The sequence below is a fragment of the Levilactobacillus cerevisiae genome, from assembly GCF_003946245.1.
In the GTDB taxonomy this organism is placed as follows: domain Bacteria; phylum Bacillota; class Bacilli; order Lactobacillales; family Lactobacillaceae; genus Levilactobacillus; species Levilactobacillus cerevisiae.
In genome coordinates this window covers 1-57,671 of the sequence record NZ_RHNN01000016.1, presented here as the reverse complement: position 1 = coordinate 57,671, position 57,671 = coordinate 1, and the positions used below count along the sequence as shown (strand labels likewise).

The window sequence follows — 57,671 nt, the reverse complement described above, 5'->3', positions numbered from 1 at the left end:
TCGGACACAGCCAGACACACGTGGATGCCGCGATTGCGCGGTTACGAGCGAGTGGCGCGACCATTAGTGGGACAGCCTTAGACGCCCAGGATGCCCATCAACTGGCCGTTTTCTTCTCGAGTCAGCCCAAGTTCGACCACGTGCTGTCGTTCCTTGGCGGGGCAATGGGCGGTGGCTTCCTGGACAACGACGTCGCAACGATTCGCCAGGCGATTGAGGATAAATTTTTCGCAAATCTCCAATTGGCAAAAGTAGCAGCTAGCCATTTGAATGCCCATGGGTCGCTGATTTTCACATCCGGTGCGGGCGGCCATCCGTACGACGCGTCGGGCGCCATTGTGGGCAATCAAGCCATCAATACCATGGTGGCGGGCCTAGCAGTTGAAATGGCACCGGATTACTGGGTCAACGCGGTGGCACCCACGTGGACGCCGACCGGCCTGTGGCGGGGAATGACCCAGCAACAGGTCGCCGAACAGGCCCAAAGCTTTGCCCAGGGCGTACCGTTACAGCGGGTCGCCACGAAGGATGAAGTGGCTTCGGCTTACCTGTACTTGATGCAAAATGATTTTGTGACCGGCCAAGTGTTGCACGTCGATGGGGGCGTGGACTTGGGGGTTAAGGGCTAGGGTTTAGACTGCTGTACAAAATAAAGATCTCTGCTCATCATGGATTTTGATTGGAGCGGAGATCTTTATTTTTTTGTTGGCTTGGTTGTTTACGCTTGGTTTTAGTTCAGTGATGAAGTTGGTTTGGAGCAGGACTGGTCTTTGGTGGTAGATTGCTTTAGGCCGTTGACTGGTTCTCCATGGCTCTATCCGGAAGCTGGCGGCCTCTGAAACGTGCTACATAAGGCAGGTCCCTGCGCTTAACCCCGGTTCAGCAATGATGTTGGTTTGGAGCGGACTTGGCCATTGGTGGTAGATTGCTTTAAATCGTTTGACTGGTTCTCCACGGCCCTATCCGGAAACTGGCAGCCTCTGAAACGTGCTACACGAGCCAGACTCTTCCGCTTAGCAAAAGATAGGACTCCTGGCCGACTTTGTCGACCAGAAGCCCTATCTTCGCTAATGCTCAGAGTCTAAACGGCTCGTTCCGCACTCTAATAACTAGTCCACCCGCCGTCCACGGGTACGACCGTCCCGTTGACGTAACTGGAGGCGTCTGAACATAAGAACAGCGCCGTTTGGGCAATCTCGTCGCCCGTTCCTGGTTCTGGTGAGAGTGGCATGCCGACACTTTGCCGTTGCATGCCTTCCTTGTCGATACCCTTCATGGATTCGGCAATGTTGGTCTTGATGCCACCGGGGGCAATCGCGTTGGTTCTGATGCCCATGTTTTCGTACATGTAGGCGGTGTTCTTGGTCAAGCCCACCACGGCATGCTTGGACGCTGTGTACGCTGCACCGGCACGGCCGCCACCAATACCACCCACAGAGGCGATGTTTAAAATGACACCGGATTTTTGTTTGGTAAAGAGCTTGAGGGCCTCACGCGTTGCCAGCATCACGCTGGTTGTGTTGACCGTCATAACGCGGTCCCACAATTCGTTGGTCAACGTTCCAACGGGGGCCATGTTGTCCATGATTCCGGCGTTGTTAACCAAAATATCCAAGCGTCCGAAACTGTCGACTGCGGTTTGCACCATGGCAACCACGTCGGCTTCCTTAGTGACATTGGTCACGGCAGCGACCGCGTCATTGCCGGCATCCTTAATTTCTTTCACGACCTCGTTTAACCGGTCTTCATTGATGTCAGCGGCGACCACTCTGGCGCCTTCGTTGGCAAATAATTCGGCCATGGACTTGCCCATGCCGGATCCAGCACCCGTGATGATTGCAACCTTACCTGCTAATTGTTGAACCACGTTACTCACTCCTTATTGTGATTGATTTTTAGGATTAATTCCTAACCCCCATTATAGTCTCTTTCATGTTGGAAAGCGCTTAATATGCGACAGACTGAAACAAAATGTTTGACGTTTTCAGGGATTCATGTAACAATTAAAGTAACATCGAATAGCAAGGAGATTTTCTCATGACAAAATATGTGATTACGGGTGCCACGGGTCATTTAGGTAGCCAAATTGTCTCGCAGCTGGCACAACGGGTGGCTGCCACCAGCATCACCTTGGGCGTCCACACTCCGGCGAAGGCCGCGGCATTTGCCCAGCAGGGGATGACCGTCTTGCCCCTGGATTACCGGGAACAGACTAGCATTGTGGCCAGCTTGCAAAACGCCGACGTGGCCATCTATGTTCCGAGCAAGAGTCACGACAGTTTCAGTCGGGTGACCGAGTTTGAAAACGTGATTGCGGCGGCCGAAACGGCCCAGGTCCAACACCTGATTGTCATGGGATTTATCGCGGACCAAGTGGATAATCCGTTTGACCTGTCTGCCTTTTACGGCTACGTACCACGGCGGTTGGCGGCATCCAATTTGTCCTATACCATTTTACGGAACGCTTTGTACGCTGACCCCTTGGTGCCGTATTTGCCAGAACTGATCGAACGTCACAACGTAATCTATCCGCTGGGCGACGCGTCGTTGAGCTTCATTAGTTTGGCAGAGAGTGCGGCGGCCTTCGCTCAAGTCGCGGTCACCTCCAGTTTGTGGACGCAACCGATGTACACATTGACCCAGCAACGGTCCTACACGATGCCCGCGTTGGCCCGCGTCTTGAGTGACGTGTCTGGCAAGTCCATTGGATACGCCCCAGTGACGCTCAGTACGTTTGCCCAAATGTACAACGCCGGGAACGAAGGCCACATGCTGGCGTCGATGTACGCCGGTGGTGCCAAGGGCCTCCTGGCAACCGTCACGGACGATTATCAGAAAATTATGGGTCGGCCTGCACAAGCCTTACCAGATTTCTTAGCGGCCAACCTTGCAGGTAAAAGCTAGACGGGTATAATGTTCGTTGAGTGAAGCGGACCGAAGTTTTGTGACGATGGCCGTTTCAACCCAGAAGGGGGCGTGTTCGTGCGCTATTCGCATAAATTAAGTGATGCCGTACACATTTTGGCGTACATTTCTATTTGCCAAGACGGTGATTTATCCAGTGCAACTATTGCGGCGAGTGTGGAATCAAATCCGGCACTGGTGCGGCGGTTGATGGGTGCCCTGCGTCGTGGAGGGCTTTTGGCCACCCAACAAGGATCGGCCACCCCCAAGCTTTCACGGGAGCCCGCGGCGATTACCCTGTTGGCCATTTACCAAGCAGTCGAAGATGACGGCAACCTGTTACACGTTGATGATAAGACCAATCCCAACTGTGTCGTGGGTGGGAACATCCAAGACACGTTGCGCGAGGCGTACGCGGAAGTTCAGGCGGCTGCGGAAGACCAGATGAAACAGATTACGCTGGCCCGATTGATTGGCGATATTTTGGCACGAGAACAAGCGAAAAATAAATGAAAACATAAAATCCGACTGGCGCAATCTACCAGTCGGATTTTTGTCTATTCTGTTGGGGGATGAACCGTGGTTAAGGGCACGATTCGGTGGATCATGAGGGGGATGATACTGGGAGTTGACTCTGAGGGGGAGAGTCAGGGGGAAACGTTGGTACTAGATTAAGGGGGAGTCTAGCATTTGAAATCGGAAATGGGAGTAGTCATGAAGCGGGCAGTGTTTGGAGGAGGCTGCGCCGTCAGCGGACTAAGCAGTTAGGGCTATTTCAATTGGCTGTCGTGGTGTTGTTGGTCCAGGTTCAACGCGCTGGCATCCACGGCCGTCTGTACTTGGCTAGAAATCTGGCTAGTGGAGACGTGTTTGTGAAGCTTGATGGTTGTTGGGTGAATTTCGGGTTGTGCCTGTTGCTTCAAGGTAATAGAAGTTTCAGTGACAGCGGGGGCGGGCGTTGAAACGGTCGTGGTGGCGGCAGAAGCCCCAGCAGAAGTTGCCATCAGGGTTGTGACGGTCATGGCACCCAACATTACTTTAGTCATCATTGATTTAAGTTTATTCATTATAACCACTCCTCAAGTTGTTTGTTTGTCGTATCGCTTTCGATGTATTAGTTATACCATGTGAGGGCCATCATCATCTTGAGGGTTAGCTAAACTTAAACTGTGAATTTCTTAGGTTGGGTTTAGAAAGCGTTGAGAAATGGGTGCGATTGCTGATGTGGCGGTGTTTGTCGGTCTGAAAAATCCCACAAGAATGCCGGGTATTATTGGCAAAATTGTGGGATTTTTTTGATTTGTAATGTGTACAGCTGATTGGAACAGACTTGAACTTAAGTAATCATTCAAGAAAAGTTGAAAAACACCATACTTCTGAGCAAGGCGTTAGCATGGTTCGCACCAGTATCAGCCGAGAGGGCAGGGAAAATAGACTCAGCCGTGGGAATTCTCTTAACGACGGGTTGAGTCGTTTAGAGAATTGGCGTCTTTGAGACTCGGTTTTTGAGGCTCAAAGCGAGCCCGAAGACCGCCCTGTGGCTTCGGACGTCCGCCCACAGCGTTCCAGTCTATTTTCCCTGCCCGGTAAGGCGACTGGTACGAACCATGCTAAACGTCGTCGCGGCTGAGGAGGGTGATCTCTTCGCCAGCCGCCTCGCGCCGGTCGATATTGTCCTCGCCCCAAACGCAAAGCTCATGCAAAATCCCCGACAGTGACTCGCCGTAATCGGTCAACGCATACTCAACCTTCGGCGGCACCTGCTTGTAAACGTGGCGAGCGACAATGTTTGCCGCCTCTAGCTCGCGGAGCTGTTGGGTAAGCATCTTCTGTGAAATCTGAGGAATGGCGCGGGCAAGCTCTCCCGTGCGCATGGTTTGGTGGCGCAGATGGCAGAGAATAATGGACTTCCATTTGCCACCAATGATTTCCATCGTGGCTTCGACACCAATGTGATACGTTTTTGTGGGCATGAAACGGCCTCCTGTCTAATAGTTACCTTTTGGTGGGTAGGGCACTTTAAAGTCGGTTCTTGTTCTTCGGTTGGTAACCAGTATAATCATTATTTATTACGTTAGCAAACGAAAAATGAGGAGGTCATTATGACTAAGAAAATTTCACCGGCAATGACGCTACTGGCGCTGGCCGTCAGCGCGTTCGCCATTGGTTCAACTGAATTTATCAGCGTGGGGTTGATGCCCCTATTGATTCAAAGTTTCCACATTAGCTTGGCACAGGCGGGGTTAACGGTGTCCGTCTACGCCATGGGAATCATGGTGGGGGCGCCGTTAATGACGCTCTTGACGGGTCAGATTAATCGCCACACGTTGATGGTGATTATTATGTTGCTCTTTATTTTAGGGAATCTGGTCGCCGCCTTTGCCCCAACCTTCATCGTCCTATTGGCGGGGCGGGTGATTGCCGCATTAGCACACGGTATCTTCATGACGGTGGCCTCCGTGATTGCGGCGGACGTGGTGGCACCTTCCAAACGGGCGTCGGCGATTGCCGTGATGTTTACCGGACTGACGGTCGCAACGGTGACGGGTGTGCCGCTGGGAACCATGATCGGACAACTGGGTGGCTGGCGTTGGTCATTTATCTTCATTAGTTTGATTGGTGTGATTGGGTTGCTTGCGGATTACATTCTGGTTCCACGGAACCTGCCACTGCCAAGTAAGGCGACTGCCCGCGGGATTCTCCGGGTACTGGGCAATCCGCAACTCCTAGTGGCCTTACTGGTCACGGCGTTGGGTTACGGCGGCACCTTCGTGGCTTACACGTACCTCTCACCATTATTGGAACAAAAAATGGGCTGGTCAGCCAGTACCGTGGTTGTCATCCTGGTCGTCTACGGCTTGATGGTCGCGATGGGCAACACGCTGGGTGGTCGTTGGGCCAATGCCAAGCCACTCGCCGCACTGTTGAAAATGTTCACCGGCCTCTTCGCGACGCTATTAGTGTTGACGTTTACCGCCAACAGTCAGTGGTTGGGCCTGCTGACGGTGTTGGTCATGGGGTTCTTCGCCTTCATGAACGTGCCAGGCCTGCAGTTGTACATTGTCCAATTAGCCGAAAAGAATACGCCAAAGGACATCACGATGGCCTCAGCGCTCAACATCTCGGCATTTAACGTCGGGATCGCCATGGGCTCGGGAATCGGTGGTCAGGTAACCAGTCAATTTGGTTTGGGCTGGACGCCACTGTTCGGTGCTGGCATGGTTGCCTTGAGCATTGGGTTGACGTTGCTGCTGATCCGGTTGGCCCGGCCAGTGAAGCGACTGGTTCACAAATTCAATCAATATTAAATTGCCGCCGATCGTTTGGCGGTCAAAAAGCACCGCGAATCCTTCCAAAAGTGATTCGCGGTGTTTTTTGCGTGGAATCGCTGTGTGACGAGGGTTTAGGAGATTGCTAATAGGCCGAGCGGCAGTGAGGTACCGTTTTTTATAATTAATATAATATTTAAATAATTATAAACGTTAATTTCATTCGCTATGAACTTTATTGCCGTGTATAATCCGAAGTATGCTAAATCAAATGGAGAATGACTCGATTCAAAGGTAGTTGAATCATCAGATAAAGGTGATCGTGTCAGTTAATTTGGTCAAACAACGACTAGGGCAGCCAAATGCGGGATGACGACGAACTGATGACCAAAAGGAGGGCGGGGGCTTGAAGGTTAAAAAGATATTATTGGGCATGATCATCGTCATCATAGGAATCAGTCTAAGTTGGGGGGCGGTCGGCCATGCTGAGTCTGAACTGTCACTGGCTCTACGTAAAGCACCACGGGGAGTTAAAATTGATGAGTATTTCAAATTTGGTAGTTTTGCTGGGAACTCGGCCAGCTTGGCGGCGACCGATTACGGGGAGAAACAAGCGGTTCAATTGACTAGTGATAGAAATCAGTTGGGAACGATTTGGACCAGCGACGCGTCGAAGATGAGTCTAAATAAGGATGAGACTGCGTCGATGTGGATGTATTTTGGTAACGGTGGGAATTTTGCGGGAGACACGGGAGATGGCATGGCCTTTGTGATGCAAAACGATAACAGGGGAACTGAGGCCACTTCGGTAGATACGAGCGGTAATCCGAGTCACGGTGAAACACTTGGTGTATGGGGGGACGACACGAATAATGGATATACCGATAATGTTGCCTTAGCCAAGTCGGCCGTCCAAAATAGTTGGGCATTGGAGTTTGATACCTATGTTAATATTTTTCCCAGTGACAGCCAACAGGATATGGTAAACGTCATTGACAAAGGTTTACCCACCTTTTTTGATTATGATTTTTTTAAAACTGCGCCGCATATAGCCTCAGCCTATCCTGGGAAGCCAGATACCTACGACATCAAGTATGTTGGGACAACTGGCCGACATTATGCAAAAATGAATCATAATGGTGTATTGACCAGTGATTATTACACGTATTGGACACTGACTGATGCGGCTTGGCACCACGTCACATTAGACTGGAATCATACAAAAAAGACGATGACGTATACTTTTAATGATAAACCACCTGTTTCGACAACGGGGCAGTCCACCGATAAAGAACTCAAGTCATACACGGCGCAACTGGACCTGGATGAACTTGATCCTAAAAAAACTGGTAAAATTCGATGGGGATTCACCGGTTCAACCGGTGCAAGCTATGAGACGAACTTAGTTGTTTTTGAAAAAGTACCAGGAATCGTTAACGCTGAATCCACGGCGCAATTAACGAACACAACTACTGGCAAAAAAGTGACTAGTAACGACAGTGTTAATGCTGGTGATCGCTTGCAACTCGATTATGATTTGCGCTATTTAGGCGGGCAGAAGAGCTGGAATAACATTGTGGCTAATCTGAAACTCCCTAAGAATGTGACCTTTACCTCGGGAACCGTGACCTATCAGAACGGCAAGCAAGAGACGATTGATCTGACACAGCTCGATGGTCAAGACCTCAAGACCACTTTGGGTCAGAACCTTTCGGAGAACAATGCCACAGCTACGTTGTCGTTGCAAGGCAAAGCCACGTCCACCTCTTCAAATGGCACGTCGGTTGCTGTGGCCGCCACGACGAGTAATTTCATTGGAGACAACGCGGTGACCGCGGCCCCATTAAATGGGTTTAAAGTGAGGGGCACGGTTTCTTACATGAGCATCGCGTTGACGGGGAATAGCATCAACGGTGAAACGAGTGTTAGTGCTGGTAAATCTGTCTCACTGACGGGGAAGGTAACCTACGATAGGGGATATCCCGACAGCAATGCGAACATCAAGCTACACGGCAATTTGAACGGGCGAACGTTGCCAGTGACGGCGCTCAGCAATTCAGATCAGCAAGGCGTTTTCACGTATACCGTTCCCAGTACAGCTTTACTTGATGGTCCGAACCGATTAACGCTATATGCGTCAGACAAAAATGGCAATACCAGCCGTAATGATGTGCAGTATGTCATTACGTTGGGCTCACTGAAATTAACTGTGGCCAGTCGGGTGGCGTTTACCGGGACTTTGACGGGGGCCCAACAAGAACTGACTAGTCCTGATAGCTGGGACGTCAACGTGACCAATAGTCTGGGATCTGGCATCAATTGGACGCTACAGGCAGCGGCCTCCAAATTTACAACTGGCGCTGACGGGACGGGCATGGCGTTACCTGCCAATCTTATCTACCAAGATGGCGAGAAGACGGCTAATTTGAGTCAAGGGACCGAGGAATTAGTGCATGACGATGCCGGTGGTGTGACGAACGTTTCCCAAAATTGGCATGGCCGACGGGGGCTCTTTTTAAGAGTAGGTAGTGGCGCTATGGTGGGGAACTACCGTGGCACGGTCACATGGAGTCTGGTGAATTCGGTCCAATAGGATGAGAAGAATCAGATTGATAATTGGCTACTGATTTTGAGAGAATATGCGGACAGAAAAAGGGATCCCCCACGAATGGCGGATCCCATAAAAATACCCCAATGACTAGGGCTGTAAAACTTTTTCCAGTTCGGCAACCAAATAGCTTGCCTCGACATCGTCATCCCAATTCCGGTTAGGAAAAAGAATGTAGCGGTCGAGGACGTAACCAACAATAACGGCAATCATGTAACGGAAGATTTCGTTAAAGGGCCAGTCAATGATGATCTTGTTTTTTTGCAAGAGAACGATGGTGTCCTTAAATGCCGCTATCAGTTCCTCCCGGGCGGTTTCAATGAATTCTTGGCGCAACGTTTCGTTGTACAGCAGTTCGCTAAAGAAGACCTTGATGGCGTCCTGATTATTCGCCGCAAAAGCCATGCGATTGCGGACAAAGAAATCCAGAAAGTCGTGGAGATTGGCGGCGGGATGATTCAGCGTTTCCTTCTTGAACTCCTGCTCAACGTCGGGCAGAATCTGATGAATGATCGGATCGAGCGCCGTCCGCAGAATGTTCGCTTTAGATTTGAAATGCTTAAACATGGTGCCTTCAGACTGGTGCGCAGCCTCAGCAATCTGGCGCGTACTGGTATTCGCATAACCTTGTTCCGCAAAAAGACGAATGCTGGTAATCAGCACGTCTTTTTGTTTTTGCGTCAGGTCCTCATTGGCCTGAACAACCTCAGGGAATTCATCCAAAATCTTTTTATTTGGCATGAGACTACCACCTTTTTTGGTTAAATCAATTTTTTGTTTAAGTGAATTATCATTGGAATGCTGCGTTGGGTGAAGAAAGAAGCGGGGCAAATCATTTGCGACGCAGGAATGGAACATTGTTGATGAATAGAATGCGGGGTAAATTTGTGTCAGCGTGTGAGTGACCAGAGGCAGGTCAAGGATTCCAGCTGTGTCGATGGCCTTAGTTGCGTGATTTTGCAACTTAGACCATGGGACGACCTTTGAGACTGGTGTATTTTACCAGGCTCAAAGGCGAGCTGGAAGACCGCTTTTCAGGCTGGAAGCGTTCCCCACAGCAGGAATCCTTGAACCTGCCGCCGGGAACGGAGGCGCTGATACAACCAGTTTAACCCGCACGGCAGTGGAATACTAGACTAAAAAACCGGTCTGTCTGTGTCCAGGACAGTCCGGCTTTTTAGATAGTCAGGGGATGAAACAAAATGTTTAGGCATTGTGGGTAGCCCCAACTTTGCGGTAAGCCAGGTAGAACTGGATGATGGCTAGGACCACATTGACCCAGTTAACTGCGGTGAACCAGCCGGCCAGAACGGCCACACTTGCAGCGCCGTAGAATACCCAGAAGCCTAAGATGATTGCAACCACGTTGATCCAACCAAACCATTTCATCAACTCGCGGTTGTCAGTCGCAAAACAAGTCCAAACTCCGTTAATAACTAACCAAGCAGCAAGAATCCAAAAAATAGTGGTAAACATGATTATAATCTCCCTTCCAAGTCTTCGAGCGAGTACTTACTCGCCCTCAAGAACAACTTCAGTTTACCACCAAAATAGAAAATGACAACCCTTTTTCCGAAAAAATTTGCGCAATGAAAAAGGCGACGCTGAGTCCCCAGGTTTACCAGGCATTGCGTCGTCTTTAACAGTTGAAATTAAATTTTCGATTTTTTAATGAGCTGGTTTATGGCAGGTAATTGCCAGCAGCGAAGTAGATGTCGTACCACTCCTGCTTGGTCAAGGTCACGTCGGCACCAGCCGCGCTATCCTTGATGTGAGCCGGGTTCATGGTACCCAACAGAACTTGGATGTTCGCCGGATGACGGAGAATCCAGGCCGTGGCAATCCCGTTCTTGGAGACGCCGTACTTGTCAGCGAGTTCCTGTAGTTTCTGGTTCAGTTCAGGATACTTCGGATCGTTGATGAACATCCCTTCAAACAGGCCGTACTGGAATGGCGACCAGGCTTGAATGGTAACGTGCTGCCGGCGAGAAAATTCTAGCAGTCCGCCGTCCGTTACGGCTGGGGCGTCGTCCATATTGACGCGCAAGCCTTCGGTAATCATTTGGGTGTGCGCGGCACCGAATTGTAATTGGTTAAACATTAACTTCTGGTCGACGGCTTCTTGAACCAGCAGGTATTGTTGCACGTTGAAGTTAGAAACCCCAAAGTGACGAACTTTGCCAGACCGTTGCAGGGTGTTAAAGGCATCCGCAATCTCAGCTGGTTCCATCAGTGGATCAGGCCGGTGTAACAGGAAGGCGTCTAAGTAATCGAGGCCCGTCCGTTCCAGAATGCCGTCAACGGAATCCAACAGGTGCTGCTTAGAAAAGTCGTAGCGTTGGCCAAAGACTAAGCCGTCGTGGCTCCGGCTTTGATCTAAAATGATGCCACCCTTGGACTGAATGTAAAAGTCATCACGCGACAGCCCTGATTTGGCAAAGGCTTCCTTGAATGTCCGCTCAGATTGACCATCACCGTAAATGTCGGCTGAGTCAATATAAGTAATGCCGGCTTCATGAGCGGCTTGTAAGGCTTTAACCGCGTCGTCCACGGACAACGTTGACATACGCATGATCCCCAGGGCAACGGCTGACGCTTGCCAGTCGGTCCCGCCTAATTGCAGTTGTTTCATCAGAAAAACTCCTTTGCATGACAGAATTAATGGTTACAAACTCCAGTGTACACGACTTGTTGTGAAAATTCGCGTGAGAGCCTTCGGTTGGGTTCACACGGTTTTGAACCCACTGAAACCACGGTTGGGGATAATGGCCTTGCAAAAAGTGTTGACAATTTTCGAAGAACCGTTATAGTTAATTACACAAGTAACTAACCAACAAACTTACATCTGGGGGATTTTATCATGACAACCAATACAGTGGTCAGCGTCAGTGGCCTTGAAAAAACTTACGGTAAAGCCAATGAACGGCAGTACACGGCCTTGAAGGGCTTGGATTTTACGGTCGACGCCGGAGAATTCGTCGGCATCATGGGGGCATCTGGTTCGGGGAAGACCACCTTGTTGAACATGCTCTCCACCCTCGACACGCCCACCAAGGGCGACGTAGTGGTCAACGGTCATGACGTGACCAAGATGCGGGGTAACCAGCTGGCTGATTTTCGGGCGCAAGAAGTCGGCTTCATTTTCCAAGACTTTAACCTGTTAGAGAGCCTGACGGCCGAAGAAAATATCGGCCTGCCACTGGCGTTGAAGGGGACACCGTCTAAGGTCATGGACCAAGCAATTCACGAAGTTGCGGAAACGCTGTCGATTGCGGACTTGTTGCAGAAGTATCCGGCTGAATTGTCTGGGGGCCAGCAGCAACGGGTCGCCGCGGCACGGGCCATTGTCCACCACCCAGCCATTTTAATGGGGGATGAACCCACTGGAGCGTTGGATTCGACGAGCGCACGGGAACTCTTGGATCTGCTGACGACCATCAACACGCAACAACAAATGTCCGTCTTGCTGGTCACCCACGATCCCTTCTCCGCGAGCTTCTGTCAACGGATTTTATTCATCAAGGACGGGCAAATTGGGTCAGAACTACGGCGGGGGTCGCAGGATCGGAGTGCTTTTTATCAAGGGATTCTGAACGAACTGGGCACGTTTAACGAGTAGGGGGAGTAGTCATGTTAGGAAAATTAGCCTTAGCCGGGATTAAGAACCGGCGGCGAGACTACTTGGTCTTGCTGGCGGGACTGACCATGTCGGCCGCCATCTTTTACATGTTCGCCAACCTGGCGACAAATCAGGCCTTTCTGAAAGCCAACGCGGCGGTTTCGTCCGCCAACGTTATCTTTGGTTTCGGGGCCGTGTTGTTGATCTTGATCACCGTGGTGTATATCATGTACGCCAACAGTTTTCTCCTGAGCATGCGCCAACACGATTACGGCCTGTTCATGATGCTCGGCGCCACGCGGAAACGGGTCGGGGAACTGGTCTTCTTGGAAACGCTGATCTTAGGGACCGTAGCCACAGCAATTGGGATTGCGCTGGGCCTATTGATGAGTAAGTTCTTAGTCGGTTTTCTGTTAAACATGCTGGGCCTGCACCTCAGCCACTTAACGGCGTTTTATCTCCCCGCAATCATCGCAACGGCCGTCCTCTACGTGGGCCTGTTTATCCTGGCCTCACTGTTCAACCTGGTCAAGCTGACCCGGACGACGGTGCTGAAATTGTTGCATAGCGATGAACTGGCCAATCAGCCCAAAGTAAAGCCCTTCCGCCAACTGGTCCAAGGTATCCTGGGAATTGTCTTTCTCGGCATCGGTTACTGGGCGTTGGCTGCAATCAAGGCCTTGCAGTTGCTGGCCATTCCGGTAGCGTTGGTGACCATTACGATTGGGACGTACCTGTTGTTCCGGGCAACTATTTTAATGGTGATTCGGGCGTTACGTCACACGAGTTGGGCCAAGAAACATTTGAACGGCTTCCTATTAGGCCAATTAAACTTCCGGGTGCACAATTACACGCGGGTGTTGACGATTGTGTCATTGCTCTTTGCCATGGCTCTGGGCGCCATTACGGTTGGTTCCGGGTATCACCGCCAGTTGCCGATGATGGCGCAAAAGGTGGGAACCTACACGGTGGCCGTCCACAATCCAACGGCGCGTCAGCACAAGCTGATCGGCCAGCTGCACGTGGCCTACCAGGCAACCTACACCCAGAAGCGTCAGGGGAAGACCGTCTATTACAACGCTGCCGAATTGCAGAAGCAGCCGGTTGAACTGCGGTCCTATACGAACTCGGGTAACCTGAATGATCAGAAATTGTACACGGAATCGCTGCAGAAATTCAAAAAATCCGGCACCAACGACCTGGATTTTCTCAGCCTAGCACTGGGCAAGGTCGGGGCCTACACACCAAAAATTTTGTCGGCTAAGCAGTTCACCCAACAATCTGGAAAAGTTGTGACGGTGACCACGATTCGGGTCAAGAATCTCCAACAAGATCTTGTCCCCCTGAAGAAGTTGAATCAGCTGGAAACGGCGCGCTACAGCCAACCGGGGAGTATGACGGTCGGCAATTACCAGAATTATGAGATGATGCTGGCCTTCTTCGGTGGGTTGGAATTCATCGGCTACTTCCTGGGAATCGCCTTCCTCGCCATGTTAGCATCTTGCCTGATGTTCAAGATTCTTTCCGGGGCGCCTGGCGACAAACGCCATTACCGCATGCTGTACAAGGTGGGGGTACGCCAGAGCCTGATGCGACACGGAATTGCAAAAGAAATTGGGATTTTATTCCTAATTCCTGGTATCATGGGAGTAATCGATGTTTTGTTCGGGCTCCAGATGTTTAAACCGCTGATGGCCGCGCCGATGAGCCCCTACCTGGGGATTGGCAGCACCTTCCTGATTTTTATTGGGCTGTACGCCATTTACTACCTCATCACGCTGGCGCTGTATTGGCGCATTGTGTTGCCCCAGGCACCGAACGACTAGCTGCGAAATGCACGCCAAAAGAATGTGGGAAATTGTATGAATTTTAACTTTGATAGTCCGGAACCGATTTACCTGCAGGTGGCCGAACAGATGGAAGATGCCATCTTTACCGGGATTTATCTGGCGGGTGAACAGGTGCCGTCGACGACTGAAATGTCCAAAGAATTTCATATTAACCCGGCGACGGCCTTGAAGGGCATGAACCGGCTGGTCACGGCGGGGATGATTGAGAAACGCCGGGGGCTGGGAATGTTTGTCACGCCGGCAGCCGAGAGCATGATTCGGGAAAAACGCCGATCAGAGTTCTCCCAACGCTACGTGGTGGGCTTTACCAGCGAGGCCAAGAAGCTCAACTTGTCGGAAGACGAGCTGATTGCTTTGGTGAAGCAGAGTTATGAAAGTTAGGAACCTGGTGCCGTGTCCATAGCGACTAGGGCGTCAGTAGAAGGTGATTCGCTTGTGTTGTGAGCGAATCACCTTTTTTCGTGGGCTTGCAGAAAGCAGCTTCTTTATTGTAAGCAAAATGGTTTACTTTCGGCGGCAGAAGTTGTATAAATAATTGTGTACAATAGACTTGTGCCGTTGGACGACGGCTAAGCAGGTCACAGATTTTTTCAGTACCGCGCTGAGAAAGAAGGATTAGAGCATGAAAATCACAATTAAAGCAGCCGCTAAGGCGTACTTGGCAGCCAACGTTCAACCGGACACGGTCCTGTTGTTGACGCTGGATGATGGGTCGAATCAGTACTCCACGTTGGGTGGGAGTTGTGCGATTGGGGACAAGTTCCAATTCGTTGCCTTGACCCAGGCGGACCCCAAGTATGGGATCGCCGTGGACAACGACGCTGGCTTGAACCTGTGGACCAACGCTGACACGGAACTGTATTTGAACAATGGCCTGATTTTGGATCGCGTGTTCAATCAATTGTCCCTGCGCGATGATACCGGTATCTTGGACAGCGCCGTGGGGATGATCACCTACACCGCCGAAGAAAAATCTGACTTGGATTTGAAGAAAGAAATGCAGACGCTGGGAACGCGTATCTGCTAGATATTCGTGGGACTCGCTGAGGTGACTACTCGGCGAGTCTTTTTGAGCCAATTGTTAGGGGACACCCGCTTGAACGGGTATAACTTAGGTATGAAGTGAAGTTCCTAAGGAGGCGCGAAAAGATGTGTAGTGACAAGAAGCTGATTCAAGTTGATCTGGACAAAGCATTGGTTAATCAAGCGATGGCGGTATTTTCCGAGTTGGGCTTAACGCAAACGACTGCCGTGACCGCCTTTTTTGAAAAAGTTGTTGCCGAGGGTGGGATGCCATTTGACCGAGAATTATCGCCAGCGCAACGGGCAACGCAGTCTTTTTGAGGAGACGGCAAGTGCGCCCGTTCACGAATTTAAGAATGCCCAGGAGGTTCAACAGTGGTTAGGTGAAGACGACTGAGATTGCTAGGGAGTCCGTTGCCTGCCTGGTTTTTGCGTGACTTACCGGTATCTAGGAGAAACGCCAAAACGCTTCCCCCAATTTACAAGACCTGTCTAGCAACTGTTGCCAACCCTCCCGTGAGGCGCGTATACTCATATTACGTAAATGTTACGGGAGGGGATTTTTTTGAACAAGAATAGTAAAGTTTGGCGACTACTCATCGGATTGTTTAGTTTAGTCTTTGTGTTAGTCGTCAGCCAAGTTGCGACACCCGCACAAGCGGCGACCAACCACAACGGGGCCGATTTCACGACCTCGGCCAGCGTCACCAACGGGCCGGACTTCAAGCATGCCGACACGATTGATATTCAGTACAACCTGAGCTTTGGAAGTACGCCCATTAACAATGGCGATACCATTACGCTCGACTTTCCAGCGAATCTAAAGGGCAAGACGCCCGGCGATACGTTTAACGTGACCGACCACGATGGCACCGTCATTGGGACCGCCGTTGTTTCCGACACGGGGGTGGTCATCACCATGAACAGCGCGCTCGAAGGCAAGACCAACGACAAATTAACGCTGAACCTGGCCACCAAGTACCGCTACGACGACACGGGTGAGCAGGATGTTGTTTTCCCATTGGAGAATAACGGCAGCAGTACCTCACAAATTAACATCGTGTCCAATCAGGCCAACCTTTCCAAGAAGGGGGTTATTCAGGACAACGGGACCATCAAGTGGACCATCCTGGTTAACCGGCAAGAGATCGACATGAAAAACTTAGATATCATCGATACGATTGGCGCCAACCAGGAACTGATCCACGGGGTGACCGTCAGCAATGCCCACTGGAACAGCAGTACCAGTTACACCCGGGAAAAACCGGCGATGACTGAGGGCACTGATTACAACGTTACATACAACGACAATGGCTTTGACCTCTCGTTTGCTAATACTGTCAGCAATCTGGTCACCATTGACTACTACACTAAGGTGACCGACCCATCCTTGATCGACTCCGGCTATAAATTTAGAAATAATGCCGTGATGACCTGGGGTGGCGGGAGCACAGGTGGCAAGCATTCCGAAGAGGCTAACGGGAAGGTTTCCTCCTCTAAGGGCAACAGTGGTTCCGGGAGCGGTGACGTGAACGAGACCAACGAAGAGGAAGACGACGAAGACACCGGGACCATTGATGTCGACGGCGGTACCGAAACCGATGCCGAAGAAGCTGCTCGTGAAGAGAAGGAACAGGCGGCTACCGAAAAAGAAACGGCTGCTAAGAAGGCTGCCAAAGCGAAAAAGGCCGCAGCGAAGAAAGCTGCCGCAGCTAAAGCCACAGCTGCCAAGGCCAAGAAAGCCGCAGCAGCCACGGCCACACAAACGCCCGGCACCACAACCACGGCTAAGAATACCAAGTTGCCCCAAACCCAAGAAGCTAACGGCCAATCCGCTAGTGTGCTGGGTGTGACGGTCTTCCTGGCAACCTTAGGCGGCGCGGTGATTCGCCGACGTTTCTAAAATTCAATCATGTTAGGTGGGCGTGTCCATTATCTTGCAGATGATGGGGGCGCCTTTTTAGCAGAGAGTGTGACAAAAGGCGGTTAGCTGGTGAGCATTAAGGCTGATAGCCGGATAATCCCGGGTTTGGATTATTTGGCTATCCCTTTTAAGCGGAGCCCGCTGCCTTTGGTCGCACGTTTCAACAATATAGCTTTGAAGAGACAACACGAGTCGGGGGTTATGTCCCAGACTGCAGGCACCTGCCACCCGGTTATATTTGGTAAACGGGAGGTGTGGTAAAAATCACAAGCTCTGCTATACTCAAGTTACCACCAAAATAGTTTCATGGGGAGGGGATTTCATGCAACAACTACGTCAATACAAACAGTTTTGGTTTGTGATTATTTTAGGGGCAATTGCCTTGTGGCTTCAATTTGTGAGTCACCAGGCGGGTTACGCCCAAATCCTCATCACCGGACTGGGCGTGCTACTGGCCCTGTTGATGTTTGTCGAGATGGTGAAGACCTTGCGCTCCGGTAAATTCGGGGTGGATTTACTCGCAATCACCGCGGTGGTGGCGACGCTGGCCGTGGGGGAATACTGGGCAGCGTTGATTGTCTTACTGATGCTGACCGGGGGTGATGCGCTGGAAGACTTTGCCGCACAGCGGGCCAACAGTGAACTCCAAGAATTGCTCAACAACTCACCACAGTCGGCGCATAAGGCGGACGGCGACACGATTACCGACGTTGCCATTCACACCGTTGATGTGGGGGACCGACTGTTAGTCAAGCCGGGTGAAGTCATGCCAGTCGATGGCACGCTCCAGACCGGACCGACGACGGTCAACGAAGCGTCACTGACCGGTGAAGCGCGGCCGATTGAGAAGCAGGCCGGCGACACCGTCATGTCCGGGAGTGTCAACGGTGAAGCGTCTGTCTACCTGCTTGCCGACCAGACGGCTGATAACAGTCAGTATCAAAACATTGTGCGGCTGGTGAAGCAGGCCGAATCGCAACCCGCTAAATTTGTGCGGATGGCCGACCGCTACGCCGTACCCTTTACCCTGTTGGCCTACGTCATTGCCGGGATTGCCTGGTACTTGTCGGGCGACCCGGTCCGGCTGGCGGAAGTCCTGGTCGTGGCGTCACCGTGTCCCTTAATTTTAGCGGCGCCGATTGCGCTGATTTCGGGGATGAGCCGGGCCAGTCGAAACGGAATTATCGTGAAGACTGGGACCACGCTGGAAAAATTAGCGCAGGTCAAGACGTTTGCGTTTGATAAAACCGGGACGATTACCCAAGGAAAATTAGTGGTCGACCAGGTTGTCCCCCTTTCCGCCGTGCCTAAGGAAACGTTGCTCCAATTGGCGGCCAGCGCTGAACAGCACTCCGGCCACGTGTTGGCGCAGTCGTTAGTGGCGGCCAATGACGCGCCCCTGTTAACGGCGACTGAGGTCAACGAAACCACTGCCCAAGGCGTCCAAGCGACCATCAACGGCCAGGTTGTGCGCGCGGGGAAGGCCGAGTTCGTGACCGACCAACCCGTAGAAAAGCCGGATCAAACGGCGGTCTACGTATCGGCTGCCGGCATTTATCAAGGCTACGTCAGCTTTAGCGACCGCGTGCGGCCAGAAGCTGCGGCCACGATGACCGATTTGCACCGGTTAGGCGTGAAAAACCTGTTGATGATTTCCGGTGACCGGGAACCAATCGCCAAACAAATTGCCAGTGAAGTCGGGATTGATCAGGTCCACGCGGAATGTTTACCGGCAGATAAAATTAAGGTGCTGGCGCAATTGCCGACGCCAGAACGGCCAGTTGCCATGGTCGGGGATGGCATCAACGACGCGCCATCGCTGGCCACCGCTGATGTGGGTATCGCCATGGGTGCGCACGGTGCCACCGCGGCCAGCGAATCGGCCGATGCCGTCGTGTTGAAGGATGATTTGACCCGGGTCAGCGCGGCTCGTGGCATTGCCCACGATACCATGCGAATCGCCCGCCAAGCCGTGATGATTGGGATCATCATCTGTACGGTGTTGATGCTGATTGCCAGCTTTGGCGTGATTCCGGCGATTATCGGGGCCGTGTTCCAGGAGGTGGTGGATACGGTCACCATCCTCTACGCCCTCCGCGCCCGTACTGATCGGTAGTGTTACCTTCGCCTGCGGTGATTTAAGCATGCTAACCCGTGGGGAACGGCCGAAGCCAAAAGGCGGTCTTCGGCCTCGCCCTCAAGCCTCACAAAATCGTGAGTCTCGAGGACGTCCATGGTGTAAGGCCGAGTAAACTCGACCTAACGCCATTTTCACGGGCGAGCCTGCTTAATCACCTCCGGCTAACACTACCGTTCAGTGTGATTACTCCAGTTATCAAATGGGTGGGAGATGTGGGGACCGGTTAAAGCCTGAAGAGCGGTCTTTAACCTCGCTTTGAACCTGCGAAATGCGCAGTTTCAAAGGCGTCCCACGCTGTAAGGCCGGGAAATCACCGACCAACAGCGTCGACACGGGCTTCAGTCCCTGTCCACCTCCGGCTAACACTACCGCTCAGTGTGGTTACTCCTATTGTTTCATGTGCGGGAGATGTGGGGAACGGCCGAAGCCAAAGTGCGGTCTTCGGCCTCGCCCTCAAGCCTCACAAAATCGTGAGTCTCGAGGACGTCCATGGTGTCAGGCCGAGTAAACTCGACCTAACGCCATTTACACGGGTAAGCCTGCTAATCACCTCCGGCTAACACTACCGTTCAGTGTGGTTACTCCTGTTATTGTGAAGCGGTTCATTTAATCTGAACTTTTATGGAAGGGCTGACACAAATTTGTTGGTCCTTTTTATTTCGGCTCGTCCCCTTGAACCTTGGGCGGATACTTTTCCTCTACTAGTGAATGCGGTATCATTGATGTGGAGATATTTGCTTAAATAATCGAAGAGGAGTCTGAGGACATGACAAGATCACTTAACACTGATTATTTCTTTGATAAAGCGGCATATAACACGCATGACGGGGGTTATGTTCCACTGGAGGAGGCCAAGATTCCGGAACAGCCTTTACGGATTCCGCCACTCTTGAAGCCAGATAAAGAAACGGCAACGGATACTTACTATACCGTTATTGCCCAGGCTGGCGAGACCCAGCTGTTACCCGGTAAGAAGACGAAGACCTGGGGCTACAACGGCTCATTGTTGGGGCAAACAGTTGTCTTTGCCAAGGGTAAAACCATGCATATTGATTTGAAAAATGAGTTGCCAGAACTGACGACGTTCCACTGGCACGGGTTAAACGTTCCCGGTCCCTACACTGACGGCGGTTGTCACGCTCCCGTTTACCCGGGGAAGACGCGGCACATTGATTTCAAAGTGGATCAACCCGCCGCAACGCTGTGGCTCCACGCCCATCCGTGCCCATCAACGGCCGAACAAGTTTGGCGTGGTCTAGCAGGCTTGGCATTAGTGACCGATGAAACGGAAGCCAAATTGCCATTCCCACACGATTATGGTATTGATGATATTCCGTTGGTCTTGCAGGACCGGCGTTTCCATGAAGACAATCAGTGGGATTATGAAGCTGATTATGATCCGGACGGCGTTCAAGGCCCAACCGCGATGATTAACGGAACCATCAACCCGTACTTTGATGTTTCTACGCAGCGACTACGGTTGCGGATCTTAGATGGTGCCAACCGGCGTGAATGGCGGTTACATTTTAGCGACGACCTGCCATTTACGCAGATTGCCTCTGACGGCGGCGTGCTACCGGAACCCGTTGACTTCACCCATTTGATGTTGACCTGTGCTGAACGGGCTGAAATCATTGTGGACTTTGGCAAGGTAACACCGGGGAAGACGGTCACCCTGTACAGCGACGATGTACCGCTGGTGCGTTTCCGCGTTCACGATTTTGTGGCGGACGACACGCAGTTGCCTGACCATTTGGTAGATATTCCCAACCCTGACGTGACGCCGGATACACCAGTCCGGAAGGTGGTCATGTCTGGGATGGACGAAGCGGTCATGATCGACGGTAAGAAATTTGAAATGCAACGGATCGACGCCCGCCAAAAAGTTGGCAACGTTGAACTCTGGGACATTTCCAACACGAACGATATGGCGAGTGGGATGGTTCACCCGTTCCACATGCACGGCACTCAATTCCTAGTGTTATCGCGAAATGGCCATGAGCCTTACGCCAACGAGCACGGCTTGAAGGACACGGTCGGTGTGAACCCTGGCGAAACGGTGCGCATCAAAGTCTGGTTCGAGCATACCGGTGTCTACATGTACCACTGCCACATCATTGAGCACGAAGACGGTGGCATGATGGCGCAAATTGAGGCCTACGACCCAGACCACCCGAAGACCTATAAGCTGATGGATATGGATACGTTAATGAAGGCGGTCGCAGAAGAGCGCGGCATTGACGTTAAAGACCTGAAGCTGGCCGGGATGAGTTCTTATGAGAAGATGGGAATGAAGATGTAGAGAGTGCGGAGCGATCCGATTAGACTCTGAGCATTAGAGGAATACGACGTTTCTGTTCGGCTATGCCGGACAGGGACGCCGTATTTTTCTAAGCGGAAGAGTCTGGCTCGCGTAGCACGTTTCAAAAGCTGCCAGTATCGGGATCGAGTGGCGAGAGCAAGTCAAACGCCCTAAGTCAGTATGACGTGAAATATCAAAGTCGGACAGGAGTTCTTGGGCTTTTTAAGCGCAGGAGTCTGGCTCGCGTAGCACGTTTCGAAAGCAGCCAGTATTGGGATAGAATGGCGAGAGCAAGTCAAACGTACTAAGTCAGTATAGGTTGAAACATCTATGCCGGACAGGGACGCCGTATTTTTCTAAGCGGAAGAGTCTGGCTCACGTAGCACGTTTCAAAAGCCGCCAGTATCGGGATAGAATGGCGAGAGCAAGTCAAACGCCCTAAGTCAGTATGGCTTGAAATATCAAAGTCGGACAGGAGTTCTTGGGCTTTTTAAGCGCAGGAGTCTGGCTCGCGTAGCACGTTTCAAAAGCCGCCAGTATCGGGATAGAATGGCGAGAGCAAGTCAAACGCACTAAGTCAGTATAAATTGAGGTATCAAAGTCGGACAGGAGTTCTTGGGCTTTCTAAGCGCAGGGACCTGCCCCGCGTAGGACGTGAGGAATACCACTTAAAGCCATTTGTGATTCTACGAGAGACTCAGGAAAGAACATAATAATTATCAGTAGAAATAATATTGAACAGAAACAATATTTGGGGGATAATATTGTTTGTAAGAAAAATTGTCAGGTGGAGGAGATTCTATAAATTTGAAGCAACGTAGTTTTGTATTGGTGTTGGCTTTGTCAGTGATGGTTGGCTTAGGACTGGCGGTAACAACATCAAATCAAGTGGCGTATGCCAAAACACAAACAACGATGAAGAAGTTTCCTAAGAGCATTCGGGGAACCTGGTACAGTTATCAGTTCCACAAAATGTATCGGTACAAAATCACCGCAAAAAAGATTGTTGGATCAGATTTTGTCAATCGACTACATTCGCGAAGCGTGACATATACCATAAAAAATAATGTTAAAATGACCCATCCAACTTGGGTGACAGCGGGAATATTCACGCTTAGCAACCACGAGCGTTGGGTTAACGTGATGGGGTGGTACCAAACTGCTGGTGATGGCATCTCCTATCGGCGGGTCACACACAAAATTGGTGGTCAGAAACACGCTATCTTACAAATGGCTAGTGGCGCTGGTTTCTGGACTGGTGGGCATGGGTACCACAGTAAGCACCTTGCTAAGAAATACAGCAATCATTACTTTAAAGGTGAACGTAAAAATCCATAACCACAAAACAAAAACCGTTCGGAATCCAATCATTCCAAACGGTTTTATTGTCCATGTTTCTTCCCGCGCAACACGTGATCCACGTGCGCCAGGGTTTCATTCACGATATCTAAGATATGGGGATCATCCAATTGATAAAAACTCTGCTTGCCCACACGCCGGGAGGAGACCAATTGTTCCTTCTTCAATAGGGCCAATTGATGGGACACCACGGACTGTTCCACCGTCAACAGGGCACTGAGCTCACTGACGTTCAACTCTTTTTGTTCCAGCAGGTAGAGAATTTGCAGGCGGGTGGTATTACTTAACAGTTTGAAAATATCTTGCGACGCGCCCAATGCGGGGGCGGCGATTAATTTTACAGTTTTTGCGGAATCCAACATAAAAAGCTTGCTCCTTTCATATGAACATGATAACATATGTTGTAGATAACATGTATGGGGAGATGGGTTATATGAAAACAATTTTAACTGGTGTGACGGCCTACATTTCGACCGGATTAGACTACTTAATTATTCTAATGGTAATCTTCGGCCGCGTAAAGCATCAAGACCGCTGGTTGGTCCTGATTGGTGATTTTTTGGGCACAATTATTTTAGTCGGGAGTTCCTTAGCGATTTCATTTTTCCTGGGATTTGTCCCAGCACCGTGGCTACTCGGTTTTCTGGGGCTGATTCCCATCTACTTAGGGATCAAGCTGTGGGTCGCCGGGGATGACGACGATACCGATGACATTGCGGCGAAGGTGGCCGATCCTAAACGGTTGATTTGGAGTGTCGCGTTAATCACAATGGCCACTTGTGGGGCGGACAACGTGGGAATCTACGTGCCCATCTTCACGACCGTTGCGCCGAGTGAAATTCCGCTGATTCTCTTAACGTTTGCTGTGATGGTCGTGATTTTCTGGGAAATCGGTTACCGGTTGGCCTGCCTGCCTAAAGTGGCGGAGGTCCTGGAAAAGCAGGGGCGGTACATCACGATTGCCGTCTACATCTTGATTGGATTGTACATCATGTGGGACAGCAGTACGTTCCAGCATTTACTAAGCTTTATGTGAGTTTCAATAAATTGGCAATCAAAAACGCCGTGACCACCTGCAAATGGGGTGGCCACGGCGTTTTGCGTTTTAGAAAAAGAGTTTACTAGCGATGGTGACCCCGGTCAGGAGGACGACCGAAGACAGGGTGGCGGCGAGAAAGGCGTTACCCCCCCGCTGGAAAATCACGCGGAAGTTGACGCTCATCCCCAGCGCTGCCATGGCCATCCCCAAGAAGATGTAGGCCAGCTTGAACAGTGCGGCTAGCGCAGCGGTGCCGAGCGGAATCCAGGTACCGATGATACTGGTCAACAGAAAACCAGCCATGAACCAGGGAATCGGCAACTTTGTCGGACCGTCGTTGGTGGTTGAACCGGCCGTTTGCTTTTGGTACCACCAGCCGATGATCAGTGCCGCGGGGGCCAGTAGGAGGACCCGGGATAATTTGGTAATGATGGCCGTGTCCAAACTGACCGGGCCACCAGCACTCCCGGCGGCAACGGCGTGGGCAATTTCGTGGAGCGATCCCCCCGTCATGACGCCAAATTGCACGGCGGTCAGGTGCAGCAACGGTTTCAAGCCAATTTCAATCAAGGTGAAGACGGTCCCCAAGATGGCCACGATGGCGACGGCCAAGACTTCGTTTTCGCGTTGGCGTTCGGCCTTTTCGGGGCTGACTTTGATCTGTGGGGAGACACCCATGACGGCCGCGGCGCCACAGATACTGGTCCCGGTGGCGGTCAAAATGGCGAGCTCGCGGTCGACGCCCAGCTTGCGGCTGAGGTTATAGGTCAGAAGAATCATGCCAGTGACGACCACAGCAGCGAGTGTAATGGTTTTGACGCCGGCTTGGGCGAGTTGCACGAGGTTTAATTTGAAGCCTAAAAGAATAATACCTAAGCGTAAAAACTTATTGCTGATGAAGCCGATACCTTCACGGTTGGCGTTGACGGCACGGGGCGCCAGTTGTAAGGCCATCCCCAGCAACAGGGCGATGACGAGCGCACCCACTAAGTTCAAGTAGGGCAGTTGTGCCAGCTCGCTGCCGGCCACCGCGCACACGAGGGTCAGGCCAGCCGCGCCCCAAAAGCTACGCGTGGCCATGGTTGTTCGAATATCCAATTGAATCTCCTCCTCAAAACATCTTTCTGATTTAAGCTGCGTGTCGGGGGGAAATGGCTCTCCACGCCTAACGCACTTTCGTAATCTCTCAAGCAAGTATTAGTTTACTGGAAACTCGTTATAAGATAAAATTGGGATATTTAATAATCCCATAAATTTAGCTTATAATAAAAGTAAAGAGGTACTTAAGCATGTTAGACAATCGGTATCAAACACTGTTAGTCCTGGTCCAAACCAAGTCGTATACCCAAACGGCGCGGCAACTGTTCATCACCCAACCGGCCGTTTCCCAACAGATTAAGAGCTTGGAGACGGAGCTAAACGTGGAATTGGTCCACTACGAACGGCCCCACTTGACCATCACACCGGCCGGGCACACGTTGGCGGCGTTCGTCCAGCGCGTTCAGGTCCAGGCGGACAAGGTCGTCACCAGCTTGCAACACCCGCAGATTCAACGGCAACTCACGTTTAGCACCACGCTGTCGCTGAGTGAGTTTCTCGCGCCCCAGCTGATTCGGCTCCTCCAAGAGCAAGCGGATTATCGCAGCGTGACCTGTCAGGTGACCAACACCCAGGCGGCCTTGGCGGCGATTGACGATGGCAGGAGTGACTTTGCCTTGATCGAAGGTAACTTTGACAAAACGCGCTACGATTACCAAATTGTGCGGGAGGAACCCTTCGTTGGGGTGATTGCCGCTGATCAGCCGGTTGCCCAGCAATCCACGGTGAGTTGGCGTGATTTGACGCCGTACCCGTTGTTGGTGCGCGAGGCGGGGTCCGGCAGTCGGGAAATCTTGGTGAGCCTGGCGCAAGCGGCCAACGTGACCCTGGATGAATTCAGGCAGCTCATCACCGTCAATAATCCCGCGGCGATTCGTCAATTGTTGTTGCGGGGCGCGGGCATCAGCTTCGTGTACCGCTCGGTGGTGGCGGACGAGTTGGCTAGTGGAAAATTGAAGGTCTTGCCCTTACCGGCCGGGCACCTGTTGCACGATTTGGATGTAGTGTACGCCCGTGACAGCGTCTTCGCCGGCAACTACCAGCATTGGGCCAACGCACTGGGTCGGGGGTAAACGTGTTTGATTGCGCCTTACCGGGCGGCGAAAACAATCCGGAACGCTGGGGGCGGACGTCTGAAGCCGAAGGGCGGTCTTCAGACTTGCTTTGAGCCTCAAAATTCGAGTCTCAAAGACGCCATATAATGCGCTGCCGCCCAGCAAATCCCACGGCTTGGCTCATTTGCACCGCCCTCACGGCTTAGACACGTTTAGCCCGCGTTCTGAGCGCTAATTCGGCTAGCTATGGCAGCGGTTGGTGAGGTTTTAGCAGGATTTTTGGTTGAAATTAGCTCAACTCGTGAGGATGGTGTAGGCAGATTAGGTTGAAACCAAAGACCTAATCCTTATGCTGGCGTACAGAAATTAGTGTTCTCATGCTACCTCGATAGAATTTTAATTGAAGATAACCATGTGGAAACGATTAGGTGCACCGTGTTTTCCGGGCTAAATCCGTGTAAGCCGGAGGGTTGGTGAAAATGGGCTAAGCCGTGGGAATTGCCTTAGTGGCGCCAGCCGCTTAGGCAATTGGTATCTTTGAGACGCGCCTCTAAGCGGCTCAAAGTAAGCCCGGAGACCGCCCTTTGGCTCCGGGCGTCCGCCCACAGCGTTCCACCCCAATTTTCACCAGCCCGGAGGCGCAGCAAACACACAATTTAACCCAAAAGAAAATAAAGGTTGCGCCTATGATTCTTTGAGCGTAAGATTAGACAACTGTCATCAAATATTGTTATTATTATAATATTGTTGTCAAAATCTCAGAGAAGGGGTGAGCCACCGTGACGAAAAAAACGAAACGGGCCATTTTTATCTTAATCTTTAGTGAATTTTTAGTGTGTTTAGGAATCAGTTTGATCATACCGGTCATGCCATTCTTGAAGACGGAACTGCATTTATCCGCAACCGATATGGGTGTGATGAACGCCCTATTTGCCTTCGCCCAGTTCGTGGCGTCACCCCTGATTGGGCGACTGTCCGACAAAATTGGGCGGAAACCCGTCCTGACAGCGGGGTTATTCCTGTTCATGGTCTCCGAAGTCCTTTTTGCGTTGACCAATTACTTGTGGGTCTTCGATATTTCGCGGCTAATTGGTGGGTTGTCCGCCGCGATGGTGGTGCCAACTGCCATGGCGTTAGCGTCCGACATCACCACGAAACGCCAGCGAGCCAAAGTCATTGGTTGGCTGTCTGCGGCATTTAGTGGGGGCCTCATCTTGGGACCTGGTATCGGTGGTATCCTGGCTGGAATCAGCTATAAGACGCCTTTCTGGGTGGCTGGTGCCCTGGGCCTGATCAGTGCAATCGTGCTAATCAGCCTGTTGCCAAATGACGTGGAAACGGGTCGCGTGGTTGAAGCACGCGATGAAAACGCGGAACCGTCTGCACACCCGATGACCCGGGCGTTTTGGACCGTACCCATCATCATTTTATTTACCATGATTCTGGTGTCTTCCTTTGGCCTGCAAGGGTTTGAAAGTATCTACAGTATCTACGTTAATGAGGTCTTCAACTTTAGTCTGAGCAACATTGCGTTGGTCTTGACGTTGAACGGGCTGATTTCCCTGTTCCTACAGGTCGCGATGTTCGATACGCTGGTTAGCAAATTCGGCGAGCGGCGGGTCATCCGGATGTGTTTCTTCCTGGCGGCCATCTGCACGATTTGGATTACGCAGGCGCACACCAAGATTGAAGTCATGATTGCCACGCTAGTTATTTTCTCGGCGTTCGACCTGTTGCGGCCAGCGATTACGACCCTGTTGACGAAGGCCAGTGAATCTGACCAGGGGCTGATCAACGGACTAAACATGTCGCTGACCAGCATCGGGAACATCGTCGGCCCCATCATGTCGGGGATGTTGCTTGATTGGAACACGCATTCACCATACCTGGTCGTCTCCGGGTTCCTGATTGTGTCCTACCTGATGGCGTTCCTGCTGAAACGACCAGAGAGTTTGCGTTCCAAGCAGTCCACGGAGTAACGTTGGGAAGCGGTCGTCACTGATGGATTATCTGTAAAATTAATCAAAGCCAATCCAGAAAAATTTGGGTTGGCTTTTTAAGTGCTAGCCTAAAATTGTCACCTGCGGCTGCCAGAGATTCCGGCTGCTATGGGGAGCGCCTGCGGCCTGGGAAACGGTCCTCCGGCTCGGTTTGAAGCCTGTCCAAAACCGACAGTCTCCAAACGCGTCCCACGACGTAACCTGAGAAGATCGCTCAGCTAACGTCGTCGACACAGCTGCCTCCATCTCTGTCCTCCTCCGGTTATGATTGTTTTTTCAATATGACATTGATGTGAACAACGCTGGATTGGCAACGTTTGTCTACGGTTGTTGGGTACTGTCTATGTAGGCGTGAGTGAGCCAAATTTAGGCTCAGCCGTGGGATTTTCCATGTGGTCTTCTTTGAAAATGGCGACTTTGAAACGCGGGTTCGGCGGTTCAAAGCGAGCAGGTAGACCGTTTCTCAGGCTACCCGCGTCCTTCCCACAGCGTTCCGGCCTAAATTTGGCGAACGGTAAGCCGGCAGGTTTAGACAATGTTGCCGATGTCTTAGCGAAGCAGATTGTTGCACTGCGGTGAGCATTCAGGGATAATGAAGGAAACGTTTCCAGGAGGGATTTTGATGAACCGGATTAATCTGATTTGTTTAGGCGTGCGTGACATGGCGTCATCGTTGTCGTTTTACCGGAGTATTGGCTTTCAGACCATGGAGCGCGAGGCCCAGCCACCCATCGTGTTCTTTGACAACGAGGGCTCTAAGCTAGAACTGTTTCCGCTGGCGGATTTGGCCAAAGATATCAATGCCGCTAATCCCCCGGAACGGGCTGGACAGAGTTTCCCCGGAATCACGTTGGCTTGTAACTTTAAAGACAAGGCTGCGGTGGACAACGTGTTTAGATTGGTCAAACAGAATGGTGGCGCCATTGCTAAAGAACCAGCTATGACTGATTGGGGCGGCTACAGTGGTTACTTCCAGGACCTCGACGGCTATTACTGGGAAGCGGCGTACGGCCCGGACTGGGAATTCGACGAACAAAACATGCTGGTTATTCCTTAGCGTTGCCGCCAGTTGCCTAACATATTTGGTAGCGATGGCCACCCACAATTTCTGATCACGAAAAAAGTCACGCCCCCAAAGCGTGACTTTTACTTTATCCCCCAAAGACTCCGATGGCCAATACCTATCCTGCTGGTGATTCTTCCGGTCACTCCCCCCGAAATGACCGGAAAAATCAGACTTGCACGTTGGAAGTGTCAATGGTTTGGCCGTTGCCCCCACAACGACGAAACTTTGCGGTCTGATTTTTTTGAAAAGAATGATCTGGTTACGGCCCAAATCATTCAAAACAGTTGAGCGGTGGAACAGGCACTTCCCCTTAAGTGATTGCCCCACAATCGTAGAATCCGATCAATGGTCAGGTCCGCGACTTTTCAACGCCCATCCGTATGTTACAAGTCCATTATATCGAGGATATCCTGAATCGGTAATCCAATAATCTAATGATTACATTACTAAATTTAACCCTAAATTCACTAGACGTGGTATGCTATTAAATGAAGAATTAGATAAATTGGTCTATCTCAGCCGGAACTAACAGAATTGGGGGTAGCTGGTATGCCACGGCCGTATCATGAACGTTTAAACTTTAAGACAGTCTTACCGTTGCGGGTCATCTCGCATGGGACTTGTGGACCTAAGATGGTGTTGCCACATTGGCACCAAGCCGTTGAATTGGCCTATGCCTATCGCGGGCATCCGGGCACGGTTCACATTGGGAGCTCAACCTATGAAATGGCGGAGGAGCATTTGTACGTCGTCAATTCCGAGGTCGTTCATAGCTATGAGACATTTTTAGATGAAAACAATCAGGTGGTCACACTTTTAATGCCACAGGCCTGGTTGCGTCAGGTGGTTGCAGATAAGCAACTACCGATTTGGGGACCGTTAGACTTGGATTTAACGGCGGAACCGTATCAGGAATTGGGCCGATCCGTCCGCACATTGGCAACCAACGCGGTGACGGAGCCCGAGGCCCGGGCAGATTACTTGGCGAGTCTAGGTGCGGAGTATCAGTTGGTGGGACAACTGTTGAAACACTTAACGGTCAATGGCCAGGTCACCAGTGATCAGTTGCCGTTACCGGACCCGTTGCGTCAAGCCGTCTCCGAGATTCAAGAAAACTTCGGCCAGGCGGTCTCAATTGCCGACCTAGCCGAAAAACTGAACTATTCGAGCGTCTACTTTTCCCGGTACTTCAAGGAGTACATGGGTATTTCACCCAAGGCCTACCTGGGCCAGATTCGTTTGGAACGGGCGACCCAGTTGTTAATGACCTCGCAAGAATCCATCCAAAGCATCGCCATGCGAACGGGCTTTCGGACGGAGAAAAATTTTTTTGTGACCTTCAAACAACATTACCAAATGACACCAAAGACCTACCGCGAGAAGTACGCGGCGGAACAGTCTTGGTCTTAGACAGTGGCAATTGGGTAGGTATAACATCATTAATTTCAGGTAAATTTGACCATCAGCCTAAAACCGAAGTGATCAGATGCTTGCCAGCGAAAAATTGGGGCACAAGTGTGAGTGACCAGAGGCGGGACAAGGATTCCAGCTGTGTCGATGGCCTTAGCTGAGTGATTTTTCTCAGCTTAGACCATGGGACGACCTTTGAGACTGGTGGTTTTTGCCAGGCTTAAAGGCGAGTTGGAAGACTGGTTTTTAGTCTGGAAGCGTTCCCCACAGCAGGAATCCTTGAACCCGCCGCCGGGAACGGGCCAGTTCGCACCAATTTTCCGACTGGCAAGGCGTCTTTGAGACGCGACTTGGGCGGCTTAAAGGCAAGCTGGAAGACCGCTTCCCAGGCTTTCAGCGTCCTTCCGCCAGCGTTCCAGTCTCATTTTTTCCGCCCGGCAAGGCGATGTGGCGCGGGCTTAGGCCGCGTTAACGTTGCTTGTCGGTGGGATTTATGGTAAACTACCCTAACATGTCATAACGAATATGAGTTGAAGCCAACGTCGCCGTTAACCTGACACGTTGGTTTTTTACACGCAAAATACAGGAGGTATCGTTCATGTTAACCGTCAATAATGTCAGTATGCAGTTCTCCGATCGGAAGCTCTACGACGATGTTAATCTTAAGTTCACCCCAGGTAACTGCTACGGGGTCATTGGCGCTAACGGCGCTGGGAAGTCTACCTTCCTGAAAATCATTGAGGGCAAATTAAAGCCCACGTCCGGGAACGTTTCGATGGGTCCCAACGAGCGGATGTCAAGCTTGAACCAAGATCACTTTGCCTTTGAAGATAACTTAGTGATGGATACGGTCATTCAGGGTCACAAGAAGCTTTACGATATCATGACTGAAAAGAACGCCATTTACATGAAGCCCGATTTTAGCGACGCCGATGGGATTCGGGCCGCTGAGCTGGAAGGCGAATTTGGCGAAATGGGCGGTTGGGAAGCCGAGGCCGAAGCTAGCCAAATGCTGCAAGCTTTGGGCATTGATGAATCCCTGCACCAAGTGCCAATGAGCGAACTGACTGAACCCCAAAAGGTGAAGGTCTTATTGGGTCAGGCTTTGTTCGGTCATCCCGACGTCTTACTCTTGGACGAACCGACCAACGGGTTGGATGTCCAATCCATTAGTTGGCTGGAAAACTTCTTGGCGGGCTACGAAAATACCGTCATCGTCGTTTCCCATGACCGGCATTTCTTGAACCAAGTTTGTACGCACATGTGTGACGTGGATTTTGGTAAGATCACGCTGTTCGTTGGGAACTACGATTTCTGGATGGAATCTAGCGAGTTAGCTGCGCAATTAAAGGCCAACGCTAACGCCAAAAAGGCTGATCAAATCAAGCAGCTGCAAGAGTTCGTGGCCCGGTTTAGTGCCAACGCCTCGAAATCCAAGCAAGCCACGTCCCGGAAGAAACAGCTTGAAAAAATCACCTTAGATGACATCAAGCCCTCATCCCGAAAGTACCCATTTATCAAATTCACGCCGGAACGTGAACTGGGAAACGATTTAGTCCGGTTGGAACACGTGTCCAAGACCATTGAAGGCGTGACGATTTTAGATGACGTGAGTTTCACGTTACGTCCAGGCGAAAAGACTGCCTTTATCAGCCGGAATGACGTGACCACCACGACTTTGATGCAAATCATTGCCGGTGAGGTTGAACCCGACAGCGGCAACGTGGTCTGGGGCCAAACGACCAGCACGACCTACCTGCCTAAGAACGTGAACGATTACTTTGCGGAAAACCAGATGACGGTTATCGACTGGTTACGCCAATTTGCCTCCAAGGAAGAGAGCGACAACACCTTCCTGCGGGGATTCTTAGGGAAGATGCTCTTCTCTGGGGATGACGTTAACCGCGAAGTCGACGTGATGTCCGGGGGCGAAAAGGTCCGGGCCATGTTATCCAAGATGATGTTGAGCAAGGCCAACGTGCTATTGCTGGACGATCCAACCAACCATTTGGATTTGGAATCAATCACGGCGCTGAACGACAGCCTGGTGGGCTTCACGGGCAGCATTCTGTTCACGTCCCATGACCACGAGTTCATTCAAACGATTGCCAACCGGATCATTGAAGTGAGTCCAAAGGGAATCGTGGACCGCGCAGACACGACTTACGACGAATTCTTGGGCCACCAACAGGTGCAAGAACAAGTTGCCAAGTTGTACGACGCTGAATAATAACACTTAAATAAGGACGACTGTTTGTTAGCAAACCAAGGTGACTTGGGGAGCTGACGGGCAGTCGTCCTTTTTGTTGGTCGGCCGTGACGAGTGGCAACCATAATCATTATAGAAAACGGATGCAAAGGCGGGATGTCGATTCGGTTAAAAAGATGTAAAGGATTGTCCCAACTCTGGGGCCATTTTGGTGGCTAATCATTTAGCAACTTAATGGCGTGAATGCCTAATACGATAAGGGTTGTGTGACCCTATAGGTGCATGTTAACTTGGGGTTGTAGATGACGGTTAGGCACAACATTGAAGGAGCGTAATCATGACAAAATTAAATGAACCGGCACAACCAGAACACCTTGACTTGGTTTTGGACCAACAATTGAAGCAGGATGCCACGGCGGTTTATCAACAATACGGCATGAGTTTAACGACGGCAATCCATTTATTTCTTCAGCAATCCGTAACCGATCACGACTTACCCTTTGACCTCGAACTCAGCAAGGAACAACTCCAAGCAGAGCTAGCCAGAGAAAAAGCAAGCGGCGACACGGAGTCATTAGCAGCGGTCGAGGCGCTGTGGCAGGATTGGAAGGAGCAATGAAAAAAGAGTGCACTGACAGGCGGTTAGCTGGCGAGCATTAACGGCACTAAGGGGACGTTCCCGGGGCTTGGGAACGTGCACTTAGTGGTGTTAAGCGGAACCCGCTGCCTGTCAGTGCACGTTTCGACAACAGAGAATTGGAGCGGGTATTAAGTGAAGGTTCCCCGGGCTTGGGAACGTTCGCTTAATAGTGTTAAGCGGAACTGACTGCCTTTGGCTCCACGTTTCGGCAACAGAAAATCGGAGTGAGCACTAAACCAAGCAGACCAAAAACAGGTACTGTCACAAGCTGGACAGTACCTGTTATTTAGGGTTAACCATTTAGAAAAATGTTTAAAACAAACGAATCAAAACGACCCCACCAATTAAGATCAACAAACCCAACAGCTGAACGGGCACAACGGGTTTACGTTGCGCACCGAGTAAGCCGAATTGATCGACTAACAGTCCACCGGCGATTTGGCCCAAGAGTGCGAAAACCACGGTTTGACCAGTGCCGATGATGGGCGCCAGGTAGGCGTTTCCCAGCACGAAGACGCCACCCATGGCCCCGCCAATCCAAATCCACCACGGTTTCCCGTGACCAGTCGCGCGGGCAATTTCGCGGAACCCGTGATTCACAATGATGACGATAAAGAAGAGGCACAGGGCGCCGACCAGAAATGAAATGAAGGCGGCGTGCAGGGCAGAGTTGAGAGCGAGACCTAATCGACCATTGATCGTGGTTTGGGTCGCACCGAGGGCCCCAGTGAAAATCCCCAGTAAACGCCAGGGCCAGGGGTTGCCCACGGTCGCGGTCGTTTTAAGCTGACCACTCGCACGACGCAGGAGGATGTCCGGCAACGCCACGGTAATCACGATTCCTATCAGGGCCAACAATAGGCCGGTGACGCGGACCAGGGTCAATGGTTGCTGCGTGGAGTTAAACCAGCCAAAATTATCAATGATGGAACCCATTAGAACTTGGCCCAAGATGGGCATAATCGCCGTTTGGACCCCGCCGATGTGGGGGAAGAGTAGAATGTTGGTGGTTAAGAAGATGACACCGAGCAGTCCGCCAATCCAAATCCACCAGGGTTGCGTGGCAAACATTTGCCCGGAAACGCCTAATGATTCATGGCTGGCGAGCATGACGATGGCCAAGAACAGAGTGCCCACGGTAAATGACACGAATGAAGCCTGATACGGGGAGCCGATGAATCCGCGAAGTCGTGAATTGACGGCGGTTTGAAGTGACAAAATGAGTCCGATGACAATGCCGATGGTGATGGGCAGCATGCTTTTTCCTCCTTGTTGGTGCGTGTGTTTGATTGAGAATGATAAATCATATGTAAAATTTGGCGGTGCTATCCGCGATAAATTTTCAGAAAAAAGAGAGTGGTTGTTCGCCACTCCCTTAGTATAGCTTATTTGTCGGCCAAAATCGCCAGTTCATCGATTCGCTTAAAGAATGCGTCATGATCGACCGTTGTAACCAAGGTGACGGGGCGGCCAGCAGGTGTTTCAAAAGTACGGCCGCGGCCAGGACCAGTGGTGAGCACGTCACTAGTGACCTGCTTGGTCGTCACGACGGCGGGGGCTTCACTGGCCACCGTCGTTAACACATCCCAGAGGAAGTAGGTCGAGTTCGTTTCAAAATGCTGGAGTGCCGGTACTAAAGCGTAACCTTGACCGATGAAGTCAATGGCCGGGTGCTGGCGAAGAGTTGCCCAGTGTTGGCGAATGGCTGGCGTTAAGGGAACTTGGCGAGTACTTTCCAGGCCCACCATCTGAATGGCAATGTCGCTGTCCCAAACGGTCTTGACGGCTTCGGGATCCCAGAAGGCATTCCATTCGGTGGTGCCATCTTGTTCGGGCTCGGCAACGTTGCCATGGCCGTCAAAGGTTCCACCCATCCAATAGAGCTTGTCGATTTTCTGAGTGATGCTGGGGTCTACCGCGATTGCACGGGCCAAATCAGTCAGCGGACCGGTCATGACCAACGTAGTCTGGCCGTCTGTCTGGTTGATTTTGTCGACCAGGTCCAAGTGTGCCGGTTGGGCGGCGACGGGCGTGTTGACAGTCCCCGTCTCGTTCAGAATGGGCAGAGCATCGAGGCTAAAGGCGTCGAGCCGCCACTCTTTGGGAAAGGGATGTACACCGCGCGAATCAGAAGCGGCGACAGCTAGTTGTGCGCCATGGCCAAACCGGTCGATAATTTTGCGACTGGCGGCGAGGGCGGGTTCCAAATAGGAATCGGCGCCGACAACGCCGACACCAGTTAGGTGCACGTCTGGCATCTGAAGCAGTAACAATAAGGAAACTAAATCGTCGACACTACCGTCATGATTGAAATAAACATTACGCATGGGCTGATCTCTCCTCTTATTACGAACTTTATATAATATAATCCGCTCGATAGTTCATATTTTAACGAATCCATAGTGAGAATGCAAGTGCCGTTAAAAAAGTAATTTAGCCAACGTTAAGGAAGTTCCCGTATACTGATAAACATGTTAACGAACGAGTGGTTAACCGAAAGGATGCGTACGGAATGAAACCAGTCCGTAAAGGACCAAAAAACTGGCTAGCACTACTAGCCGCGGGCGTTGTGCTCTTCGTGGGTGGTGGCGGAACGGGTTACATGCTAGGCCAACAACAGGCAAAGTCCGCCCAAACAACCCAAATGAAAAACGCCCCCTCAGGCATGAAAAACAGACCATCAGGAAAGCCTAGTGGGATGCCGGGACAGAGTAGCAGTAGTAGTAATTAACGAATATTAGAGTGCGGAGCGAGCCGCTTAGGTCCTGAGCATTAACGTAGCTAAGGGAATACCCCTGATCCTGGGGTATTTTCTTAGCTGGGTTAAGCGCAGGGACCTGGCTCGCGTAGCACGTTTCAGAGGCCGCCAGGATTAGGATGTTTAGGCGAGAGACAATCTAACGATTCAAGATAGCTAAAAGCCAAAGAACCCAACCCGGCAGCGCCGAGCAGGAGTTCTTTGGCTTTTTAAGCGCAGGGACCTGGCTCGCGTAGCACGTTTCAAAGGCCGCTAGGATTAGGATGTTTAGGCGAGAGCCGACCTAACGATTCAAGATAGCTAAAAGCCAAAGAACCCAACCCCGGCAGCGCCGAGCAGGAGTTCTTTGGCTTTTTAAGCGCAGGGACCTGCCCTGTGTAGCGCGTTTCAGAGGCCGCTGGTTTCCGAATATAACCGTGGAGAACAAGTCAAACGACTTAAAACAGCCTAATGTTAAAGGCCAGTCCCGCCCTGAACCAGCAAAGACTTGAACCGGAGTTAAGCGCAGGGACCTGGCTCGCGTAGCACGTTTCAAAGGCCGCCAGGATTAGGATGTTTAGGCGAGAGCCGACCTAACGATTCAAGATAGCTAAAAGCCAAAGAACCCAACCCGGCAGCGCCGAGCAGGAGTTCTTTGGCTTTTTAAGCGCGGAAATCCAGTGATACCAGCCCAGAAAGTCCAATCCACACATTGACAGCTCCTCCCGATTAGCGGATTATTAAAATGTTAATTAATCCGACAAGCGGGTTAACCGAGAGATAGTTTAGGGGAGTGTTTAGTGTGAGAGTTAGTGAAAAATTTTTGATTACGAGTTTGTTAGTCCTAATAGGAGTTACGGGAACCATCACGGCGCAGGCCAAGACCCGCAACGTGATTGATACACAGGATAGTGCCCCAATCGGTAAACTATTCCGAGCACAGGGGTATCAGTTTCAAACTCTGGTGAAGAAGACATCGGGAATCTGTGTCGTGTCATTTGTTCAACGAGAACCCGGGAAGCAATATCATTTTTTGGCACAGATCAATCCAGAGCTGGATGGTGTCGGTTTGGAAATGAAAGCGTACCAGAATAAAAAGCTAGTTGCCCATAGCCGAACCTTGTGGCAGTATCAAACGGGACAATTTGCCAAAGACTTAGTCATGGATGATCTGTTGGATAATGCGTATGTGATGGCGTCGAATACGAAGGTTTGGGCGGAACGGATTTTTCCAGAAAAGGCAATGCAGAAGCTTAGTGAGAATACGATTGTCGCGGGGCATGCGGCGGCACGAGCCAATCGCGTATTTGCCAGTAAAAGTCTGATTAAGCAAGAAAAGCATGCGACGCGAGTGGGTAAAGACTTGGTTGTCCTGCAGCCAAGCTGGTCCAAGAAAATCATTCGGGTAAAGCAGTTTATGGCCGATTACCGGAAAGCTAAAACGCATACCAAGCAGGAGACGAAAATCTATCGCGCAAGTCAACTGCGTATTCGGCAAATGGAAAATATCAAAGTCTAAAAAAATCACCTCCAGCAGCGTTTGCCGGGGGTGATTTTCATTTACTTAGTGGTTGACTTAATCTGTGACAGCTGAACGTTCGCACTGCCCGGATACAGGGCCATCCGCTGTGCGCGGTAGCTCCAATCGCCGTGTTTGAAATGCGTGCGGTTGACGTCAAAGACAATCTGCTTGGTCTTGCGATTGACCTCCACGAATTCGCTCCGTTTCCCGTTGCTGGCATAACCGAAGCCAATCAACGTGTTGTGGCGCCCGACGGCATAGCTGCTGCCGACGATGTTCGTGAAGTTGCGTTGCCCCAGCGACTTACCGAAGCTCCAGCTCTTAGTGACCGTGTACTTCAGTTGGTCGATGGAAACAATTTCGCCGGCCGACCATTTCTTGGATTGCTTGGTCTTCCCCCGGGTAACGGGAACGTTGTTGTCGTAAAATTCGAGCGCGATGGATTCGCCCTTGTTCTTACGCGTGTGGATGATGTTGACGGCGTGTTGGCCACCGTTGTAACGGTAGTTCTTGGTGGTCGGCGTCAAGAGGTAGGATTGGTAACGTTGCGGGAGTTTTTCCGGCGCTGCCAAAATCCACTGCAGCTTGGTCGTCTTGTAGTTGATGGCAAAAATCATATCCTGATTTCGCCCGGAGACAATCAGCTCGTCACGTTGCGGATCGTAGATCATTGAGTTCTGGTGGAACCAGTCAATCTTGCCGTCGGAACGGTGCGTCCCCGTGTAGTGGGTGTACGCCGAACGGGGGAGGATCCGTTTGAGGTCGATGACTTTAACGATTTTCGCCGTCTTGTAGTTGATTTCAATCATCGTGTCTTCCACGTACTTAGAACTCCCGTCGTCAACCGTGAGCAAGAGGTTGTGGTTGGGCAGTTCAATCGCATCGTGGTGAATCACGGTGTTGGTTGCTAATTTGCTAGCATCTTTACGGGTCGGAAATTCGCCTTGAAAATTATATTGCCGATAAACGCGACCGTAAAAATCGGTTTCACGCAGCGCGTTATATTTGTGCGCGCTAGCCGAAATCTTAGTAAGAATCAAGAGGTGGTTATTGGTCAGCCGCTTGAAAACGTGGGAAATGGGCGCCGTACTGTACCAGCGTACCTTACCCTGCGCGTCCAGGCCGTAAGTGGTGCCCTGACTGGAGACGGCAAATGTCAGCCGGGTGTTGCCCTTACCCAACGCCATTTTCTGGGGATGGCTGGTCTTCAGCGTGTTCTTACCGATTTCCTTAGGCGCCTTGCCCGTCTTCATGGTGTAAGTGGCGTAGGATTTCTGCCCATTTTTCTTGGTAAACGTCAGCGTGACGCGATTGGTCCGGTTGGCGTAGAGCCCGAGGACCCCGACAGAGTGGGTGGTGTGATAGCCGGCGAGGTGCTTGGTCAGCGTGGTCTTGGGCGTGTCCCCGTGGACGGTGAGGGTCACCTTGGTCGCCGCCTGTGTTTTGACTAAAATCAGGCCGGACAGGGGTGAGGTCTCGTACGGGTTAACGATTACCTTGGCGTGATCGATACCAGTCGTTAGCTGAGCCAATTCTTGACGATAGCCCGCGGTAATCTTGTTGGTGGCTGTGGTGTTCTTGGTCGACAAAGCCGGTCGTAAATTAAGCTTGATCTGATTGGTCGACAGGACGTTTTTCTTCTGATAATGCTGGTGAACCAGCAACAGTCGGCGCACATTGTGGCGTTCATGATAGGCCGCGGCGCCACCAATGACGATCAAGGCGAGGACGACGCCGAGACTAATTTTCCAAATCTTCTTCATAATATATGTAAAACTCCTCAATAAATTCCAGTGTGAAAGGTGAACGCGTGCTCATGCCATTTTAGCAATTAATTCGCTGAAATACAACCGGTTCCCGGTATGACGGCGTTTTCTAAAAGTTGCGACTGTTAATAAATCAGTTGGTTAAGGCTATTTGCGCTAGGGTAAATCACCAAAATCTTGTATACTGACAATACAAGGTTTGGACGGGGCTTGCGCACTCGTCGGGAGGAGAAAGCAATGGACAAGCAAGATCGCGTCAACTTTAAATTAGGGGCCAAGGAACAGATATCCACCCATTTTAAATTTTATTTGTTATTATCAATTTTATGGTTAGCGCTTCAGTGGATTGGCGGGACGATGGACGCCCGAGACCTTAACTGGGCGGAACGGATCAACGAGAACAGCGCCAATTTCAACGTCAGTGGGTTCTTTTCCTTCGCGGGGTTATTCTTCTTCGTTGCGGCAATGTTGCGGATGGGGACCCGCTTGACCATGATCGATTTGGATCGGGGCAAGGCAACCCTCGACAATCCCATTCAACGCAGCTTTGCCCTGTTTGACAAGGGCCAATATTTCTTAGGCTGGATTTTCATCAGCATCCTGTCCGCCATCTTCATTTCCCTGTGGTCACTGCTGCTGGTATTCCCCGGCATCATCAAGGCGTATTCGTATTCCCAAGCGTTCTACATTTACAGAGACGCGTATGACCGCGGCGAACAAATGTCGGCGCTCCAGGCGATTACGGCTTCACGCCGGCTGATGGATGGCAACAAGTCGTTCTTGTTCATCATGGATTTGAGCTTCATTCTCTGGTTCATGCTGGTGACCATCACGTTTAACATTGCTGGGCTGTTCGTTTACCCGTACTACGATTTGGCGCGGGCTAAGTTCTACAACCAGCTCGTCGTTCGCCAACAAGACGAACCCGGCGCAACGACCACGCAGATTTAAGCTGAGACAAGGGAATAATTGGTCGTTGTCAGGGCCTCCGGGCTGGTGAAAATGGGACCGGATCGCTGTGGGCGAACGCCCGGAGCCAAAGGACGGTCTCCAAGCTTACTTTGAGCCGGCAAACCGTCTCAAAGGTATCAATTCCCTAAGTGGCTAAGCGCCACCAAGGGAATTCCCACGGCTTGGCCCATTTTCACCAGCCCTGCGGCAGAGACTGTGCGTAAGTGCCACATCGGCGTTCGGGGTGCGTGGTGATGGCGATGGTCGTGAATGTTCTTAGAGAATATGCAGGGGGCGACTGTTGGGCTAAGATTTCCGCTCCCGGCGGCGGGTTCAAGGTGCCCTGCTGTGGGGCCGGCTCCAGCCTGAGGGGCGGTCTTTCACCTCGACTTGAAAGCTCACAAACAACGCGAGTTTCCAAGGTCGTCCCATGGACTAAACTGAGAAATTAGTCCATCGACACAGTTGGTCACATTGACCCGCCTCTAGTCGCTGATGGTAGCGAAGACAATTGACATGGTGATTCACGATTACGACTGACATCTCCTGGTTTTACAACTTGTGATCTGAAAAATAGTACAGGATTGATGCAGAACGTAAGAGGAGGTCGACTCTGTGAAAAAAGATAGAGTACTTTACCCTGCCGCGTTTAGTAAAGATGGGGATTATTCTTTTATTCGAGTCCCCGACCTACAAGGCGGGTTTACACAAGGAAACGATACCTTGGACGCCGTGACTATGGCTGAAGATTTGATTGGTAATTTGCTAGAGGACCAATCAGAATATCCTAAGCCATCAAATCCGGAAGATATTAAGCTAGAGGATGGTGAATCTTTAGTTTACATTTCCGTGGATTTAGCAGAATTTCGACTGAAGTATTCACGAACTGTTCGCAAGAATGTGACCATTCCTGAGTATCTAAATGTGATTGCTAAAGAGCGAAAAATTAATGTCTCCCAGGTATTAACGGAAGCCTTAAGAGCAAAGTTAGAAGTATAGTTAAAATTAGGTGTCTCTTCGGAGATGCCTTTTTTGTGGCAAGACAAATGTGATTGATGAAGAGCAAGCAAATCATTTTCTTGGTTGATGAGGCTTTGACAAGAAGATCCATGTGTGATTACCACTCGAGTTGAAAAGTCATAAAAAACCAGGACGAAGACCGTCACCGATTTCGCATTTTTTTGGTGGGGCCGATATAAGTGGAGCCGGAGGAGGACAGATACGGGTATCCCTGTGTCGGTGGTGTTAGACCGGATGATTTTTTCCGGCCTTACAGCGGGACGACCTTTGAGACGGTGGGTTACCGGCTTAAAGGCAAGCCGGAAGACCGCTTCTCAGTTTGGAAAGAAAATCATAAAACCAATCAAACAAGACCAAGACCGTCACCGATTTCGCATTTTTTTGGTGGGGCCGATATGAGTGGAGCCGGAGGAGGACAGACACGGGTATCCCTGTGTCTGTGGTGTTAGACCGGATGACTTTTTCCGGCCTTACAGCACGGGACGCCCTTTGAGACGGTGGGTTGCCGGCTTAAGGGCGAGCTGGAAGACCGCTTCTCAGTCTGGAAAGAAAATCATAAAACTAACCAAACAGGACCAAGACCGTCACCGATTTAGCATTTTTTTGGTGGGGGCCGATATGAGTGGAGCCGGAGGAGGACAGATACGGGTATCCCTGTGTCGGTGTTGTTAGACCGGATGATTTTTTCCGGCCTTACAGCACGGGACGACCTTTGAGACGGTGGGTTACCGGCTTAAAGGCGAGCCGGAAGACCGCTCCCCAGGCTGGAGGCGTTCCTCACAGGGTACCCGTGTCTGTCAGCCGCAGGCGGAACGCAATATACAGCCCAAATCCAAAAAAGTCTTGCTAAATCGAGTGTACTAGGTATAATAGTACACATGGGACACGTAGCCACACACCAAGGGGTGAAACAAACATGCAAATAAGCGATTCAAGCCTGCCCTACTACGAACAGCTAGTTTTGCGGGTCAAACAGCAGATTGTCCAGGGGATTCTTCAGCCGGGTGACCGGTTGCCATCCGTGCGGGACATGGCGCGCCAAGAACAACTGAACCCGAATACGGTCAGTAAGGCGTACAAACAGTTGGAAAGTCAGCAGGTCATTACCACGGTTCATGGCAAGGGTACGTATGTCCGCGAGACGACCGCGGCACCGGGTGATTCGGCCCAGGTTGTGGCCAGCAAGAAGCAGTTGATGACGTTACTCACGGAAATCCGGTACTTAGGGGTGCCACTCGATGAAGTTGTGAGTTGGATCAAGACGGCATATGAGGGGGCAAAGAAGTGACCTTACAAGTTAAAAATTTAAGCAAACAGATTAATGGGCATACCATTATTACAGACATTAGTTTCAAATGGGCACCGGGCGAGATCATTGGCTTGGTCGGCCGTAACGGTGTGGGGAAAACCACGCTATTTCGGACCATGATGAATCACTACATCCCGGATAAAGGGCAAGTGTTACTGGATGACCAGGATATGGAACAAGTTTCATCCCGCCAACGGGAGGTGTTTTTCCTGGACACCCAAGATAACTTTTTGACCAATTACAGTTTGAAAGAGTTGCCAGATTTCTTTAAAATTGTCTACCCAAACTTTGATCAGCAACGCTATGATGACCTCCTGAAGCATTTCAATTTAAATGCCGGGGACCAATATCGGCGGATTTCTAAAGGGATGCGCGCGCTGGTCAACGTCATTTTGGCGTTAACCTCCAATGCGACTTACCTGATCTTGGACGAACCATTTGATGGGCTTGACGTTATCGTTCGCGAAAATATTGCGACGATGGTGATTGACGAGGTGGCCGATCAACAGAAGGGCTTCCTGATTTCGTCGCACGATTTAAATGAGTTAGATGGCTTGAGTGATCGAGTCCTGTTACTTAAGGAAAACAAATTAGTGCACGATTATAATTTGGAAGATATTCGGGCGACGGCGAAGAAGATTCAACTGGTTCTGCGCGACAAGGAAATTCCGGCCGTTTTGAAGGATCACAGCAAGCTCATCCGGGTTTCCGGGCGGGTGTTGGTCGTCGTGGTGACGGACTATACGCCAGAAATCGACCAGGAACTGCGGGCGTTAGACCCCGTATTATTTGAAGAATTACCGTTAACGTTAGAAGATCTGTTCCGGGCGAACTTGGCCCACGATACAGGTTATCAGCTGTTGAAATAGGGGGCGGAAACTTTGCAAAAACAATTGAATCGGTTAATCTGGCGGCGTCACCGGCGGGTATTCGGCATCGTCGGCGGACTGTCACTGTTGATTGCCTTGGCCAACAACGTGATTGTGCTGCACGGCTTGGGCAATTCCAGCAACGCCCATGAACTCGTGGGGAGCAACATTAATAAATGGCAAACCTACAGTCAAAGCGATTTCTCGGCCTATCCATTTTGGCTGTCCTTAGCATTTTGGATGCTGGGAATTTTACTCATGAATATTGATTTAAAGGACAACTTCAATCAATTTTTATTTAGCAGTGGGTTCTCCCGCCGGCGCGTTTATTGGAGCAAGCTGGGGATGGGCCTGGCCGCAGCAATCATTATCGTTGTCTTGACGATTATCGTTCAGTATGGTATTTTTTGGATTAGTCTCCCGGCCAACATCGGCTTTCATTTAGCCTGGCCGGGACTGATTACCTCGTGGGTTTGTGGTTTAGCAAATTCCATTGGGGTCTTCGCCCTTTGCTGGTTCGCCGCCCTGATCATTGGTCAAACGGGTTCGTTGGTGGTGACCTTGGTGGGTTTCACGTTGTCATTAACCGGCGTGGCCAGCATTGGTGAATCACTAATAACGATGAGCGGTTGGAAGCTGACCGGGGGACAAGTAACGTGGTTGGCTAGCGGCGTTTGGCTGCTGGTTGCCTGCATCTTGTTCGTCTGGGGCGCCTACCTGTACCGCCGGCTGTCACTGGAACACAACGGGGAGTACCTACTCTTCCCGGGGCTAAAAGTGCCAGTCTACATCGTATTCGTCGTGTACGTGACAACGCTAAATGCGTGGAATGCGAGTGATGGAACTTCCGCCGTGGTGGCATTCATCGCATCGGTAGGCTTCGGTTATTTCTGGCTGTGGCGACCAAGCATTATGGAAAAATGGCATCAACGACGATCCAGAAGTTAAGGCTAGAGAGTGAGTCAGAGTAGGATTTGAACGGTAACATCGGGCACAACCGGTCGGGGGAAGGCGGGTTGCGCCAACGGGGAGACTGCTAGCGTTGGGGAACGGTAGCGGTACATAAAAATGGGATCAACACAGTGAACGCTGTGCGGGTCCCATTTTTTTCGTTGTCCAAAGAATACTGCAACATTGTGTATCCCTGCCGGCTTACCGTTCGCCAAATTGCATAAGATTTGCCACCTGCGGCTGCCAGAGATTCCGGCGTCTGTGGGGACCGCCTGCGGCCTGAGAAACGGTCCTCCGGTTAAGACTGTGTTTTACCAGTCAGACCGGTACAATTCGACGTTGTGATAGCTTTTAACGTTTGGTTACTAGCCTGATCTGTGTAGGCGTGAGTGAGCCAAATTTAGGTTCAGCCGTGGGATTTTCCAAGTGAACTACTTGGAAAATGGCGACTTTGAAACGCGGTCCTGGCGGTTCAAAGCGAGCTGGCAGACCGCTTCTCAGGCTGGTAGCGTCCTGCCCACAGCGTTCCGGCCTAAATTTGGCGAACGGTAAGCCGGCAGTTCAACGCAATGTTGCCAGCGTTACGCCTGTTCCAAGTACCAGGTGTAAATGTCGTGAGCAGCGGTGGCGGAGAGGTACCGTAGATGGATGGCTTGATTGCCGTTCCCACGACGGACGTTAACGGTGAGGTGAGCGAGCTGGGTGCGTTTCATCCAGACGGAGCGTTTGAGCCTCATCGACTGAATCTTAGTGACGGGCACGTAGAACACTTCGCGGGTCCAGAAATGGCCCGTCTGCAGTCCGAGCATTCGCGGCGTCACCAAGTTACCCGCCGTATTGTGCGCGGCGTACTGGCCTTCGAGGGCGGCAATCGGCAATAAGATGAGCCCCAACCAGCCCCAACTAGGCAACAACCACCACAGTAAGGCCACGGGCAGAGCGACCAGCAACATGGCATTCCGAATTTGATACCAGCTGTGGGGGACCCGTAACTTACCAAGGTCGGGGTGTTTTTCCGGCAACCAGTTGATGAACGGACGCATAGTGGTGTAGGTGGCTGGCGCTGAAATTACGGGCATAATCACCAGGTCGTTGTCATCGTCACTGCTGGCAGCCTTGGAAGCCAGCAAGACCTGAACCGTTTGCAAATGCAGCCATTGCCGCAAAATATTTTGCTTGATGCGCACGGCTTGCAGGCGGTTGAGCGGGGCCGTGATGGTGTTGCGCTGAAAGAGCCCTTTGGCCGTGACCAGGTTATCGGCTTGGCGGGTCAATTCAAAGTGGTAGTAGCGGGTCAGCGTCCACAGAAATGCGCCCAACCAAGCTACTAGAATGATCACGATGGCACCGCCAATTAACAGGACGGCCGCCACGTGACTGGCATCCGCAATCAGGTTATCGGTCAGTGAACGGGGAATTTTGTTGTACAGTCCTAAGAGCACCAACAGAAACGGCACAAAGATGAGCGATGTTAGGCCAAACTTCACCAAGTCACGCGTGTTGATTTGGTAGTGGGGGCCTGAGACCTCACCTGTGACGGCGCCGGTGTCGTCAGTTGGCACGGTTGCTTCCGGTGTTGTCGTGGCCGCTTTGCGGTAGCGCTCGATTTTCGTGGCGACCGTGATGGGGACCGCGGCTAGTCGGGCTTCCGGTGCGTGATCGGCGTGGCTAGCCGTTTCGATCAAGACCTCTTCCAGCTTAAAGGGCTTCAGGTAAAACCACTGTTTGCTTTGCACCGTTTGAATGCGGGAATAGGGGATGTGCTCATGGTGCCGCACGAAAATGCCGGAATGGATGACGATGGCGTCGGCATCAATCATGTAGGTCAACGTGAGCCATTTGGCAAGGGGCATGATTAGAAAGGCGCCAATCAGCGTCACGAGAATCGCCCAAAACCAGATGGAATCGTGGTCCGGATTGGTGAACAGAATGATCACTAAGTACCAATAATCCTTGATTGATTTCGCAATATGTTGGATGAGTCCCAGCGGATGGGTGCGTTTAGGCTTGGTCATGGCGGGCCTCCTGCGCCAACCGCATGATTTGTTCACGGAGACGCTCAGCTTCGGGTAACTCTAACCCTTCAATGTCGTGGCTGGTGGCGGCGGTGGCGATGGACACCTTGGTGAGCTTTTGCCACTGCAGGAGCGGTCCGGCATTCAAGGTAACGTTCTGCACGCGGGCAATCGGAATCGCGACCCGCTTTTGAAAAATGAACCCCGATTGCATTTCCACGGCCAAATCTGTGATTTGATAGCGGGTAAACCGGTAGCGGTAGGGGATTAAGCCCAGTTCAATGCAGGGCTCGATCACCGTTAGGATCAGGCCGAAGACCAGGACCCAGACGGACCAATCCCAGAAGGTATACGTCAGCCAAAGCAGGCCGCTGATGACTAGTAAACCCACCAGGCTCCCCAAGGCGCTGAAGCCCCAGATGCGCTTGATGCGCGGGGGTAATTGATGATTTTTCGGTTGTGCCATGTTGAAACTCCTCCCTGTAATAATCCTAGTGTAGCAAGCCTGCGGGGCGTTGGCAACAGTGGTGGGGAAAAGGAGCCAATGGTCGTGCAATAAGAAATTCTATGAAAGCGGTTCGTAAGCAAACTGGCAAAATAATTGAAAACTCGTGGCAACCAGTTTTCACGGGACGTCAAACGGTTAACGTAAACGGTGTGCCGCAAATTGGTGATTGACGCCGGATTTTCAAGTCCGTATAATAGTTAACAACAACCAAATAGTCCTTTTAACTTAGTCCCGTGAGGCTAAGAAAGGTCCGGTAGAAATCACTTTTTTAAGCAAAACTGTGAGCTAGCGGCCAGACTCCTTACGGGATCCGGCCGCTTTTTTCATGGCCGGGCGGTTGAAATGAAAACACTGGAGGAGTTTTATTCATGGCACAGATTTACGTAGCAAGTCCGTTCTTTAGTCCCGAGCAGGTCGACCGGGTGGAACGCCTAGAGGCTGCTCTGGCAGCGAATCCCACGGTGACCGATTTCTACTCACCACGTCTGCATCAGGACGCGGCCAACGAACAATTCACGAAGCCATGGGCCACGGAAATTTACCACCGTGACATGGACCAAATCGCGGCGGCCGACGTCATCGTAACGGTCATCGACTTTGAAGCGAAAAACCTAGACTCGGGCACGGCGTACGAATTAGGCGTCGCCACGATGAGCAACAAGCCAATCCTGGCCCTGCAGGAAAAGGAAGAGGCCGTGAACCTCATGATTACGGAAAGCATGCACTGGTACACCAAGCAAGTTGAAGACTTCAAGACGTACGATTTCGGAAAATTGGCCAAGGGCGAATTTGTTGGGGAGATTCTTTAAGCCGTTGCTGAATGGGGGAGTGCTGGTTGGGTCTTGGCTAAAGGCTTTCGTGATAGGCGTTAAGAGCTGGTTTTGGGGGATGTGGCCAATCACGAGTCGTTTTTGGCCACAATTAGCATAGTTCTAATCAGCAAATAGCTGAACGATGATTGTATGGCGGTTTAAACACGTGTTGACTAAAGTATTGGTGACACTTTGTGGAATGAGCAATGGCAAGAGTAGGGAATAGGGATTTGGTGGTTAAACAAGTGTTGGCCGCAGGGCGGGGGAAAATGAGCCAAGCCGTGGGAATTCCCTTAGCGACGGGCTTTGTCGGTTAGGGAACTGCTATCTTTGAGACGCGATAGCGGCTCAAAGTAAGCTCGGAGACCGTACTTTGGCTCTGAGCGTGCGCCCACAGCGGTCCGGTCTCATTTTCCCCCGCCCGGAGGCCCGGCCAACGCCAAGTTTAACCAAAGAAAGGTGAAAAAACCATGGCACAAGAGGTTAAAACAGCTGCAAGCACCAAAGCAACGCCCGAATTTGGCCGGGTAGAGTCGATTCCCATGGCCCACCGGCGGATGTCGAATTGGGATATGTTTGCAACATGGATTGGCGCGAATGCCAATAACGGAACGTGGTACATCGGTGGGGTCATCGCGGCCTGTGGCTTTGTCACGGCGTCAACGACCCTGGTGATTGTCGGGCTGTTATCCTACGCGTTGCTGGCAGTGGCCAGTTACATGGGATACCGCACCGGGGTACCAGCTATGGCGCTTACTCGCGCGTCATTCGGCTTGCGGGGGAGTTTCATTCCCTCCGCAATCAACGTGATTCAATTTATCGGTTGGGCGGCAGTGAATACGTTTATCGCTGCAACCTCAATCAGTTACATCTTTGGCGAGCTCTTCGGTTGGCCACTGTACGGGAAGCCGGGCGGCGCATTTGGCCTGATTGTCGGCATCCTAATCATGAGTGTCTTGCATTTATTAAGTATTTCATTAGGGGAAAAGTCGGTCCGCATGATTGAACGGGTCGGCATCATCCTAGTGGTAGTCTTCGTCCTGTGGGAATCTGTGGTGGTCTTCCGGACCGTCTCCTTCCACGAAATTTTGGCTTGGGAGGCGCCGGCTAACTTGCGGATGTCGTCTGGGGTTGCGGCCGATACCTTGGCGGCGTTCAACTTAGCGTGGGTCACGGCAGCGTCCGACTTTAGCCGCTTCACGGCCAAGAAGTCCGCGGCGACTAAGGCGTCATTTCTGGGGGCCAATTTCGGCCTGTTCTGGTTTGCATTCATCGGCCTGTTTGCCACGATTGGCACGGCCGTTTCCCTGAACCATTTCGACCCGAATAACTCGGATCCTAGTACCGTCGCTGCAAAATTAGGGCTGGGCGTGCTGGCACTACTCGTGATTGTGTTGACTAGTACCACCGCCAACGCCGTCAACTTGATGTCGGCGGGGTCCGCGCTGACCAACATGACACACCGGTTGTCGCTGAACGTCAGCCTGTGGATCGTGACGATTGCGGCCACGTTGGTCACCTTTATCCCGGTGTACCTGGCAAGTTTCCTGGACGTCTTTGAAACGTTCCTGGACGGTATCGGTATGTTCCTGGGACCAGAAATCGCCATTTTCTTGGTGGATTATTTCTTCTTGAAACGCAAGCACTACCAGTTGGGCGAATTCACCAAGGTGCGCGGCGCCTACTGGTATGCGCACGGTATCAATTGGGTGGCCGTGGCCAGTTGGGCACTCGGCGTGGTCGCCTACTGGGGCTTGAAACAGGTGCCGGTCATTGCCACCACGGTGGGGGCCACCTTCATTGCGATGGCAATCACGGCGGTCATTTACTGGGTCGGCATGCGTGTGACCCAACCCAAAGTTGTGAACGCTTAGGTTGTTAAACACACGGGTAAGTGTATTCGGTGACTTGAAGCCACTTTCAAGCAATGGTGAAATTAGCGTACACCTATCAGCGACAAAAAATAAACGGCCACCCGTCAGTCCTTTGCTGGCGGGTGGCTTTGTTTTGCGGGAGATTTAACCGATTGGTGAAAGCTACTGAGCATTCTGATGTTGGTGTCTTCAGTTATGACAAAGTCTCAATGACGTAGTGGTGTAAATCACTGCGATAGCATTGGGTATGAAAAATCCACGGCTGAGTTTAAATTTGGCTCACTCACGCTTACAGAGACTGTGGCCAATTATGGTGGCCAAACGTTGCCAGCCCAGCGATGGACACCTCAATGTCCTGTTGAACAACAACCATAACCGGAGGAGGACAGAGATGGAGACAGCTGTGTCGACGGTGTTAGCTGGGAACCAGCTTACAGCGTGGGACGCGTTTGGAGCCTGGCAAATTTTGGCAGGCTTCAAACCGAGCCGGAGGACCGCTCCGCAGGCCGCAGGCGCTCCCCACAGCAGGCGGAATCTCTGGCAGCCGCAGGTGGCAATTTTTACGGATTTTGTGGATGGAATCTCAGTTAGCTGGGCCTTTATAGGTTCTTTCAGCTTTGTAAAATCAACAAAAAATGGCATCACAGCCAGGCCTCCTAGAGACCGACTGTGATGCCATTTTAAACTGTTCTGCTTGCAGTTACTTAAACCAAGCGCTGATGGACGGCCAGCTTTCCTGATTGATGATCATTCGTGGCGTCTCGTTCAGGTTGGTTTGGTTGGTCACAATCCCGGAATCGAGCGTTGCCACCCAATCCAAGTCCTGTTGGGCCAAGAAGTTGTTGATCTGTGCGTTGCCACCACCATATGGGTAGGCGAACGATGTTGCGGTGACACCTGTGTGCTCCTTAAGCTCAACCGCTGACTTAGCAAAGTCGCGTTGGAATTTGCCAAAGTAGTGGGGCTGTAGGAAAACGGGTTCCATCTTTGCGGTCAAATGGTGCAGGTTGTGCGTGTGCAATCCCAGCGTCATCAATTGACCGGCGTCGTCTTGCGCCTGCTTAATTTGTGACCAAGTTGCCATTTGACTACCTTCCCGATATTCGCCGGTATTCCCCGTAATCACAAAGGCTGTGAACGGAAAGTTGTAGTGGCGCATCACCGGAATGGCGTTGTCGATCACGCTCCGGTCGATGTCGTCAAAGGTGAGCACCGCGTATTTGCCCTGAATGGGGCGGTGCGATTGGACCATCCGTGCCATAGTGGTCGCCGAGATGACCCGAACGTGATGTTGCTTGAGGAACTTCATCTGTGCGGCAAAGGCACTCGCTGGCACGTTAAATTCATGCAGTTGGGAATTGTTGGATAATTTTTCGGCAATTTCCGTGGTCATAGACGTTTTCAAAACGCGGTGGTAACAGAAAACCATGATGCCGTTTTTCATTTTTTGATAACGCGCAGGTAAGGCGTAACTGGCCTCGGTGTCCTGCTGTTTGCTGGCTTGGTTTTCGTAGGTCCAGCCCAGCGTGAAGACCAGCGTCAAAAGCAGGACTACCAGGAGTCCTTGGCGGAGGTGGCGTTTCATGAGCGGGCCTCCTTAGTCAAGTGGACCCACCGCCACCCGCAGTACACGGGAACGATGAGCAGCATCAGGCCAATCAGGAGCAGAATGCTGTTGTTGGCGTGTGGTTGCAGGTTGAGCAACAGGTAGAGACTCACCAGGCCGTCGCTGTACCAGCCCAGTGTGAAACTGATGTTGGCAAAAACGACTAAGGCGACGAAGAGCCACAGGGCAATCAGGACGATTGCGCGAATCACGCGGCTCAAGCGGCTAGTTTGGTGCCGCACGATTGGATCAAAATTTGGTATTTTCAAGATTATAACCCCCGATCTGGACTGCGCCAGGTCCCTTTACGTTGTGGACTGACGAAGTAAGAAGCAATGGCTGACAGGCAGCTGACCAAGTTGACCATCCAGTAGTAGAGCACGTAGATGGGCACCAGGAGTAGTTCAGGGCCAGCTAAACGGGCGGTCATTTGTGAGGCGAAGAAGCCCACGGCAAATTGAATGCCGCTGAGTGCCAACAAAATCAGTAGTAAGTTGCCATCCAGTGAGAGCCCGTGGAGAAAGACCAACTTGAGGCTGTAAGCCAGGACGCTGAGGGCCGTGGAGACTGCCCAGATATTGCTGACGACTGTTTCTAACAGTAGAAAGCGTTGGCCCCAAGGATTGCGGTAAAAACCGCGCCAGTTGGTGACCAAGACTTCCAGACCCCCACGAGACCAGCGTTGCCGTTGCTTAATCAAGCCCCGTAACCGTTCAGGAACCAGAATCCAGCAAATGGCCCGTGGCTCGTAGGCGACGCGCCAGTGGTGCCGGTACATCCGCCAGGTGATGTCGATGTCTTCGGTCATGACGGCCGGATTCCAACCACCGACTTGTTCCAGTGCCTCGCGCCGAAACGCCACGATAACCCCGGAGACGGTGGTGATGGAACCCGTCAGATAGGCTTGAGCCTTCTTGATTAAGTCGATGACCCCAATGTATTCAAGTAATTGTAGTCGACCTAAGAGGTTCGAGCGATTGCGGACGACCGGTTTCCCCGTCACGGCGCCGTAATCTGGCTGAGAGGTCAACGTGGTGATGAGTTGGGTCACAGCATCCGGTGCCAGCAGGCTATCGGCGTCGATGCCAACGATGTAATCACCCTTAGCCGCCTTCAATCCTTCGTTTAAGGCGTTGGCCTTGCCTTGATTAACGGGTAAGGCGACGATGGTCATGGGAACCGCGGGCCACTGGGCTTTTAGGTCAGCCATGATGGCTAAAGTATTGTCACTACTATAATCATCGATCAATACCAGTTCGTATCGTTCATAGTTTAGACCGGCTAAAGAACGGACAGCTGCGTCTAGTGTGTCCGCCTCGTTATGGGCGGGGACCAGGATGGACACGAAGGGTGCTGCTGCATCGCTAACCAGTGTCCGTGGTTGGCGGCGGCGCAAAAGGCCTGAAAACAGACAACCCGTGATCCAAATCACAGAAACGAAGATCGGATATCCCACCACAAAGGCGGTATTTAGATTGTTAAACCACATAACTTATTATTCTCCCCCAGAATTTAACCTTATTAATTAGCGGCTATCAGCATACCACAGCAAGGGAAAGAATGGAAAGGCTAAAATGAAAAATGACCAAATCATAAACTTTCATAAATTTAATTTTGAAAACGGCATTTAACGAGCGGGTGGTAGCGCCTCTCGGGGAAGACCGTGTTAAACTATAGAAGAAATAGTAAACGGAAAGGGTGACCGAAATGATGCAGCAGATGCCAATTTTACCATTAGTTGAGCGCTTGACAGAGGGTGAGAGCGTCACGTTATCAACTGACAAAGGTCAGGATGTCCGGGTCTCACCAGAGATTGCGGCGGGCAAATTGACGGGGAACTTTGTCAGTACCCTGTTACCAGGCGTCCGGTACGACGATCCCCGGATCATATTAAAGGAAACATTAGCCAAATTTGACGAGCAGGGTGTCACCATTACCAGCATTGATTAATTTTGTCCCACGTTTCAACAATATAGACTTGGAGAAACGAAAAGAGCCTGGTTTTTGTCCCAGACCCTGTTTCAGCAATATGGCGTTGGAGAACCAAAAAGAGTCTGGGCTTATGTCCCAGACTCTTTCGCAATATCTGGCACGACGGGGGAGAGAGAGTTGAAAATTGATTTTGCCATGTTAACGGAACGGGACGTTTTAAAAATCCAGCTGTTAACGTTCATTCAAGACCAGGATGGTGAATTTAGTCTGACTGAGTTTGCAACGACGGCCGACGTGAGTTACTCGCGCGTGTATCATATTTTGTTGAATCTGCGTCATGATCTACAGGAGCTGGATCCGGCGACTGTTCTGACCAAGGACTATCTGACAACGACCGTCAGCATGGATGGCTATCGCCACTGGTTGTATCGCCAGAGTATTCCGTACCTGGCCATTTTAGCGACCTTAACTGGCGAATACCCACAAACGGCGGATTTTTGTGCCGCCTATGACATCAGTCTATCCACGTTGAATCGGCGATTGCGGCCCATGAAACACCAGTTGGCCCAGTACAATTTACAATTGGCTGCGGGTCAGCTACGGTTGACGGGCAACGAGACGTTGATTCAGTTACTCTATTTTATGTTACTGACCACCACGTTAACCACGACGGCGGAGTTGCCACCACTACCAGCGAAAGTTAAACCATTACACGATTCGCTAGTCAAAACGTATACGAATCCGCGACTCTATCAGGATTCTGCCAGCTTGCAACAGCGGCGTGATTTAATGATGACAATTGCGTTGCAACGGCTGAGTCAAGGCCATCGGTACGCAGCGCTACGCTTTCCGCTTGCACATTTAACAGATTTGCGGCCGTTGGCGGCGAAATTTCAATCCCAGTTGAGTGATACGCCACAGCAGGCACTGACGGAACTGGCGACGCTGGATTACGTCTTAACCAGTTCGCCGTACTTTATTCGGGCGTTACAGCCCAGTGCGTTGTCCCGCCTGTATCACGGCTTGCATCATCAGAACGGCCGCTACCAATTGGCACCGGGGATTGCTGAGCTGCAGGACTATGCGACTGGGGAAAACTGGTTTGCCAACTGGCTGTTTGCATTGTGCCAATTCATGCTCCTCTTCCGGGTCGATCCACTGCTGCGTCCGGAAATCACGGCCCTGTATCAACCGACAGCCGCGTCTTCAGCGGCGGCGTTGGAGATTGCGGAGGGGATGAGCCAGCTGTATCCCGACCGCGTCAGCAAGATTGATTTGCGGCTAGTGCAGCGCTACTTGAGCAAATATACCAACGGTCTGACCCTGACGGCGGCAAAGGTCGAAATTCTGGTGACCTACGACATGATTGGGGTGACCACGGATATTTTCAATCGACTGTTGAGCGGGGTGGTTCACCTCCGCCTCCTGACCGATCAAACGGAAATTGCGGCTAGTCAGCGCGCCAATTACATTGTGGTTTACGGTGTTGACCCGCTTGCCAGAGACTTTGCCCAAAAACATCAACTAGAATCTTTTCACTGGGTAAAGGAATTGGCTTATGGCGAGAACTTGGACCGGCTGATTGTTAAATTACGGCATCACGAACTGTCGCTATTTGCGTTAGACTTCAACAATCATAGCCATCCTTCTATTGAGGACTGAGCTTGGTAACATTGTGCCTGCCGGCTTACCGTTCGTAAAATTTAGGCTGCCACACGTTTCGGCAATGAAAAATCGCCGAACCAAATCCCACGGCTGAGCCTAAATTTGGCGAACTCACGCCTACGTTGGTGGGCAAACTGATACGCAGACGATATATGCCATCACAAAATTGTTGGCATGGGGGATGGCTTAGCTATAGATGGGTTCGTGGTTTTCAGAATTTCTTTGTAATGGTGAACAGAATTGCCAGCAACTATCCGGTTGCTGTTCATATAATATCGTGTAAAATTTCCAGAGGCTGTGACGGATGTCGCAACCTTTTTTATTACCAAACTTTATATTACTGGAGCAGGCGTGCAACTTGCTTTGAACCGTCAAATTAGTTCACATGGATACCCCGGTGAAACCTAAATTCACGTCACTCAAGTTCACGTTGCATGGGTCAACGACTAATGGTTAAAGGCAGCCGCAGGTGACTTGTATCGACAATCCGTAACTCCCCGCTAGTTGTCACGATCTTTTACGGCGACCATTTCAGAAATCCCGCAATTGCGGTAAAATGGTAACAATTAGAAACGGGAGGTGGCGTCATGACGCCAGCAACTTTTAGTACCGGACGGGTCCAGGTGAATAAAACCATTGCGGAGCTCCGCGACTTGGGAAAGGCGGCCAGACTTAAAGTGCCGTTTGAACAACTGGGTGCGTACACACCCACGAACCGGGATGCCAATCAGATGATGGATCGGGTGCGGCAACTGTTGATTCCAGAACTCTTGCCAGAACGGACGCAACGGATGGGGGCCTCAGCCTTCGCCTTCTTCCGGGGAACGGCTGAATTGATGGAAGCTGATTTGGGTGCGCAGCCTGATTCGACCATCTCAACGTTCACTTGTGGGGATGCGCACATTGGTAATTTTGGTTTCTACGCCTCACCAGAACGCCGGTTGCTGTTCGACTTGAATGATTTCGATGAAGCGGGCATCAACCCCTGGGAATGGGATTTGAAACGCCTATTGGTCAGCGTCCTGCTGGCAGGTCAGGCCAATGGTTTCAAGGACAAGAAGCTGAAGCAATTTCTACCCACGGTGGTTGCCAGTTATCGCAAGAGCATCAAGAAGATGTTTGAACAGACTACGTTAAACCGCTTCTACCCAACGAACGAAGTGGAAAAATTAGTTCAGGACAGTGCGTTGGACGAAGACAATTCCAATTTGCTAACGGCCATTGTGGGTCGCGCCAATAAGCGGGATTCGGAACAGGTCGTTCGGAAGTTCACGACGCTCGATATCCGCGGCAATCTGTGTTTTCGGGAGAACGCGCCGCGGACCACGCACGTGGATGATGACTTCACCAGCCACATTGCGGCCTACTTCTCGGCTTATCGGCAAACGCTACGGCCAGATGTGAATTTATTATTGTCGCAATACCACATCACGGATGTCGTGCGTCACAGTGTCGGGGTGGGGAGTTTTGGCTCACGTTGCTACTTACTCCTGCTGACCAGTATTGACGGTTCCCACTTAGTTTTGCAGGTGAAGGAAGCCTTGCCAACGCGGCGCCAGGGGAGCAAAGAAGCCACCCGTATCACGGTAGCGCTGGAACAAACGGAAGGTCAGCGAATCGTCGATTGCCAGAAGATTTTACAATCGGCATCTGACCCATTTCTTGGTTACTTTGCTGGCACTGAACAGAGTTTCTACGTGCGCCAGTTCCGGGATATGAAGGAATCCATTGATTTAACCCAATTGGACTGGGATCAATTTCAAACGTACGCCAACACCTGTGCCTGGACTTTAGCAATCGCCCATTGTCAGAGTCCAACGGCAGCCATGATTCGTGGGTATCTGGGGAGTGGCAAGAGTCTCGACGAAGCACTCGCCAATTTTGCCTGGGCGTACGCGGAACAGGTACAAGCAGACTACCAGTCATTTATTTCCTACCGACTGGCCTGATAAATCACCACGAAACTGTGGTGGGTGGTATAATGTAAGCGGATACATTACAAAAGAAGTGGGTCCTTTTGAACACCATTTTTTGCGGATTACTGAGTCTCGGTGACCAGCAGTCTAGTGGGAGGCGTGCAGGATGGCAGATCAGGAAAAATTGCAACAGTTGACGCAGATATACAGTCTCGTGACGCAATGCTATAATCAACCGGTGGCGGGGTTGGCGATTAATTTGCCGCAATGTCAGCTCATGCGTTTCGTGGCAGCGGAGCATCTGTCGGTCGCACAGGTGGCAGAAAAACTTGGCTTTTCGGCAACGCGGACGTCAAACTTAGTGGTAGACTTGTGTAAACGTGGCTACCTGAAACAACGGGTTGCGCCGAACGACCGGCGGCGACGCTATCTAGGACTGACGCAATTGGGTTTTGAGAAGCTAGGGCTGATTGACCAGCAATTACCAAACGTTCTGGAGTCGACGCTAACGGAATTGCGCGGCACAACTCAACAGATTGGGTAGTGGCTTGAGGGCAACGCGAGAGTTTGGTTGGTACATACTAAAAAAGAAAAATCGGTGAGCCGAGGGGGCTTACCGATTTTTTGGTTCTAAAATATCTGTTGTTGGTAATCAAATGAATTTGATTACTGGCAACGGATATTTTTGTATAATCAAAGAATG

The 57,671-nt window shown here is 51.3% G+C and carries 50 protein-coding genes (1 of these 50 running past the window's edge); 34 read left to right on the top strand and 16 right to left on the bottom strand.

Annotated features, from left to right (window positions below; all coding sequences use genetic code 11):
• Nucleotides 1-629, top strand: partial view of an SDR family oxidoreductase gene (locus EKM99_RS09180; protein ID WP_125583067.1) — the 3' portion only. The gene continues 103 nt to the left of window position 1, outside the view; only the last 629 of its 732 coding nucleotides appear in the window; its start codon lies beyond the left edge, outside the window; it ends in the stop codon at nucleotides 627-629.
• Nucleotides 630-1,102: 473 nt separating this feature from the next.
• Here the strand turns inward: EKM99_RS09180 and EKM99_RS09175 are convergent, their stop codons facing one another.
• Nucleotides 1,103-1,867 carry a glucose 1-dehydrogenase gene (locus tag EKM99_RS09175; protein WP_125583065.1) on the bottom strand — a complete coding sequence of 255 codons (765 nt, stop codon included), beginning with the start codon at nucleotides 1,865-1,867 and terminating at the stop codon, nucleotides 1,103-1,105.
• 170 nt (nucleotides 1,868-2,037) lie between these two features.
• Here EKM99_RS09175 and EKM99_RS09170 point away from each other — a divergent pair, with 170 nt between their 5' ends.
• Both EKM99_RS09170 and EKM99_RS09165 read left to right on the top strand, forming a co-directional pair.
• Entirely contained in the window at nucleotides 2,038-2,904 is an 867-nt protein-coding gene (locus tag EKM99_RS09170; RefSeq protein WP_125583063.1) for an SDR family oxidoreductase, read from the top strand.
• Between the two features lie 78 nt (nucleotides 2,905-2,982).
• A complete protein-coding gene (locus tag EKM99_RS09165) occupies nucleotides 2,983-3,417 on the top strand; it encodes an Rrf2 family transcriptional regulator (protein ID WP_125583060.1) in 435 nt (144 codons plus the stop codon).
• Nucleotides 3,418-3,674: 257 nt separating this feature from the next.
• Here EKM99_RS09165 and EKM99_RS09160 read toward each other — a convergent pair whose 3' ends face one another.
• Both EKM99_RS09160 and EKM99_RS09155 read right to left on the bottom strand, forming a co-directional pair.
• Nucleotides 3,675-3,971 carry a hypothetical protein gene (locus tag EKM99_RS09160; RefSeq protein WP_125583058.1) on the bottom strand — a complete coding sequence of 99 codons (297 nt, stop codon included), beginning with the start codon at nucleotides 3,969-3,971 and terminating at the stop codon, nucleotides 3,675-3,677.
• Nucleotides 3,972-4,514: 543 nt separating this feature from the next.
• Nucleotides 4,515-4,877, bottom strand: a complete 363-nt coding sequence (locus tag EKM99_RS09155; protein ID WP_125583056.1) for a winged helix-turn-helix transcriptional regulator — start codon at nucleotides 4,875-4,877, stop codon at nucleotides 4,515-4,517.
• 129 nt (nucleotides 4,878-5,006) lie between these two features.
• Here EKM99_RS09155 and EKM99_RS09150 point away from each other — a divergent pair, with 129 nt between their 5' ends.
• Both EKM99_RS09150 and EKM99_RS09145 read left to right on the top strand, forming a co-directional pair.
• Nucleotides 5,007-6,212 carry an MFS transporter gene (locus tag EKM99_RS09150; protein WP_125583054.1) on the top strand — a complete coding sequence of 402 codons (1,206 nt, stop codon included), beginning with the start codon at nucleotides 5,007-5,009 and terminating at the stop codon, nucleotides 6,210-6,212.
• A gap of 367 nt (nucleotides 6,213-6,579) precedes the next feature.
• Nucleotides 6,580-8,766 carry an L-type lectin family protein gene (locus EKM99_RS09145; protein WP_125583052.1) on the top strand — a complete coding sequence of 729 codons (2,187 nt, stop codon included), beginning with the start codon at nucleotides 6,580-6,582 and terminating at the stop codon, nucleotides 8,764-8,766.
• A gap of 105 nt (nucleotides 8,767-8,871) precedes the next feature.
• On the opposite strand, the gene EKM99_RS09140 is transcribed toward EKM99_RS09145, so the two are convergent.
• From EKM99_RS09140 to EKM99_RS09130, 3 genes are all read right to left on the bottom strand, one after another.
• A complete protein-coding gene (locus EKM99_RS09140) occupies nucleotides 8,872-9,522 on the bottom strand; it encodes a TetR/AcrR family transcriptional regulator (protein ID WP_125583050.1) in 651 nt (216 codons plus the stop codon).
• A gap of 465 nt (nucleotides 9,523-9,987) precedes the next feature.
• Nucleotides 9,988-10,257: a hypothetical protein gene (locus EKM99_RS09135; protein WP_125583047.1), complete on the bottom strand. Its 270-nt coding sequence runs from the start codon at nucleotides 10,255-10,257 to the stop codon at nucleotides 9,988-9,990.
• 205 nt (nucleotides 10,258-10,462) lie between these two features.
• Nucleotides 10,463-11,413 carry an aldo/keto reductase gene (locus tag EKM99_RS09130; protein ID WP_125583045.1) on the bottom strand — a complete coding sequence of 317 codons (951 nt, stop codon included), beginning with the start codon at nucleotides 11,411-11,413 and terminating at the stop codon, nucleotides 10,463-10,465.
• A gap of 228 nt (nucleotides 11,414-11,641) precedes the next feature.
• Here EKM99_RS09130 and EKM99_RS09125 point away from each other — a divergent pair, with 228 nt between their 5' ends.
• From EKM99_RS09125 to EKM99_RS09085, 9 genes are all read left to right on the top strand, one after another.
• Nucleotides 11,642-12,400, top strand: coding sequence for an ABC transporter ATP-binding protein (locus tag EKM99_RS09125; RefSeq protein WP_125583043.1), 759 nt, complete (start codon nucleotides 11,642-11,644; stop codon nucleotides 12,398-12,400).
• An 11-nt stretch (nucleotides 12,401-12,411) separates the two neighbouring features.
• The gene (locus tag EKM99_RS09120) at nucleotides 12,412-14,226 is read left to right on the top strand and encodes an FtsX-like permease family protein (protein ID WP_125583041.1); all 1,815 of its coding nucleotides are present in this window, start codon (nucleotides 12,412-12,414) and stop codon (nucleotides 14,224-14,226) included.
• 36 nt (nucleotides 14,227-14,262) lie between these two features.
• Complete coding sequence (locus EKM99_RS09115; protein ID WP_125583039.1) at nucleotides 14,263-14,631, top strand: GntR family transcriptional regulator; 369 nt, start codon at nucleotides 14,263-14,265, stop codon at nucleotides 14,629-14,631.
• 241 nt (nucleotides 14,632-14,872) lie between these two features.
• On the top strand, nucleotides 14,873-15,277 hold the full coding sequence (locus EKM99_RS09110) for an iron-sulfur cluster biosynthesis family protein (protein ID WP_125583037.1): 405 nt from the start codon (nucleotides 14,873-14,875) through the stop codon (nucleotides 15,275-15,277).
• Nucleotides 15,278-15,399: 122 nt separating this feature from the next.
• A complete protein-coding gene (locus EKM99_RS09105; protein ID WP_125583035.1) occupies nucleotides 15,400-15,594 on the top strand; it encodes a type II toxin-antitoxin system RelB/DinJ family antitoxin in 195 nt (64 codons plus the stop codon).
• A gap of 244 nt (nucleotides 15,595-15,838) precedes the next feature.
• Nucleotides 15,839-17,176 (top strand): collagen binding domain-containing protein, encoded by a 1,338-nt coding sequence (locus EKM99_RS09100; RefSeq protein WP_125583033.1) that lies wholly within the window; start codon nucleotides 15,839-15,841, stop codon nucleotides 17,174-17,176.
• A gap of 343 nt (nucleotides 17,177-17,519) precedes the next feature.
• Nucleotides 17,520-19,313 (top strand): heavy metal translocating P-type ATPase, encoded by a 1,794-nt coding sequence (locus EKM99_RS09095; RefSeq protein ID WP_125583031.1) that lies wholly within the window; start codon nucleotides 17,520-17,522, stop codon nucleotides 19,311-19,313.
• 790 nt (nucleotides 19,314-20,103) lie between these two features.
• Entirely contained in the window at nucleotides 20,104-21,639 is a 1,536-nt protein-coding gene (locus EKM99_RS09090) for a multicopper oxidase family protein (protein WP_125583029.1), read from the top strand.
• Nucleotides 21,640-22,446: 807 nt separating this feature from the next.
• On the top strand, nucleotides 22,447-22,977 hold the full coding sequence (locus tag EKM99_RS09085; protein WP_125583027.1) for a hypothetical protein: 531 nt from the start codon (nucleotides 22,447-22,449) through the stop codon (nucleotides 22,975-22,977).
• 44 nt (nucleotides 22,978-23,021) lie between these two features.
• Here the strand turns inward: EKM99_RS09085 and EKM99_RS09080 are convergent, their stop codons facing one another.
• Nucleotides 23,022-23,360, bottom strand: coding sequence for an ArsR/SmtB family transcription factor (locus EKM99_RS09080; RefSeq protein WP_125583025.1), 339 nt, complete (start codon nucleotides 23,358-23,360; stop codon nucleotides 23,022-23,024).
• A 71-nt stretch (nucleotides 23,361-23,431) separates the two neighbouring features.
• Here EKM99_RS09080 and EKM99_RS09075 point away from each other — a divergent pair, with 71 nt between their 5' ends.
• Nucleotides 23,432-24,034 (top strand): cadmium resistance transporter, encoded by a 603-nt coding sequence (locus tag EKM99_RS09075; protein ID WP_225419827.1) that lies wholly within the window; start codon nucleotides 23,432-23,434, stop codon nucleotides 24,032-24,034.
• A 69-nt stretch (nucleotides 24,035-24,103) separates the two neighbouring features.
• Here EKM99_RS09075 and EKM99_RS09070 read toward each other — a convergent pair whose 3' ends face one another.
• Nucleotides 24,104-25,135 carry a YeiH family protein gene (locus EKM99_RS09070; RefSeq protein WP_125583021.1) on the bottom strand — a complete coding sequence of 344 codons (1,032 nt, stop codon included), beginning with the start codon at nucleotides 25,133-25,135 and terminating at the stop codon, nucleotides 24,104-24,106.
• Nucleotides 25,136-25,326: 191 nt separating this feature from the next.
• Here EKM99_RS09070 and EKM99_RS09065 point away from each other — a divergent pair, with 191 nt between their 5' ends.
• The 6 genes from EKM99_RS09065 to EKM99_RS09040 all read left to right on the top strand — a co-directional run bounded on the left by EKM99_RS09065 (nucleotide 25,327) and on the right by EKM99_RS09040 (nucleotide 33,494).
• Complete coding sequence (locus EKM99_RS09065) at nucleotides 25,327-26,208, top strand: LysR family transcriptional regulator (protein ID WP_125583019.1); 882 nt, start codon at nucleotides 25,327-25,329, stop codon at nucleotides 26,206-26,208.
• A 761-nt stretch (nucleotides 26,209-26,969) separates the two neighbouring features.
• A complete protein-coding gene (locus EKM99_RS09060; RefSeq protein WP_125583017.1) occupies nucleotides 26,970-28,169 on the top strand; it encodes an MFS transporter in 1,200 nt (399 codons plus the stop codon).
• Between the two features lie 643 nt (nucleotides 28,170-28,812).
• Nucleotides 28,813-29,247: a VOC family protein gene (locus EKM99_RS09055; protein WP_125583015.1), complete on the top strand. Its 435-nt coding sequence runs from the start codon at nucleotides 28,813-28,815 to the stop codon at nucleotides 29,245-29,247.
• A 558-nt stretch (nucleotides 29,248-29,805) separates the two neighbouring features.
• On the top strand, nucleotides 29,806-30,666 hold the full coding sequence (locus EKM99_RS09050) for an AraC family transcriptional regulator (RefSeq protein WP_125583013.1): 861 nt from the start codon (nucleotides 29,806-29,808) through the stop codon (nucleotides 30,664-30,666).
• 598 nt (nucleotides 30,667-31,264) lie between these two features.
• Nucleotides 31,265-32,896, top strand: coding sequence for an ABC-F family ATP-binding cassette domain-containing protein (locus tag EKM99_RS09045; RefSeq protein WP_125583011.1), 1,632 nt, complete (start codon nucleotides 31,265-31,267; stop codon nucleotides 32,894-32,896).
• A gap of 316 nt (nucleotides 32,897-33,212) precedes the next feature.
• Nucleotides 33,213-33,494 (top strand): type II toxin-antitoxin system RelB/DinJ family antitoxin, encoded by a 282-nt coding sequence (locus EKM99_RS09040; RefSeq protein WP_125583009.1) that lies wholly within the window; start codon nucleotides 33,213-33,215, stop codon nucleotides 33,492-33,494.
• Nucleotides 33,495-33,827: 333 nt separating this feature from the next.
• Here the strand turns inward: EKM99_RS09040 and EKM99_RS09035 are convergent, their stop codons facing one another.
• Both EKM99_RS09035 and EKM99_RS09030 read right to left on the bottom strand, forming a co-directional pair.
• Nucleotides 33,828-34,772 carry a DMT family transporter gene (locus tag EKM99_RS09035; protein WP_125583007.1) on the bottom strand — a complete coding sequence of 315 codons (945 nt, stop codon included), beginning with the start codon at nucleotides 34,770-34,772 and terminating at the stop codon, nucleotides 33,828-33,830.
• A gap of 128 nt (nucleotides 34,773-34,900) precedes the next feature.
• Nucleotides 34,901-35,842 (bottom strand): nucleoside hydrolase, encoded by a 942-nt coding sequence (locus tag EKM99_RS09030; RefSeq protein ID WP_125583005.1) that lies wholly within the window; start codon nucleotides 35,840-35,842, stop codon nucleotides 34,901-34,903.
• A 185-nt stretch (nucleotides 35,843-36,027) separates the two neighbouring features.
• Between EKM99_RS09030 and EKM99_RS09025 the strand changes: the two genes are divergently transcribed.
• Entirely contained in the window at nucleotides 36,028-36,246 is a 219-nt protein-coding gene (locus EKM99_RS09025) for a hypothetical protein (protein ID WP_125583003.1), read from the top strand.
• Nucleotides 36,247-37,054: 808 nt separating this feature from the next.
• The gene (locus tag EKM99_RS09020; protein WP_125583001.1) at nucleotides 37,055-37,771 is read left to right on the top strand and encodes a hypothetical protein; all 717 of its coding nucleotides are present in this window, start codon (nucleotides 37,055-37,057) and stop codon (nucleotides 37,769-37,771) included.
• A gap of 41 nt (nucleotides 37,772-37,812) precedes the next feature.
• On the opposite strand, the gene EKM99_RS09015 is transcribed toward EKM99_RS09020, so the two are convergent.
• Nucleotides 37,813-39,537, bottom strand: a complete 1,725-nt coding sequence (locus EKM99_RS09015) for an aryl-sulfate sulfotransferase (protein ID WP_125582999.1) — start codon at nucleotides 39,535-39,537, stop codon at nucleotides 37,813-37,815.
• Nucleotides 39,538-39,777: 240 nt separating this feature from the next.
• Here EKM99_RS09015 and EKM99_RS09010 point away from each other — a divergent pair, with 240 nt between their 5' ends.
• From EKM99_RS09010 to EKM99_RS08990, 5 genes are all read left to right on the top strand, one after another.
• Entirely contained in the window at nucleotides 39,778-40,491 is a 714-nt protein-coding gene (locus EKM99_RS09010; protein ID WP_125582997.1) for a DUF975 family protein, read from the top strand.
• 615 nt (nucleotides 40,492-41,106) lie between these two features.
• A complete protein-coding gene (locus tag EKM99_RS09005; protein WP_125582995.1) occupies nucleotides 41,107-41,490 on the top strand; it encodes a type II toxin-antitoxin system HicB family antitoxin in 384 nt (127 codons plus the stop codon).
• 937 nt (nucleotides 41,491-42,427) lie between these two features.
• Nucleotides 42,428-42,799, top strand: coding sequence for a GntR family transcriptional regulator (locus tag EKM99_RS09000; RefSeq protein WP_125582993.1), 372 nt, complete (start codon nucleotides 42,428-42,430; stop codon nucleotides 42,797-42,799).
• Nucleotides 42,796-43,689, top strand: coding sequence for an ATP-binding cassette domain-containing protein (locus EKM99_RS08995; protein ID WP_125582991.1), 894 nt, complete (start codon nucleotides 42,796-42,798; stop codon nucleotides 43,687-43,689). Before EKM99_RS09000 ends, EKM99_RS08995 begins: the two co-directional genes overlap by 4 nt.
• A gap of 12 nt (nucleotides 43,690-43,701) precedes the next feature.
• Nucleotides 43,702-44,637, top strand: coding sequence for an ABC transporter permease (locus EKM99_RS08990; RefSeq protein ID WP_125582989.1), 936 nt, complete (start codon nucleotides 43,702-43,704; stop codon nucleotides 44,635-44,637).
• A gap of 584 nt (nucleotides 44,638-45,221) precedes the next feature.
• On the opposite strand, the gene EKM99_RS08985 is transcribed toward EKM99_RS08990, so the two are convergent.
• On the bottom strand, nucleotides 45,222-46,655 hold the full coding sequence (locus EKM99_RS08985) for a PH domain-containing protein (RefSeq protein WP_125582987.1): 1,434 nt from the start codon (nucleotides 46,653-46,655) through the stop codon (nucleotides 45,222-45,224).
• A complete protein-coding gene (locus EKM99_RS08980; protein WP_125582985.1) occupies nucleotides 46,642-47,121 on the bottom strand; it encodes a PH domain-containing protein in 480 nt (159 codons plus the stop codon). Before EKM99_RS08980 ends, EKM99_RS08985 begins: the two co-directional genes overlap by 14 nt.
• Before the next feature lie 410 nt (nucleotides 47,122-47,531).
• Here EKM99_RS08980 and EKM99_RS08975 point away from each other — a divergent pair, with 410 nt between their 5' ends.
• Together EKM99_RS08975 and EKM99_RS08970 are read left to right on the top strand one after the other, a co-directional pair.
• The gene (locus tag EKM99_RS08975) at nucleotides 47,532-47,972 is read left to right on the top strand and encodes a nucleoside 2-deoxyribosyltransferase (protein WP_125582983.1); all 441 of its coding nucleotides are present in this window, start codon (nucleotides 47,532-47,534) and stop codon (nucleotides 47,970-47,972) included.
• A 473-nt stretch (nucleotides 47,973-48,445) separates the two neighbouring features.
• Nucleotides 48,446-49,849, top strand: coding sequence for a cytosine permease (locus EKM99_RS08970; RefSeq protein WP_125582981.1), 1,404 nt, complete (start codon nucleotides 48,446-48,448; stop codon nucleotides 49,847-49,849).
• A gap of 700 nt (nucleotides 49,850-50,549) precedes the next feature.
• On the opposite strand, the gene EKM99_RS08965 is transcribed toward EKM99_RS08970, so the two are convergent.
• Genes EKM99_RS08965 through EKM99_RS08955 form a run of 3 tightly spaced genes read right to left on the bottom strand, consistent with a single transcriptional unit; the run spans nucleotide 50,550 to nucleotide 52,944 of the window.
• Nucleotides 50,550-51,434 (bottom strand): polysaccharide deacetylase family protein, encoded by an 885-nt coding sequence (locus EKM99_RS08965; protein ID WP_125582979.1) that lies wholly within the window; start codon nucleotides 51,432-51,434, stop codon nucleotides 50,550-50,552.
• Nucleotides 51,431-51,724 carry a hypothetical protein gene (locus EKM99_RS08960; protein WP_125582977.1) on the bottom strand — a complete coding sequence of 98 codons (294 nt, stop codon included), beginning with the start codon at nucleotides 51,722-51,724 and terminating at the stop codon, nucleotides 51,431-51,433. The genes EKM99_RS08965 and EKM99_RS08960 overlap by 4 nt, the downstream gene beginning before the upstream one ends.
• A gap of 2 nt (nucleotides 51,725-51,726) precedes the next feature.
• Nucleotides 51,727-52,944: a glycosyltransferase gene (locus EKM99_RS08955; RefSeq protein ID WP_125582975.1), complete on the bottom strand. Its 1,218-nt coding sequence runs from the start codon at nucleotides 52,942-52,944 to the stop codon at nucleotides 51,727-51,729.
• 218 nt (nucleotides 52,945-53,162) lie between these two features.
• On the opposite strand from EKM99_RS08955, the gene EKM99_RS08950 reads away from it, so the two are divergent.
• The 4 genes from EKM99_RS08950 to EKM99_RS08935 all read left to right on the top strand — a co-directional run bounded on the left by EKM99_RS08950 (nucleotide 53,163) and on the right by EKM99_RS08935 (nucleotide 57,512).
• Complete coding sequence (locus tag EKM99_RS08950; RefSeq protein ID WP_125582973.1) at nucleotides 53,163-53,405, top strand: hypothetical protein; 243 nt, start codon at nucleotides 53,163-53,165, stop codon at nucleotides 53,403-53,405.
• Nucleotides 53,406-53,564: 159 nt separating this feature from the next.
• Nucleotides 53,565-55,049 carry a helix-turn-helix domain-containing protein gene (locus EKM99_RS08945; protein ID WP_125582971.1) on the top strand — a complete coding sequence of 495 codons (1,485 nt, stop codon included), beginning with the start codon at nucleotides 53,565-53,567 and terminating at the stop codon, nucleotides 55,047-55,049.
• Between the two features lie 590 nt (nucleotides 55,050-55,639).
• The gene (locus EKM99_RS08940) at nucleotides 55,640-57,001 is read left to right on the top strand and encodes a DUF2252 domain-containing protein (RefSeq protein ID WP_125582969.1); all 1,362 of its coding nucleotides are present in this window, start codon (nucleotides 55,640-55,642) and stop codon (nucleotides 56,999-57,001) included.
• Between the two features lie 133 nt (nucleotides 57,002-57,134).
• On the top strand, nucleotides 57,135-57,512 hold the full coding sequence (locus EKM99_RS08935) for a MarR family winged helix-turn-helix transcriptional regulator (protein WP_125582967.1): 378 nt from the start codon (nucleotides 57,135-57,137) through the stop codon (nucleotides 57,510-57,512).
• The last annotated feature ends 159 nt before the right edge of the window (nucleotides 57,513-57,671 follow it).

Excerpts from the sequence above, each read along its gene's own strand:
- EKM99_RS09170 (WP_125583063.1), top strand. The coding sequence starts at position 2,038 with ATGACAAAATATGTGATTACGGGTGCCACGGGTCATTTAGGTAGCCAA.
- EKM99_RS09160 (WP_125583058.1), bottom strand. The coding sequence starts at position 3,971 with ATGAATAAACTTAAATCAATGATGACTAAAGTAATGTTGGGTGCCATG.
- EKM99_RS09155 (WP_125583056.1), bottom strand. The coding sequence starts at position 4,877 with ATGCCCACAAAAACGTATCACATTGGTGTCGAAGCCACGATGGAAATC.
- EKM99_RS09150 (WP_125583054.1), top strand. The coding sequence starts at position 5,007 with ATGACTAAGAAAATTTCACCGGCAATGACGCTACTGGCGCTGGCCGTC.
- EKM99_RS09140 (WP_125583050.1), bottom strand. The coding sequence starts at position 9,522 with ATGCCAAATAAAAAGATTTTGGATGAATTCCCTGAGGTTGTTCAGGCC.
- EKM99_RS09135 (WP_125583047.1), bottom strand. The coding sequence starts at position 10,257 with ATGTTTACCACTATTTTTTGGATTCTTGCTGCTTGGTTAGTTATTAAC.
- EKM99_RS09130 (WP_125583045.1), bottom strand. The coding sequence starts at position 11,413 with ATGAAACAACTGCAATTAGGCGGGACCGACTGGCAAGCGTCAGCCGTT.
- EKM99_RS09125 (WP_125583043.1), top strand. The coding sequence starts at position 11,642 with ATGACAACCAATACAGTGGTCAGCGTCAGTGGCCTTGAAAAAACTTAC.
- EKM99_RS09120 (WP_125583041.1), top strand. The coding sequence starts at position 12,412 with ATGTTAGGAAAATTAGCCTTAGCCGGGATTAAGAACCGGCGGCGAGAC.
- EKM99_RS09115 (WP_125583039.1), top strand. The coding sequence starts at position 14,263 with ATGAATTTTAACTTTGATAGTCCGGAACCGATTTACCTGCAGGTGGCC.
- EKM99_RS09110 (WP_125583037.1), top strand. The coding sequence starts at position 14,873 with ATGAAAATCACAATTAAAGCAGCCGCTAAGGCGTACTTGGCAGCCAAC.
- EKM99_RS09105 (WP_125583035.1), top strand. The coding sequence starts at position 15,400 with ATGTGTAGTGACAAGAAGCTGATTCAAGTTGATCTGGACAAAGCATTG.
- EKM99_RS09095 (WP_125583031.1), top strand. The coding sequence starts at position 17,520 with ATGCAACAACTACGTCAATACAAACAGTTTTGGTTTGTGATTATTTTA.
- EKM99_RS09090 (WP_125583029.1), top strand. The coding sequence starts at position 20,104 with ATGACAAGATCACTTAACACTGATTATTTCTTTGATAAAGCGGCATAT.
- EKM99_RS09080 (WP_125583025.1), bottom strand. The coding sequence starts at position 23,360 with ATGTTGGATTCCGCAAAAACTGTAAAATTAATCGCCGCCCCCGCATTG.
- EKM99_RS09075 (WP_225419827.1), top strand. The coding sequence starts at position 23,432 with ATGAAAACAATTTTAACTGGTGTGACGGCCTACATTTCGACCGGATTA.
- EKM99_RS09065 (WP_125583019.1), top strand. The coding sequence starts at position 25,327 with ATGTTAGACAATCGGTATCAAACACTGTTAGTCCTGGTCCAAACCAAG.
- EKM99_RS09055 (WP_125583015.1), top strand. The coding sequence starts at position 28,813 with ATGAACCGGATTAATCTGATTTGTTTAGGCGTGCGTGACATGGCGTCA.
- EKM99_RS09050 (WP_125583013.1), top strand. The coding sequence starts at position 29,806 with ATGCCACGGCCGTATCATGAACGTTTAAACTTTAAGACAGTCTTACCG.
- EKM99_RS09045 (WP_125583011.1), top strand. The coding sequence starts at position 31,265 with ATGTTAACCGTCAATAATGTCAGTATGCAGTTCTCCGATCGGAAGCTC.
- EKM99_RS09040 (WP_125583009.1), top strand. The coding sequence starts at position 33,213 with ATGACAAAATTAAATGAACCGGCACAACCAGAACACCTTGACTTGGTT.
- EKM99_RS09035 (WP_125583007.1), bottom strand. The coding sequence starts at position 34,772 with ATGCTGCCCATCACCATCGGCATTGTCATCGGACTCATTTTGTCACTT.
- EKM99_RS09030 (WP_125583005.1), bottom strand. The coding sequence starts at position 35,842 with ATGCGTAATGTTTATTTCAATCATGACGGTAGTGTCGACGATTTAGTT.
- EKM99_RS09025 (WP_125583003.1), top strand. The coding sequence starts at position 36,028 with ATGAAACCAGTCCGTAAAGGACCAAAAAACTGGCTAGCACTACTAGCC.
- EKM99_RS09015 (WP_125582999.1), bottom strand. The coding sequence starts at position 39,537 with ATGAAGAAGATTTGGAAAATTAGTCTCGGCGTCGTCCTCGCCTTGATC.
- EKM99_RS09010 (WP_125582997.1), top strand. The coding sequence starts at position 39,778 with ATGGACAAGCAAGATCGCGTCAACTTTAAATTAGGGGCCAAGGAACAG.
- EKM99_RS09000 (WP_125582993.1), top strand. The coding sequence starts at position 42,428 with ATGCAAATAAGCGATTCAAGCCTGCCCTACTACGAACAGCTAGTTTTG.
- EKM99_RS08985 (WP_125582987.1), bottom strand. The coding sequence starts at position 46,655 with ATGACCAAGCCTAAACGCACCCATCCGCTGGGACTCATCCAACATATT.
- EKM99_RS08980 (WP_125582985.1), bottom strand. The coding sequence starts at position 47,121 with ATGGCACAACCGAAAAATCATCAATTACCCCCGCGCATCAAGCGCATC.
- EKM99_RS08975 (WP_125582983.1), top strand. The coding sequence starts at position 47,532 with ATGGCACAGATTTACGTAGCAAGTCCGTTCTTTAGTCCCGAGCAGGTC.
- EKM99_RS08970 (WP_125582981.1), top strand. The coding sequence starts at position 48,446 with ATGGCACAAGAGGTTAAAACAGCTGCAAGCACCAAAGCAACGCCCGAA.
- EKM99_RS08965 (WP_125582979.1), bottom strand. The coding sequence starts at position 51,434 with ATGAAACGCCACCTCCGCCAAGGACTCCTGGTAGTCCTGCTTTTGACG.
- EKM99_RS08955 (WP_125582975.1), bottom strand. The coding sequence starts at position 52,944 with ATGTGGTTTAACAATCTAAATACCGCCTTTGTGGTGGGATATCCGATC.
- EKM99_RS08950 (WP_125582973.1), top strand. The coding sequence starts at position 53,163 with ATGATGCAGCAGATGCCAATTTTACCATTAGTTGAGCGCTTGACAGAG.
- EKM99_RS08940 (WP_125582969.1), top strand. The coding sequence starts at position 55,640 with ATGACGCCAGCAACTTTTAGTACCGGACGGGTCCAGGTGAATAAAACC.
- EKM99_RS08935 (WP_125582967.1), top strand. The coding sequence starts at position 57,135 with ATGGCAGATCAGGAAAAATTGCAACAGTTGACGCAGATATACAGTCTC.